Raw genomic sequence first — 57,671 nt, forward strand, 5'->3', positions numbered from 1 at the left:
GCAGTTCATCCCAGTTCATTTGCTGATACAGCGCGGCGTTTTGCCCGATAGAGCACATCAGAAGCTAAATAAGTGGGGCTTAAGTGAAAAATAGTGCCCCACTGTATGCCTTCTGGGATTTTTATTTCCCTTGACCATAGGCCAACGCCAGCTTGGCGTAGAAATCTTCCAGCGTGAAGCGGGCATCAACGGCGTTATACACTCGAATCTGGCGCGCATTGTCCTGTGGTGCATAGGTCAGGTCGTCGTTTAGCTGCGGTGCATTAACCAGCGTGTAGTGGTATTCATGGTCATCCAGCAGCAGAGAAACCGAGGGGTTATCACCCAATACCCAGACTTCGCTTTTCGGCCAGGGAACGTCCTTGATGGTTTCGGAAATCGCGCGATTAAACTCGATCAGTTGCTGCCACAGATACTCCCCCACTTTCCCCTGCGGCTTAACGCGTACGGCAAGCTCAGACAGCGAGACGCGCACGGACATATAAACATTATGCGGCACCTGCCACAACGGCACCTGAGACTTGAATACGCTGTTCGCCGCGACCGGATCGTTAAACATATTGTATTCCCAGCCGCCTTTCGGATAAGGCATGCCGCCAATCCACACCACCGTCATTTTGCTGGCGATCGTCGGTTCAGCCTGTAGCGCGGCAGCGATATCCGTAATCGGCCCCATGACTAATACAAACAGCGGATGCGAATCGTCTTTTAACGCTTCCTCGATCAGCATCTGCGCCCCTTCACTCAACGCAGACGCGCCACCGTCGGCTTTCAGCGCCTGCGTCGCACCGCGATAAACGGGGATGTCCGTTTTTCCCATCACCGTCATCAGGCGTTGAAGCTCATGGTAGCTTTCCATCATGCTATTTTCGCCATCACGTTTCATCAACGGCGCAGTACGGGAGTAATGGGCGGCAATCAGCCCTTTTATCTGCACCGTTGGCGTCAACACCGCATGGGCAACGGCAAAATCATCGTCAGCCTCGTTTTTCGCATCGGCGCTGATAATGACGCGGATCTGTTTATGATCGGCTACATCAAAAGGTGAAGTTTGAGCCTGCGCAGTGAACGCGCTGAGGAACGGCAATGCCACAATCAGCATGGCAAACCGGGAAAAGTACCTGTGAATAGACATGATTATCCTTAACGGTGCTTGGCAATCGTTGATATGGCAGCCCAGCGATCCAGGCTGCCATCAGAGAAAGCAGGCATGCCACGACGCAGCCCGCAGCATGAAGATGCTATTTAAAAAGCTTCTGAACAAACTCGCTGTAGGCCGGTCGCCAGACATCCATTTCATGGCCGAGATTCGGATAATGGTGGTAGTCAAACCGGATATTTTTCTGCTCCAGTACGGTTTTCAGACCCGCAATATCCTTACCGGTGATGTTGTCGGTTTCACCAATCACCACCGTGAAGTTATTCAGTTGCTGATTGATCTGCTCCGGTCGTTCAAGCTGTGCAGCAACGGCCGTGTTCGGCACCGTTTCGGTGGTCACGCCGCTGAACGTTGCCAGCCAGCCGAAGTGATCCAGGTGGCTCATGCCGGATACCAGTGCCTGATAGCCGCCCTGAGACAGCCCGGCCAGCGCCCTGCCGTTCGCATCCTGACGGACGTTAAAGCGTTTGCCGATCTCGGGGATAATGTCATGGATGAGTTCCCTGTCCGCCGCTAACGCATTGCGCGGATAGAACACCTTACGGCGCTCCTGCGGTGGATAGTCTTCCGGGATGATGCCGGGAACGTCCGTTTCCGTATCAGGAATGACGACCAGCATCGGCTCAATCTTTTTCTCCGCCAGCAGGTTATCCATCATCTGTGGTATCCGCCCCTGCACCACGGCCGATGCGCCCGTGTCACCAAAGCCGTGGTAGAAATACAGCACTGGCAACGGTTTTGACGATTCGCTATAGCCCGGCGGCGTCCAGACATAGACCTGACGCTCTGATTTCAATGCTTTCGAGTGATAGGTCAGCGTTCTTAGCTCACCGTGTGGGACCTGACGCACATCCAGAATGCTCCCCGGCACCAGAATCAAACTGGTATTTACCTGACGCTGTGGTTTAGTCAACGCCGTGCCGGTATCGATGGTGCGGAAGCCATCCACGCTGAAAAAATATTCATACAGGTTCGGTGCCAGCGCTGACGTTTTGAACGACCATACGCCAGATTCATCTTTCGTCATCGCATGGGACACAATGCTATCGGGCGTCGAACCGGTAAAAACACTGACCTGCTTCGCCGTTGGCGCAAACAGGCGGAAAGTGATACTGCTATCCGCGTTCACCGCCGTGACATACTGGCTTACGGGGACGGTTGCCGCGGGCATAACCGGAAAATCGGCAGGTAGCGCAGACGCGTTGACAGAAACGCCAGCCAGTACACTCAGGGTCAATAATGATAAAGATATTTTCTTCATGTTCATTCGCATAATTCCATCCCGAATATCACTTAATCGAGTCTGTTTTTGCTAAATGTAACAGCATCGCCGAGGCGGTGCCGACGTGATGACAGGTATTACCACCAGACTTCCGCCTGAACACCCAAGGAGAATTGATCGCTCTTACTGTCGTTAAATGTGGCCTTACTGATGTCGTTATCTTCAATTTTCAGGTAAGTGCCATAAAAACGAATTTCCGGTCGTGACGTCAGTATGCTGGTGTCCACTTTGATAGCGTGGTACAGCGTCGTTTTATAACCTGACTCATGATAGTTCACACCGTTCGTTTTATTAGTTTGGTTAAAATACGCTAGTTCTACACCCGTCTGGTTGAATTTATCCCAAATATAGGCAGGACGAAGTACGGCACGGATACTATCAAAATCGGTATTTGCGCCCGTGTCATAACTATAGATATCATTACCTTTTGAGTAGACCAACGCATTTGCCATAATAATATCATCGCGCAAATACATTTCTCCTTGCGAGATCGCGCGGAAGGCATTGCCTGAATGATTACCATAGTAGTCGCCATTACGGCTATACGTCGGGTTAGCATCGGATATATTGGCAAAACCGCTGGCAATAGAATTACTCGCGCCCTGCACGGTGAATTCATTAAATCCACCGTTATATAATCCTTGGCGTAAAATGACACCAGCAGTCCAGGCATCTTTCAATTTATACGATAAACCATCGATTTCATTATTATTCTGTACATTGCTCTTATTGGCTTGCGCATATTTACCAATCAGAGACAATGTTGCATCCTCCCACAGCGGAATACCTTTATAGCGAACATCAACCGCATTGGTATTGACCTGGTTTTTATCTTTTTTCGGGTCATTATATACGAATCGGCGCGCGTTAACGTCTTCACGGTTCAAAGAGACATCAAGTTTACCCACACCCAACTGCCAGTTCTCAATACCTACACCGCCCGCTGCTTCTGAACGATGACTTTTCCAGTCCAGCATCTGGATTTCATAGACTGGCAGGGTATTTTTACCTACCCAAAAATCAGCCTCTGGAGCGAATGGTAAGAACCCTTTTGTATTGACGTACATCTGGGAGAATTGCAGTTTATTTTCATTATCGGCGTCTTCGCCAAACCAGGCGCTGTTATACTGCATACCCACGTTACCATCTAATTGGATGACAGCATCGACACGCTTATTCCCTTCTGCATAAACTTTTTGGCTCAGTATGAGATCAAACCAACCACTGTGCTCATTACCAAAACGCCCTAATGAACCAATCGCATACGATTTTGGTGCGCCATGATCGGCCGTTGCCCATCCAGAACGGAAATACCCCGTATAGCTAAAGCCAATATCATCCTTAACGAACTTGCTCACTTCAGCTAACGTTAATGGCTTTTGTGGTGCATTCGTAGCATCATCAGCCGTATTTGCGGCTGGTTGAGCGGCAGGCGCAAGAACAACCTGATTAACCGATGACGTACCAGAAGAAGCAACAACCAGTGGTTTATCCTTTGCCACAGAGTTTGCTGCCAGACGTGCTTTATTTTCTGCGATCGTCTTATATTCACGCAGCTCTTTTTTCGTTGACTGCAATTCGGCTTTATTTGCCGCCAGTTCTTTCTCTAATAGTTCAAGTCTTTCTTCTACGGTCAATTTCGCGGCCATAGCACCATTAGACAAAAACACTGAAGACATCAGTAATACCATCATCTTTACAGGGAATTTTTTACGCATATTATTATCCGAGTAGGGTACATTTTTAAATTGGAAACAACATGCCTTCGACGCTAGCCGAAAGCTCGTCTATTTATAAAATTTTGTAAAACCCAAATGACCGTTTATATAATTTAATGGCTAGTCAATACCCTCCCGTTTCATTTTATTCTCCTGCCATCTTTCCCATGTGTAGTAAAAAAGAGAGTTCGCATTCATTCCAGAATTTTTTCTTAGAATGAATGCGTAAATAACGTAGCGATACGCTGATTTATTTCAACGTTTCTCCGTTAGAGGAAATAACGTCTTTATACCAGTAGAAACTTTTCTTACGTCGGCGTTCTAATGTACCGTTCCCTTCATCATCACGGTCGACATAAATGAAGCCGTAGCGTTTCGACATTTCGGCTTTTGACGCACTAACCAGATCGATAGGGCCCCAGCAGGTGTAACCCATAACCTCAACGCCATCTTCTAATGCTTCACCCACTTGATACAGGTGATCGTTCAGGTATTTGATGCGATAGTCATCGTTAATGCTGCCATCGTTCTCAAGTTTGTCTTTGGCACCCAAACCGTTTTCCACAATGAACAGCGGCTTTTGGTAGCGGTCATACAGATAGTTCAGCAAATAGCGCAGTCCTTCCGGGTCGATCTGCCAGCCCCACTCGGAGCTTTCCAGATGCGGGTTAGGCACCATATTCAAAATATTGCCGCGGGCTTTCAGGTTCACTTCTTCATCAGTCGTCACACAGCCCGTCATGTAATAGCTGAAAGAAATGAAATCGATGGTTTCTTTCAGCGACTGACGATCGTCTTCCGTTACTGTCAGCGTAATACCGTGCTGTGCAAAGAAGCGCTTCATGTACGCTGGGTAGTATCCTCGAGTTTGTACATCACCGAAGAACAGCCAGTCGCGGTTCTGCTGCATAGTTTCCAACACATCGCCCGGCTTACAGGTCAGCGGATACATCATCGCGCCCAGCAGCATGTTACCGATTTTGGCATCAGGGATAAGTTCATGGCAGGCTTTTACTGCTTTGGCGCTCGCAACCAACTGATGGTGAATCGCCTGATAAACCGCCTGTTTATCGCTTTCAGTGGGTAGTCCGACTCCCGTAAACGGTGCATGCAGCGCACAGTTAATTTCATTGAACGTCAGCCAGTATTTCACTTTGTCTTTATAGCGCTGGAATACCGTGCGGGCGTAGCGCTCGAAGAACGTAATCGTTTCACGGCTTCCCCAGCCGCCGTAATTCTTCACCAGACCGTACGGCATTTCATAGTGGGACAGCGTCACCAACGGCTGAATGCCATACTTTGCCATTTCATCAAACAGGCGATCGTAAAACGCCAGTCCTGCCTCATTCGGCTGGGCTTCATCGCCCTGCGGGAAAATGCGTGTCCAGGCAATCGAGATTCTCAGGCATTTGAAGCCCATTTCAGCAAAGAGCGCGATATCTTCGGGATAGCGGTGATAAAAATCGATCGCCGTGTCTTTAATGCCGCTGTCGCCCGGCGTACGCGTGACGATCTCGCCAAAAATACCCTGTGGCTGCAAATCGGACGTTGATAGCCCTTTTCCGTCCGTTAAATACGCACCTTCAACCTGATTGGCAGCGATCGCGCCGCCCCACAAGAATTCTTTCGGAAACTGATGGCTCATCTTTTCTCCTCCCAATTGGGTCATAAATTTCAATGTCAGCGGATTAACGTCAACAACGCGCCCTGTTCCTGCACGGTGTTTCCGGCAGTAGGCAGAACATCAACGTAATCTTCGCTATTGGTGATAATGACGGGCGTTGTCGTGTCATAGCCGGCTTTCTCAATCGCCTGATAATCAAACTCCACCAGAAGATCGCCCTGCTTCACGACATCGCCGGTCTTAATGTGAGCAGTGAAATACTGACCATCCAATTTCACCGTATCGATACCGACGTGAATGAGCACCTCAACACCGTTTTCAGACTCCAGTCCGATGGCATGATTGGTCTTGAACAGAGAGGCAACCGTCCCATTCACCGGTGAAACCACGCGTCCGGCCTGCGGTTTAATCGCGATGCCTTTTCCCATTAATCCACTGGCGAACGTTTCATCACCGACCTGCTCAAGTGGCAGCACCGTTCCCTCAATCGGGCTGTTTATTTCTTGCTTACGCGTTGCATCGTTCTGGTTCTGTGTGGCTTGCGGTGCCGCCGTAGGCGCGTTTACTGCTGGCGCATTCTCTTGCGGCGGAATCCCAAATGCCCAGGTCGCTACCGCAGCGAAGGTGAAGGCGATGGCCGTACCAATAATGGCAGCCCAGACCGAGTTATCGACACCAGTCGGTGGGATAACCTGCGTAAAGGTGAAGATGCTCGGGAAGCCGAAGGAATAAATGGTGGTATGGAAATACCCCAGAACACCGGCCCCGATTGCGCCACCTAAGCAGCCAAAGATGAAAGGACGCTTCAGCGGCAATGTGACGCCATATACCGCAGGTTCTGTAATACCAAAGATGGCTGCCGAGAAAGCCGAACCAGAAATCCCTTTCAGCTTCATATCACGAGTACGCAGCAACACACCCAGCACCGCCCCTGCCTGCCCTAACACCGCAGGCGTCAGCAGCGGCAGCAGTGTGTCGTGTCCCAATACGCTGAGGTTGTTGATCATCAGCGGCGTTAAGCCCCAGTGCAGACCAAAAATTACGAACACCTGCCACAGCGCGCCCATCAGTGCGCCTGCAATTGTGGAGTTCAGCCCGTAGATCAGTTGGTAGCCGCCAGCCAGCATATGCCCAAGCCAGGTTGCCGCCGGCCCAATCAGCAGGAACGTAACGGGGACCGTGATACAAAGGCACAGTAACGGCGTGAAGAAATTGCGGATGTTGATATGCAATATGGCATTCAGTGGCTTTTCCAGACGTGAAGAGAGCCAGGCCGAGAAAATAATCGGAATAACGGAAGACGCATAATTAATAAAGGTGACCGGAATACCGAGGAAATAAAGTTGCTGATAATTCGCATTCTGCATCGCGCCAAATTCAGCAATCATGGATGGATGCACCAGCGTGGCGCCAATCACCATCGTAACGAATGGATTTCCACCAAATTTCTTCCCCGCGGTATAACCTAACACCACTGGGAAGAAAAAGAATAATGCATCGCTTGCTGCAAACAGAACTTTATAGGTTCCGCTGGTTTCAACCATCCAACCGCACACTAAACTCAGGGCTAAAAATCCCTTTAAAATACCAGAGGCAACCATGACGCCAATTAATGGCGTAAATATGCCAGATATAATATCAATGAAGCGGGAAAGAAGATTACCTTTCTTCTCATCACCGTCTTCATTATTTGAGGAGTCAGCCTGATCGCTCAATCCAGAAACATCCAGTAAACTGCGATAGACATCACTGACATGATTGCCTACAACGACCTGAAATTGTCCGCCGCTTTCAACCACCATGATCACGCCTGAATTACTTTTCAGCGCAGCGGCATCCGCTTTTTTGTTGTCTTTTAATTTAAAACGTAATCGGGTGGCACAGTGTATTACGCTAATGATGTTGCCACGTCCGCCGACACCATCGAGTATCTCACTTGCTAATGCTTTGTATTCCATCGTCTATCCTTAATACTAAACAGACTTAAATATCAATGATTTAAGATTGCCAGTTCTGTTTGAGACAAAAAAAAACCTAAATCGCTTTTCCCAATAAGCATTGAGAAAACGATTTAGGTTTTGCCTGCCCGCCTAGACTAGCCTGACAGTAACAATCCTGCTTGTTTACCCGTCATACTTCAAGTTGCATGTGCGTTGGCTTCGTTCACTCACCCGAATCACTTACCTGTGTAAGCTCATCGGGATTCATTCCCTTGCCGCCGTCCTGAAACTCGAATTATTTAGGGTATGTGCCAGCACAACTACTGTGCCGACAATAAAACCAACTTCATCTGATAATTTGCTTTCCACATACTCTATGCTTTCACTTTCACCGTATGCAAGGAAATTTATCTTGCCACACTGTTATTTTGTGACGAAAAGCAAACTAACAAGAATTATTCTCCATCACCGGGTTCTATTTTATCCTGACCTTCTGTCCGCACACGCTCAATATGAATAGTTAAGAACATCAACTCTTCTTTCGTTAACGTGTAATGATATTTTTGAACAATATGAACCTGTATTTTTTCTGCGCACCGATAAGACAATTGATATCTTTCCTTCACAACATCATGTAATGATTCATCATCACTAAATACCGTGCTTTTTCCTATTAGTCGTTGCGCAAAAAATTTCAAATGCGTCACAAAACGATGATAGCTTAACGCCTGCTCGTTATAGTCCAAACTCAGCTGATATTTTACAATATTCAGTATTTCCTGCATGATTTTGGTAATCTGCAAGACTTCCGGCATTTCGCTGTCAAGCTGCGCATTCACCAAATGCAGCGCAATAAACCCCGCCTCATCTTCCGGTAAGCGTACGGCAAGACGCTGTTCAATAATATCCAGCGCCTCAAGACCAACAGCGAATTCCTTTGGATACAGGCGCTTTATTTCCCATAACAGCACATTACGGATATCCACCCCTTGCTTATGGCGCTCTATCGCAAAGTGACAGTGATCCGTTAAGGAAATGTAGACGCTGTTTTGCAGTTTCCCGGGCAAACGCTCTTTTGCCAGCAGAATGATCTTGTCTGCCGTCGTGATGACATCCATCGGAATCTCTGACAGCAGCTCCTGTAGGCGCGATGTCAACTCGCCGGATTTCATCACAAACACACGTTCAATCAGCGTTTCGTCCAGCAGATCGCCAGAGTGCTTTTTGAAGCCCAGCCCGCGTCCCATCACAACCGACTCATTATTGTTTTCGTCGATTACGGTGACGACATTATTGTTGAGTATTTTGGCAATCTTCATTTTTCAAACCCTGGAAACAAAAAAACCAGACACCCGTAACAAGAACGAGCATCTGGTTTTGCCTGCTTACGCAGTAACAATCCGCAATGGCAGGTAAACTACCATCTGCATTCATCTTCTCAAGGAGCATGACACAAAAACGTGATACGGATCGACAGAAAAACGTGCCGCTTACACGCGTTTTCTTGATTTATTGTGTACCGTTACAAGAATCAACCACTTGCCGCCAGTCGCCGTCATACCGTATTTATGCAGTGGGTTTCTTAGGCAGTTGCGCAACAAAGTTAGGTAAAAACACCAAATCGCTCAGTTTTTTGCGTAAACACGACAAAATATTCAGTTTCATCCCTTTTACCACCTTGTTTCTCGTCGCTTAATAACTATAATACGGAACGTCGTTTCAATTGAATGGTTTCAGCTAAACAACGTGCCACTATCAATAACATTATTATCAACGGCATCGCCAACGCGAATCCCGCTAATCTCATGCGACGAGCGGCTGCGCACTTCATCACCCATTCACGACGACCATCTATACTTACCTCCTATACTGTTTCCTCATACATTCTTTCCAGCGGCTCGTCTCGCATCGCCACTGGTTCACTCGTTTTTTTATCCATCACAACTTGTAGAAACTATCGTATGAAAAAGACAAAAATTGTTTGTACCATCGGGCCGAAAACAGAGTCGGAAGAAATGCTTGGCAACCTGCTGTCTGCTGGCATGAATGTTATGCGCCTGAATTTCTCTCACGGGGATTACGCAGAACACGGTCAACGCATCAAGAACCTGCGTGCCGTTATGGAAAAAACCGGTAAGCAAGCCGCCATCCTGCTTGACACCAAAGGCCCAGAAATTCGTACCATGAAGCTGGAAAACGGCGCTGACGTAACGCTGACCGCGGGTCAAACGTTCACGTTCACCACCGATCAAAGCATCGTGGGTAACAAAGATCGCGTCGCAGTCACCTACGCAGGATTTACCGAAGACCTCAGCGTCGGTAACACCGTTCTGGTCGATGACGGCTTGATCGGTATGCAAGTTACAGCAATCAACGGCAACGACGTCGTTTGTAAAGTGCTGAACAATGGCGATCTGGGCGAGAATAAAGGTGTCAACCTGCCAGGCGTTTCCATCCAACTGCCTGCGCTGGCTGAAAAAGACAAACGCGACCTGATTTTCGGTTGCGAACAAGGCGTCGATTTCGTTGCCGCATCTTTTATCCGTAAACGTTCTGACGTTGAAGAGATCCGCGCTCACCTGAAAGCACACGGTGGCGAGCACATCCAGATCATCTCCAAGATCGAAAACCAGGAAGGTCTGAACAATTTCGACGAAATCCTGGAAGCGTCCGACGGTATCATGGTTGCCCGTGGCGATCTGGGCGTTGAAATCCCGGTTGAAGAAGTGATCTTCGCGCAGAAGATGATGATTGAAAAATGTAACCTGGCACGCAAAGTGGTTATCACCGCTACGCAAATGCTGGATTCCATGATCAAAAACCCACGTCCTACCCGTGCTGAAGCTGGCGACGTGGCAAACGCCATCATCGACGGTACCGATGCCGTTATGCTGTCTGGCGAAAGTGCGAAAGGTAAATACCCGCTGGAATCCGTTACCATCATGGCGACGATCTGTCAGCGTACCGATTCTGTGATGAAAAGCCGCCTGGATACCATCAAGACGCCTCCAGTATTGCGTATCACCGAAGCCGTCTGCCGCGGTGCAGTAGAAACTGCAGAGAAACTGGATGCACCACTGATTGTCGTTGCGACCAGCGGTGGTAAGTCTGCCAAATCTATCCGTAAATACTTCCCGAATGCCCGCATTCTGGCGCTGACGACTAACGACGTCACCGCGCGTCAACTTCTGCTGAGCAAAGGCATTGATACGCTGCTGGTGAAGGAAATCGCTTCTACTGATGATTTCTACCGTATCGGTAAAGAAGCCGCGCTGAAAAGCGGTCATGCGCAGGCTGGCGATGTTGTGGTTATGGTATCTGGTGCACTGGTTTCCAGCGGCACAACCAACACCGCTTCCGTACACCGTCTCTGATTCCCCACTCTCAGATCGGTAAAAAGCGCCTTAATGGCGCTTTTTTTATATTCTGAAACGACTTTCTACAGTGTGATAACCTAATTAATGCGTCTGTGTAACACGTCATTTAATAGCCTAAAGCCTCAGAGTTATCCGATAAAAATAGCACTGTTTTCCTTACTTTTTTAATGAATATGTAAAACTCGCTGTTTCTTTGAGCGAACGATCAAAATTAAGCATGTTCTCATCAAAAATTTATTCTCATTAGAAAAAAGTTTGTGTAATACTTGTAACGCTACATGGAGATTAACTCAATCTAGAGGGTATTAATAATGAATCGTACTAAACTGGTACTGGGCGCGGTAATCCTGGGTTCTACTCTGCTTGCTGGTTGTTCAAGCAACGCTAAAATTGATCAGCTGTCTTCTGACGTTCAGACTCTGAACGCTAAAGTTGACCAACTGAGCAACGACGTGAACGCAATCCGCTCTGACGTACAAGCTGCTAAAGATGACGCAGCTCGTGCTAACCAGCGTCTGGACAACCAAGTTCGTACTTACAAAAAGTAATCGAACTGGTTAAGTCGTGAAAATGGCGCACAATGTGCGCCATTTTTTTTGCCTGCGTTTTACCCTTTCCGCGTTTCCTTTCAATCCTTTTTTCGCTTTATCAGGTATCTTCATCCTTCTGCCCTATCCCTGGGCCAGCACAGATGCGCCTAAACGCATCTGGCCGATTTATTTCATTATTACCGAGCGGTAGTGCTGATAGCCGTGATCGGGGCAACCTGATGCGTTTTAGGCGCTTCTGGAGCCGATTCTACAGGTGGCTGGTAGGTATTGATGTCTTGCCCTACGCTAACCACGATTGGCATGCCTGAACGACGCACAATCGCATCAGCAACGGCTTTACTGTCCGTCTCCGCGTCCTTAACAAACTTCTGCGTCTTCGCCGTCAGCGGAATCGGCATGGTTTGTGGATCGTCCTTATCGGTCTTCGACAGAGGCTGATGCACTTCAACATAGCGTTTGCCGTCTGGCTCAACGGAAGTTTTAATCGCATCGTTAACAATCTGCACTCGCGTACCGACTGGCACGTTGTCGAACAACGCCTTGATGTCATCCGGACGCAGACGAATACAGCCGGAGCTTACACGCATGCCGATACCGAAGTCCGCGTTCGTACCGTGCAGCAGATAAACGCCGCCGTGCGCTGACAGACGCAACGCGTGTAACCCCATCGGGTTATCCGGGCCAGCCGGAACGACAGCAGGCAGTTTAATGCCCTGCTCTTCGAGATAATGCTTACGGATGTTCGCCGTTGGCGTCCAGGTCGGGTTTTCACGCTTCTCGCTTACGCTGGTCGTCATCAGTGGCGTATTGCGTCCCAACTGACCAATACCGATCGGGTAAACGATGACGGTATTCTTCCCTTTCGGGTAGTAGTAGAGACGCAGCTCCGCCAGATTGACCACAATACCTTCACGCGGGGTATCCGGCAGCAGCATTTGCGTTGGGATCGTGATCGTGGAACCCGCTGTCGGCAGGTAAGGATCCACACCCGGATTCGCTTCCATCATGCCCAACAGACCAATCTTGAAATCCGCAGCGATAGCCTCTAGCGGACGACCATCATTGGGGACCGTATAAGCAATATTCTCGCCGATAAGGCGGCTATTAGGTGGCGGTAGCGGGTATTCCGTCGCTTTAGCGGCGGTGCTGGCCAGGTATACCGCGAAGGCCATACCAAGTAAAGTTAACGCGCGTTTCATATTAGGTTCCCTACATCACAGCTATACCCGTCATACTTCAAGCTGCTTGTGCGTTGGCAATACTCGGCTCATTTCTGAGCCTCGCCATGAAGGGCCGCCGCAAGCGGCGTTCAAATCGGCTTAGCCGATTTGTCCTTACTCACCCCAGTCACTTACTTGTAAGCTCCTGGGGATTCGTGCGGTTGCCGCCTTCACGCAACTCGAATTATTTTGGGTATAATATATTAATTATCAACAACATCCGGTTCTGTACCCAGAATGCAGTATCCGGCTGGCTATACCCTGTTTATTCCCGTCATACCTCAAGTTGCCTGTGCGTTCGCCCTGCTGCAACCTGAATTTTTCAGGGGATATCTGGTGTCAATGCGGCTATTTTGCCCCTTTCCACCGAGCGTGGGTATATATTAGCATTGTTGTAACAAAAGAATATTTTATTTAAAAATCAAAGCATTGATATTCAATTCTTTACAAAGCAGAGCCAGCATAAAATTTAATGGGAAATAAATATACGGGACGAATTCTGAAATATCAGCGAGTTAATAAATCAACCAAAAACAATAACGTGCCGTTGGTAAAAATCAGTAAGTGAAAAAACAAAAAAGCGCTGGACGTTTTTTTCCGTCACAGCGCTTTTTTATACTTCAGGAAAGCAGAAAACAGGGAAGAAAATTAAAGCAGTGCGGCAGCATGCGCACGAATCGCGCGCAGCATCGCCTCAAGCCCCTGAGAGCGGGATGGCGTCAGGTGTTGATTCAACGCCAGCGATTCGAAGAATGGCCGCACATCTAGCTCAACAATCTCCTGCGCGGTCAGCCCCTGATACAGGCTGAAAACCACCGCAATCAGTCCCTTCACAATAGCGGCATCGCTGTCGCCGTGCAGGACGATAATGCCCTGTTCATCAGGCTGCGCCACAATCCAAACCTGACTCTGGCACCCCGAAATCAGGTTATCTGGATTACGCCATTCGTCAGGCAGAGGGTCAAGACGCTCCCCTAACTCGATGACATAAAGATATTTTTCTTCCCAGTCATTACAGCGCGCAAAGTTGCGCGCCAGTTTCTGCGGTTCTGGCAGACTCGCCATGTTTTCCTCCCCGAACAGATCCGCGCGCGGCGCTTAACTGCCCAGCAATCGATGGATACGTTGCAATCCGGCAACCAGCCGGTCAATTTCTTCGCGTGTAGTATAAACGGCCAGCGAGGCGCGGCACATACTAGGAACACCGTAGTGTTCCATCAGCGGCATCGCGCAATGGTGGCCGGTGCGAATCGCAATACCGTACCGATCGAGGAAACTTCCGACATCATAGGCATGGTGCTGCCCAAGATTAAACGCAATAACGCCATGACGCTCAGCAGGGCCGTACAGTGTCAGATCGGGCACCTGCGTCAACGCTTCCAGCGCATACTGCATCAGCGAGGATTCATAACGTTGAATATCTTCACGCCCCAGCGCCGTCACGTAGTCCAGCGCGGCACCTAAGCCTATGATACCGCCCGTGTTGGGCGATCCCGCTTCAAAGCGCCACGGTGAATCGGCATAGGTGGTGCCCGTACGCAGGCTCACCTGGCGAATCATCGCCCCGCCACCTTCCCACGGTGGCATAGCCTGAAGCAGGTCACGTTTGCCGTATAACACGCCAATACCCGAAGGGCCGTAGATCTTATGTCCTGAAAAGACAAAGAAATCGCAGTCCAGATCCTGCACATCGACAGGCTGATGCATAATCGACTGCGCGCCATCGATCAACACCACCGCGCCCGCCGCTTTGGCCTGCGCAATCATGGCTTTCACTGGGTTCAGCGTGCCCAACACGTTAGAGATCTGCGTTACTGCCAGCAGACGAGTACGTTCGTCCAGCAAGTCAGGAAGCTGCGCGATATCCAGCGTACCATCTTCAGCCAGCGGCAATACACGAACCTCAACGCCACGCGCTTCCGCCAGCATCTGCCAGGGAACGATATTCGCGTGGTGTTCCATCTCGGTGATGATCAGATTGTCGCCCGGTTGGATAAAGGTGCGGCCATAGCTGTTAGCCACCAGATTGATGGCCTCTGTCGTCCCGCGTACAAAGACAATTTCTTCTGCTGAGGCGGCATTGATAAAGGACGCCACCTTTTCGCGCACCGCTTCCATCGTGCTGGTCGCCTGTGCGCTCAGCGTGTGAATGCCGCGATGCACCGCAGCATATTCATGGCGATAGAATTCGGCTTCGCGATCGATTACCGCGTGCGGTTTTTGCGCACTCGCAGCGCTATCAAGATAGGCTAACGGCTGACCGTTAACCTCACTTGCCAGCAACGGGAAATCAGCGCGAACCCGTTCAATAGGATAACTCATCATACCGCCTTGCCGGCATTCGCCAGCGCGTTTGGCAAACGCTGCGCGATACGTTCCAGAACCACATCTCGCAGAGACTCGCTTTCAATCGCTTCTGTGACTTCCGCCGCAAAGGCGAAGATGATCATCTGTTGCGCATCCTGCTGCGTAATACCGCGGGAACGCAGATAGAACAGCTGTTCTTCGTCCATACGGCCAATAGTGGCACCGTGGCTGCATTTCACGTCGTCTGCGTAGATTTCCAACTGTGGCTTGGTATCAACCTCAGCCAGTCGGCCCAGCAGCAGGTTATTGTTGGTCATCTGCCCGTCAGTTTTCAGCGCATGCGGCGCAACTTTGATCATGCCGTTAAACACCGCTCTGGCGCGATCGTTGACGATGACCTTATGCAACTGGCGGCTTTCGCCATAGCCCTGATTGTGTTCCAGATACGTGCGCGTATCGCACACTTCGCTACCAATCGGCAGGATAAGGCTGTTCATGGACAGATTAGTGCCTTCGCCGTTCAACTGGGCGCTGGTGTTATGGCGCGTCAGACCCGCACCCAGCAAGAAGCTGTGGCTACGAACCCGAGCATCACGCGCCAGAACCAGATCGTTGTGCGCGAAGTGGTAGCCTGCTGCCGCTTCAAACGCCAGCTTATAGTGGCTAACCTGGCTATTTTCCGCCGCATTCACCGTCAGGCGTGCGCCAGTAAAGTGCGCATGCTCATCCAGACTGACGTAGTGCTCGATAATTTCCGCGCTCGCGCCACGCTCAACGTTCAGATGATGACGATGGTGAACCGTGTTCAACGCCGCTGCCTGACAGCTGCTGATGTGCAACAGGTAAAGCGGTTTTTCCGCCTGCTGTCCGGCAGCCAGACGAATCAGCGTACTGGTGCTAGCCAGACTTTCGGTCAGGTGCAGGAACACTTCGGATTGAATGGCCGCAGGCAGCGCGCCACGCGCACGCGACGCCTGTACATCAACCTGATAAGGGCCCCAGGCGCTGTCGCTGAGTTCGGCATTGAATACACCATCGACAAACACCAGACGCCAGCTATCCACGGCTAATGCCAAGGCATCTACCGCTGCACGATCGAGAGACTGTGCCTGCGGTGCGACAAATTCGTTGCTCAGCAAGCCATCCAGCGGCGTGTATTTCCAGTGCTCATGCTTACGGTGCGGTAATCCAAGGCGCACTACGTCCTGCCAGTGTTGGTTCGCCTCTTCAGAACGGCGTGATGCATCACGCTCAAACAGGCCATGCCATTGTTGCAGCGCCTGCTCTTGCTTCTGAGCGATGCTGGTTTTACCCGTCGCGTTGTCGCTCGTCACCTTATTGCTCGTCGGTAAGCCAGCCATAGCCTTGCTCCTCCAACTGTTTCACCAGCGAGAAATCACCGGATTTCACAATACGTCCCTGATACAGAACGTGGACGTGATCCGGTTTGATGTAATCAAGAATACGCTGGTAGTGCGTTACGATGATGAACGAGCGTTTGCCGTCACGCAGGGAGTTTACGCCGTTAGAGACGATTTTCAGTGCATCGATGTCCAGCCCGGAGTCGGTTTCATCCAGAATGCACAGATCCGGCTCCAGCGCCGCCATCTGCAAAATATCGTTACGCTTCTTCTCACCGCCGGAGAAGCCCACGTTGACCGAACGGGTCAACAAATCTTCCGGCATATTCAACAACTTGATCTTTTCTTCGATAAAGTCGGCGAAGTCAAAGCGATCCAGCGGTTCCTGCTCGCGGTATTTACGCACCGCGTTAACGGAGGTTTGCAGGAAGAACTGGTTGCTGACGCCGGGGATTTCGACAGGGTACTGAAACGCCATAAAGACGCCTTCGCCCGCGCGATCTTCTGGAGACAATTCCAGCAGATCTTTCCCTTTGAAGCTGACAGAACCGTCGGTCACTTCATATTCTTCACGTCCAGCCAGCGTTGCGGAGAGCGTACTCTTTCCTGAGCCATTCGGGCCCATAATCGCGTGGACTTCACCCGGCTTAATGGTGAGATTAAGCCCTTTGATGATCTCTTTGCCTTCTACGCTGACTTTTAAATTTTCGATGCTTAACATGCTTATTCCTTCCAACGCCCAATGTGGCGAGCGCTTAATGAATTCCGGGACCGATGATTCTCATTATTCGTCTGTGAAAATCCCGGTAACCGCCGAATTAACCGACGCTGTGTTCCAGGCTAATCGCCAGTAACTTTTGTGCTTCTACCGCAAATTCCAGCGGCAATTCAGAGAAGACGTCCTTACAGAATCCGTTCACGATCATCGAGATGGCGTCATCTTCGCTGATACCGCGTTGCAGACAGTAGAACAGCTGATCTTCACCAATTTTCGAGGTCGTCGCTTCATGCTCCAACTGCGCGGTATTGTTACGCACTTCCACGTAGGGGAAGGTGTGTGCGCCGCACTCGCTGCCGATCAGCATAGAGTCACACTGGGTGAAGTTACGGGCGTTGGTCGCGCTCGGCATGATCTTCACCAGACCACGGTAGGTGTTCTCACTGCGTCCGGCGGAAATCCCTTTGGAGATGATGGTCGAACGGGTGTTTTTACCGATGTGAATCATCTTGGTGCCGGTATCGGCCTGCTGGCGACCATTGGTCAAGGCAACAGAGAAGAATTCGCCGACGGAGTAATCACCGCGCAGAATAACGCTCGGGTATTTCCAGGTGATCGCTGAGCCAGTTTCCGACTGCGTCCATGACATTTTTGAATGCTCACCGGCACACAGCGCGCGCTTGGTCACGAAGTTCAGAATTCCGCCTTCTGCGTCATCTTTACCGGAGAACCAGTTCTGCACCGTGGAATATTTCACTTCGGCATTCTTGTTGATGATGACTTCCACCACGGCAGCGTGCAGTTGGTAGGTGTCACGAACCGGCGCGGAGCAGCCTTCGATGTAGCTGACGTAGCTGTCATCATCGGCGATCAGGATCGTACGCTCGAACTGACCGGTTTTCGCCGCGTTGATGCGGAAATACGTCGACAGTTCCATCGGGCAGCGCACGCCTTTCGGGATGTATACAAACGTGCCGTCAGAGGCAACCGCCGAATTCAGCGCCGCAAAGAAGTTGTCGTTCGCCGGTACGACCGTACCGAGATACTGACGCACCAGATCGGGATGTTCCTGAATCGCCTCGCTGAATGAACAGAAGATAATGCCTTTTTCAGCCAGCTCATGCCGATACGTGGTCGCCACAGATACGGAGTCGAAAATCGCATCGACAGCCACTTTCTTGCCCTCACGGACAGGAACACCCAACTGATTAAACGCATTCTCTACTTCGCTGGTCAGGTAATTATTCACGTCCGTAATCCCGGATTGCTGCTTGGCACCGGGCTCAGAGCCGCAGCTGTCATCGCAGTTACCGCAGGAAGGCGCGGAATAATAGCTATAGTCCTGATAGTCCAGTTTCTCGTAATGGGCTTTCAACCAATGCGGTTCTTCCATCTCCAGCCATGCTTTGTAGGCGTTGAGACGGAATTCCAGCATCCACTCAGGTTCGTTACGCTTCGCCGAGATCGCCCGTACGACATCTTCGTTGATGCCGTGCGCCAGCTCATCGGTTTCCAACTGCGTGAAGAAACCTTCTTTATAGCGTCCATCACCCATCCAGATCTGGACATCATCAGGTACATCTACCGTGCTACGTGCCATAATTTTTCATCACTTAAATGCCAAAGCTTTCGCCACATCCACAAGCATGCTGCGCTCTGGGATTATTAAACTTGAATATCTGATTCAGCCCTTCACGGACGAAATCAAGTTCTGTGCCGTCAATGAAAGGCATCGCTTTCAGTGGGACATACAGTTTTGCGCCGTCGCGTTCGAAGACCAGATCGTCGGTCTCAAACTCCTGCACCAGATCCAGCACGTAGCCAAACCCTGCACAGCCTGATTGTTTAACGCCGAGCCGCAGTCCTTGCACGGCTTCATCCTGCTTCATCAGATTCTTAATCTGCTTCACGGCGCTGTCGGTCAGCGTCAATCCTTGCCAGACATTTTCATCCAGTGAAAACGTCCCTACATTTTCCGCTTGCATATGGAATACCTCATTGCGTGTGGTACCAGTTTTAGGCTGGTTTCCCCTAATGTTAGTGATAATGAAACTAGCTTCAACCTCTTGTTTCGCAGGGCTATTCGTAACATTTCGGTTTTTAGCGAGCCAATAGCGCTATTTTACACGTCTCCGACGCGCCAAACAATGCGGCAACAAATCTACTAACCAATTGATAATAAATGAATTAATATCATCACCCCTGTCCCTTTCGGGAAGGTAAAAATTATCATCTCATTATCATTATTATAACATTTATCGGCGATACCTATTTGTAAAACAGGGAAGGTATATGAAGATTTATGTGATTTCCGATCGTACTTTTGACGTTAAAGCACATTTTGCCCATTGATCATGGCCTTTTTTATAAATATGATAATGATTATCATTTCATTTTCAGGATCGATAACCATGCTTTCCGTGAATGCCTGGCTGCACCACCAAATTGACGAATATAAATTTCAGATTCGCGATGCCACCGTTGATTTCTATATGGCGGAAGCTCGCCTGAACCGTCCAGGAAGCAATATTGACCATTTACGTCGCTATCATAACGCCTGCATGGACATGGTTGAACTCTGTCTGAGAAATGGCGATGACGACAGCTATCTGCATGCACTGGCCAAGCTGCACAATCGGTTGATTAAAGAGATTAATAATGAAGGGCGTTGTCACCTCTTTCGAGTGCAAAGCTACTACTTTGCCCGTAACACGCTGAAGTCGATTTGCCATCAGTTAAGCATGCAAGGCTCATGGGATAAAGCCACCGAGTTTCAGACAGACTTCGTTAAGCGCGTACCATTTCTCCCCTGAAGAGGAATGTTTTCTCAGAACAACCGAACCAGACCCGCCAGCAGTCTGGTTCAGTGCTTCATGTTTACAGTTTTACGGTGTAATGACCGACGTCGTCAGACGTGAAATGCAGCACAGGCGATTCTGATTATCAAAAATCTCAATCTGCCACACCTGGCTACGGCGGCCAACGTGAAGCGCCCGGCATACGCCCCGCACTTCCCCTTCGCGCACGGCTCGCAGATGGTTGGCGTTAATTTCCAGCCCCACCACCTGCTGATCGCCTTCAGAACACAAATAGCCCGCGACGGAACCCAGCGATTCCGCCAGCACAACAGATGCACCGCCGTGCAATAAGCCAAACGGCTGACGCGTGCGAGAATCCACTGGCATCACCGCTTCCAGAGAATCCTCCGCGATATGGGTATAACGAATACCGATATGACCCACCATACACGTTTGGCTCGGTTCATTAAGCTGCTCAAGCGTAACCTGTCGTTTCCATAGCATCAGATAATCTCCAGCAAGGCCTGTAGCGGATGGCGCAATGCGCTGCCTTCCATGCGTTTCACCTGACTGCGGCATGAATAGCCGGTGGTCAGGCAGCGTTTCTGCGGTAACTTCTGCAACACCTGCTGCCAGGACAGCGCATAGATTCCCTGCGAGTTGGCAAGGTTCTTGGTTTCATGCCCGTAGGTTCCCGCCATGCCGCAGCAGCCGACGCTGACATTCTCCAGTTTGGCACCAAAGCGCGAGAAAATGTCGGACCACTGTTTCGTGCTGATCGGCAGCGCCGTGGTTTCCGTACAGTGCCCCAACAGATACCAGGATTCGCCAGTGGCAGGTTGCGGCGTGCTGTCTGCCAATGCCGTCACTAGCCATTCGTGCACCAATTGCACCTGGAAATCGCCACGCTTCTCTCCCAGAATTTCACGATATTCGTCACGATAGCACAGCACCAGCGCGGGATCGACGCCCACCATTGGCATCCCCAGTTTGGCTACACGGTTCAGGAAATCTGCCGTCCTCGAGGCCGTTTTGGCAAAACGCTGTAAGAAGCCTTTAATGTGCTGCGCTTTTCCGTTCGGCGAGAACGGCAATAGCACCGGTTTCAGCTTCAGTTTTTCGATCAGGTGGACGAAATCAGCCACCACCTGCGCATCGTAATAGCTGGTAAACGGATCCTGCACGATTAACACATACTGCTGGCGCGCCGCTTCCGGCAACTGTTCCAGTTGCTCGAGCGTGGTGTTGACGCCACTATGCCCGGCAAACTGCTGACGCAGCGACGGCGATGACAGCAAGGGCAAATCGACCATACCAATCTGGCTGCGGCTCAGGTTATTCAGCAGCGGCATTTTCAGGAAGAAGTTAAACGTCTTCGGGCTGCGCGCCATCAGTGGCGCATAGCTTTCGACACCGGCCACCAGATAATCACGAACAGGGCGCAGATAGCGCGTGTGATAAAGCTGTAGGAAGCGAGAGCGGAAACCGGGCACGTCAATCTTGATAGGGCACTGCGTTGAACAGGCTTTACACGCCAGACAGCCCGACATCGCATCTTTAACTTCATGCGAGAAATCGTAATCACCCTGCTTCGCCTGCCAGGTATTGCGAGTCTTCTGGATAAAGGCGCGCAGGCTCAGCTTCTGCTGCGGCAACGCTTTTTCCAGCGCTACCGGATCGACGCCCTGCTCCGCCAGCAGGCGTAACCATTCACGCACCAGCGTCGCACGGCCTTTCGGTGAATGAATACGGTTGCCGCTGATTTTCATCGACGGACACATTGGGCTACGAGCGTCAAAGTTAAAACACAGTCCGTTACCGTTACATTCCATCGCACCACGGAACGCGGTACGCACCGTCAGCGGGATCGTGCGATCAAACGTGCCGCGCTTGACCGCATCGACTTTCATCATCGGCGCATCCACATCCAGCGGCGCACAAATTTTTCCAGGGTTAAGTCGGTTATCAGGGTCGAACGCCGCCTTGATGCGACGCAACTCGGTATACAGCTCCGGCCCAAAAAATTCAGGGCTGTATTCGGCGCGGAAACCTTTACCGTGCTCCCCCCACAGCAGGCCGCCATATTTGGCCGTCAGCGCGACAATCTGGTCGGAAAGCTGCTTCATCAGCATTTCCTGTTGCGGGTCGCACATATCCAGCGCGGGACGAACGTGCAGCACCCCTGCATCCACATGGCCGAACATGCCGTACGTCAGGTTATGGCTGTCCAGCAGCGCGCGGAACTCTTCGATGTAATCCGCCAGATGCTGTGGCGGCACGCAGGTATCTTCCGCAAACGGGATCGGCTTCGCCTGCCCTTTGCTGTTGCCCAGCAGCCCAACGGCTTTTTTCCGCATCGCGTAAATACGCTCGATGCCGGCCAGATCGTTACAGGTTTGGTAGCCAATCACCCCGCCTTCTCCGCCTGCCAGCAGCGTATCCAGCCGTTGACAGAGTGAGTCGACCTGCCCGTTAATCAGCGCCTCATCATCCCCCGCGAACTCCACGATATTCAGGCCGAGCATTTCCTGATTAGGCACATCGGTAATCAGTTCACTGACGGAGTGCCAGACGATATCTTCGCGGGCAAGGTTTAACACCTTAGAATCCACGGTTTCAACGGACAACGCTTTCGCCTCCACCATGAACGGCGCATTGCGCAACGCTGAGTTGAAGGAGTCGTATTTGATATTCACCAGACGACGGCTCTTCGGCAGCGGCGTGATATCGAGCTTCGCTTCGGTGATAAACGCCAGCGTGCCTTCAGCCCCGGTCAGAATACGCGTCAGGTCAAAGGAACGGAGATCGTCGCTGAACACATGGCGCAAGTCATAACCCGTCAGAAAACGATTCAGCTTAGGAAACTTGTCGATAATCAACGCACGCTGTTCGCGGCAGCGGTGCAGCACCGTATGATAAATGCGGCCGATGACGGAATCTTCTAACGCCAGTTTCTCCGCCAGTTCTACCGGCATCGCCTGCGTATCCAGCATTTCGCCGCCCAGCAAGACCACACGCAGCCCCAGCACATGGTCTGAGGTTTTACCGTACACCAGCGAACCTTGCCCTGATGCATCGGTATTGATCATGCCGCCCAGCGTCGCTCGGTTACTGGTCGACAGTTCAGGTGCGAAGAAATAGCCATAAGGCTTCAGGTACTGATTAAGCTGATCTTTAATGACGCCAGCCTCGACGCGTACCCAGCCCTGTTCAGAATTGATCTCCAGAATGCGGTTCATGTAACGCGACATATCGACCACGATGCCGCGATTCAGCGCCTGCCCGTTCGTTCCTGTCCCGCCACCGCGTGGCGTAAAGGTCAACCCTGAAAAACGCGTATCACTGGCCAGCCGTGAGAGGATCGCCACATCGGCGGTTGAGCGGGGGAAAACCACCGCATCCGGCAAAAGTTGGTAGATACTGTTATCCGTTGCCATCGTCAGACGATCGGCATAATTGGTCGCCGTATCGCCTGTAAATCCATTTTTCTTCAATGCTTCCAGAAAATTAAGCACCGGCTGGACCAGCCCGGGAGATTGCGTGATCTGTGGGATCATTATTTTTTGACCCTGTCCGTACATGATGTGTTTGCCAATATGTCGTGAAATGCCTGTGAAGAGTCTGCTATAGCCGCTCTGTCATCGGGGACATCACGTTTTATCACATTTCGCAATCGTGTGCGCTCCCGGATCGGCAAAAACATACAGCGTGTTGGCGAACCGTCGTTTCACCAACAAAATGTTCAACAGGCTGTCAAAACACCCGGAAATATCTCATGATGACGTTGTGATTAAATCAGTTCACCCAAACCACCTCACCTTCAGCCTTTTCTTTTGCTATTGAGGAACCATTCGTTGAGCAAATATTCTCAACCACCACGATTTGACCTGGCCAGAATCCTGTTCAGTCTGGTGTTTATTACCATCATGATTATTGCCTGTTTTTGGGTGGTGCAGCCTTTTATTCTGGGATTCGCCTGGGCATGTATGGTGGTCATTGCCACCTGGCCGATGCTGATTAAATTTCAGGCACTATTATGGGGGAGACGTTCTCTGGCAGTGTTGGTGATGACGTTGCTGCTTATCCTGCTATTTATTGTCCCGATTGCCGTTCTTGTCAGCAGCGTGGTGGATAACAGCTCGGCGCTAATGAGCTGGGGAGCCAGACAGGAAAACTTTTCGCCCCCGACGCTGGAGTGGCTGACGTCCATTCCTTTAGTGGGAGAAAAATTATTTAACAGCTGGCAGGCGCTGTTGCAAAGCGGTGGCAGCGGTCTGTTCGCCAAAGTGCAACCCTATTTTGGTAAAACGGCGACCTGGCTGGTGGCACAGGCGGCGCATGTCGGGCGTTTTCTGATGCACTGCTCCCTGATGCTGATCTTCAGCGCCCTGCTTTATTACAAGGGCGAAGCCGTTGCGAAGGCCGTGCGACATTTCGCTATCCGGCTGGGACAGGAGCGCGGCGATGCAGCCGTGATTCTGGCAGCACAGTCAATTCGTGCCGTCGCACTGGGCGTGGTGGTAACGGCTATCGTACAATCGGTGTTAGGCGGAATCGGCCTGGGGCTATCCGGTATTCCCTACACCACACTATTAACCGTTCTGATGTTTCTATGTTGTCTGGCGCAGTTGGGGCCACTTCCGGTATTGATTCCTGCGATTATCTGGCTGTATTGGACGGGCGATACCACCTGGGGCACCATCCTGCTGGTATGGAGCTGTTTCGTTGGTACCATCGATAACATTATTCGCCCGGTATTAATCAGAATGGGAGCCGATCTTCCTATGCTGCTGATTCTTTCCGGCGTGATTGGCGGGTTGTTGGCGTTTGGCATGATTGGGATATTTATTGGCCCGGTCGTCCTCGCCGTTTCCTACCGTCTGCTGTTTGCCTGGATGCGTGAAATCCCCGAACCGCAAAACATCCTTTCCGTTAATACGTCTAACACGACAGATAAAGAGTAAGACCGACAGTCACCGTTTTCTCTTCCCGTGGGCGGTACACCGCCCACGCATTCCCTCTCTCGGCATCGCTTTTTCGACTCTATTTTCCGGTTCTATTTTTTCGGCACTATCATTCCCTTACTTTTTCAATAGGTAAAAGTAACTAATGATTAACCCTCTATTCCTAGGGATTAGTCCTAAAAATTTTGATATCATTTCTCTAATGCATCAATATTATTGACAATATAAAAACTCTGAGAGACCGACTCTTAAAAGATAATTAACTATTAGGATGATTCTTAATGACGAAATAGGCCATAATCCATAGGATAAATACCGGAGCTAGTATTAACCTACTGTTTGTCAATGAGGTTTCCTCCTCGTCAGAGTTAGTAACGAATTGCTGTGTGTAGTCTTTGCCCATCCCCTGAGATGGGCCTTTTTTTTCCTTTCATTTGTCTTCCATTCAATTACGCCTCATCCCTTTTTTGTTACTCTCCTGTCTGCCTACTTTCAGTTCAGTTTTTCAGGAGTTTTTCATGATGCCTCTCGCCGCGAAGAGATTGCTACTCTGTGGCTTATTCTGCCTTCTGACAGCCTGCGATAATCCAACACCGACGACACAGCGCCCTCTGTTGACCATTGAAGGCAAAACCATGGGGACGTTTTACAGCGTAAAAATTAGCGGCGACGTCACCGAAGACAAAACACAGCTGCAACGGGAAATCGATGCCCTGCTGGAGCAGGCCAATAACGACATTTCCACCTACCGTGACGATTCGGTACTGTCGCGTTTTAATCAGTACCGGGGAACGGATCCCCAGCCCATCAGCAATGGCATGGCGGATATCATTCTGGCCGCGCTGCGTATCGGTAAAGCCACGCACGGCGCGATGGATATCACCGTCGGCCCGTTGGTTAATCTCTGGGGATTCGGCCCGCAGAAGCAGCCTACGCGGATTCCCAGCCAACAGCAGATCGATTTAGCGCGGCAAAATGTCGGGCTGCGCCACCTGAAACTGATCGGTGATGAAAAAGGCGAGTGGATTCAGAAAGACCTTCCGGATTTGTATGTCGATCTCTCCACGCTGGGCGAAGGGTACGGCGCAGACGTTCTCGCGCAGCTAATGACGCGTAAAGGGATCACCAATTATCTGGTTTCCGTCGGCGGTGCGATTTCCAGCCGTGGGGTGAACGCCGAGGGTACGCCGTGGCGTGTGGCGATTCAGAAGCCAACCGACCAGGAAAATGCAGCACAGGCGGCGGTGAATTTGCAGGGTTATGCGATCAGCACCTCCGGCAGCTATCGGAATTATTTTGAGGAAGACAGCAAGCGCTATTCTCACGTTATCGATCCCGAGACGGGCAGACCGATTACTCATCAGTTGGTTTCTGCAACCGTGATTGCGCCAACCGCGCTGGAAGCCGATGGCTGGGATACGGGTTTAATGGTGTTGGGAACGGAGAAGGCGTTGAAGCTGGCGGAACAGCAGGGGTTGGCGGTTTATCTGATTACCAAAACGGATAAGGGCTTTAGCGCAGTGATGACGCCACAGTTCAAATCCTTCCTGATTGCAGCACCGTGATTTTCAGCACGGCTTGCGATAAGCGGCGGCCGAGCGGTGGTAATGGATAGATCGTAAAGACGCTGTAAATACATCCCTGTACGCTCGGATTGCGCCATCCATGGCGCAAACGCTTTACTCTTCTATTCCATTACCACCGTTTTCATTCTGTAAATATTGTTTCAACAACCTGAATGGCTGATGACTACAGATATCAGACACCCACAGTACGGATTACTTGTGCTCCGCCAGATTCAGCCAGGTTTGCACCACGGTGTCCGGGTTGAGCGACAGGCTATCGATGCCCTGCTCCATCAGCCAGAGCGCGAAATCTTCGTGATCTGACGGGCCCTGACCGCAAATACCGACGTATTTACCCTGCTTTTTGGCAGCTTTAATCGCCATCGACAGCAGCGCCTTCACCGCATCGTTACGTTCATCAAACAGCGACGATACCACGCCAGAGTCACGATCCAGACCCAGCGCCAGCTGTGTCATGTCGTTTGAACCGATGGAGAAGCCATCAAAGTGTTGCAGGAATTCATCGGCCAACAGCGCGTTGGACGGAATTTCGCACATCATGATGATTTTCAGGCCGTCTTCGCCACGGCGCAGGCCTTGATTCGCCAGTTCGGCAATCACCGCTTCCGCTTGTGCCACGGTACGAACGAACGGGATCATGATCTCGACGTTCTTCAGGCCCATCACGTTACGCACGCGTTTGACCGCTTCACATTCCAGCGCAAAACAGGCTTTGAAGTCCGGCGATACGTATCGACCCGCACCGCGGAAACCCAGCATCGGGTTTTCTTCTTCCGGCTCATAGCGTTCACCGCCGACCAGATTGGCGTATTCGTTCGATTTAAAATCGGACAAACGGACAATAACGCGCTTCGGCGAGAATGCCGCTGCCAGCGTCGCGATCCCTTCCACCAGACGACCTACGTAGAATTCCACCGGATCGTCGTAGCCCTGCATCAGCGTTTTGATCTCGCGTTGCAGCTCAGGAGCTTGCTGGTCGAATTCCAGCAGCGCACGCGGGTGCACGCCAATCATGCGGTTGATGATGAATTCCAGACGCGCCAGACCGACGCCATCGTTTGGCAGGCAGGCGAAATCAAATGCGCGGTCAGGGTTACCTACGTTCATCATGATTTTCAGCGGCAGTTCAGGCATTTCATCAATCTGTGAACTCTTCACGGAGAAGTCCAGCAGATCCTGATACACATAACCGGTGTCGCCTTCCGCACAGGACACAGTCACTTTCTGCCCTTTGCGCAAACGCTCGGTCGCATCGCCACAGCCTACGACAGCCGGAATGCCCAGCTCGCGTGCGATAATCGCAGCGTGGCAGGTACGTCCGCCGCGATTGGTAACAATCGCCGCCGCCTTCTTCATGATCGGTTCCCAATCTGGGTCGGTCATGTCAGTCACCAGCACATCGCCCGCGTTGATCAGGTGCATCTCGCTGATGTCCTGAATCACTTTTACTTCGCCCGCACCGATACGGTGGCCGATCGCACGGCCTTCCACCAGCACCGTGCCGCTGGCAGGCAGGTGATAACGCTCCATCACCTGACCGTTAGAGCGAACCGTTTCCGGACGCGCCTGCACGATATAGAGTTTGCCAGTGTGGCCATCTTTCGCCCACTCGATGTCCATCGGGCGGCCGTAGTGTTTCTCAATCAGCAGTGCCTGACGCGCCAGCGCCTGCACTTCGTCATCCGTCAGACTGAAACGTGTCGTTTGTTCTGTCGGCACATCTTCAATCCGTACCTGCTTGCCATGTTCCTGGCTCGCGGCATACACCATACGGATTTTTTTCGATCCCATGTTACGGCGCACAATCGCAGGTTTGTTGTTCTGCAAGGTCGGTTTGTGAACATAGAACTCATCCGGGTTCACCGCCCCCTGCACCACCATTTCACCCAAACCGTAAGCCGAGGTGATGAACACCACCTGATCGAAACCGGATTCGGTATCGATGGTGAACATCACGCCTGCGGAGGCCAGATCGGAACGCACCATACGCTGCACACCCGCCGACAGCGCCACGCCACGGTGGTCATACCCCTGATGTACACGATAGGAGATCGCGCGATCGTTAAACAGCGACGCAAACACGTGCTTCACCGCCACCATCACCGCGTCAATGCCTTGCACGTTCAGGAAGGTTTCCTGTTGGCCAGCAAAGGACGCATCCGGCATATCTTCTGCCGTGGCGGAAGAACGCACGGCAAACGAGGCGTCTTTCTCACCGTCGGCCAGTTGCTGATAGGCGTCACTGATTGCCTTTTCCAGCTCCGGCTGGAATGGCGTATCAATAATCCACTGGCGAATCTGCGTACCGGCGCTCGCCAGTTGACTCAGATCGTCAATGTCGGTGCGATCGAGCAGCTCATAAATGCGCTGGTTGATCCCGCTTTGATTAAGAAAATCATTAAACGCCTGCGCCGTTGTCGCAAAACCGTTGGGAACGGCTACGCCCAATCCTGAAAGGTTGGTGATCATTTCACCCAGAGAGGCATTCTTGCCCCCCACCCTTTCAACGTCGTGCATACCGAGCTGGTTATACCAAAGGACATTACGCAAATCAGGGCCGTTATTGGACATCGAAAATAATCCTTTCTGCATACAATTAGGGTATGAAAGAGTTCGGTTGAGAATCGCCTCAACGCAATCAGGTTAGCATAGCGTTTTGATGAACATGGACAGGTGAATCGATCAACCTATGAAAAAAAACTGATTTCACGGCGAATGATTGCTTAACACGGTAAAAATCCAATATCGTAGAAGATTAGTATTCTTTATCATGAAGATAATGAAATGGCGTTTTAATAAAAGTATTCTTGAAACGCAATTTTTGACGAGGTTAACGTGTTCGAGCTGTCGGAAATATCACAAGGGGGTTATGTGGAAAGAAACGTATTTTATGTCTCGGACGGTACAGCCATTACGGCAGAAGTACTGGGTCATGCGGTGTTATCCCAGTTCCCCGTGAACACGGTTAGCTATACCTTACCTTTCGTGGAAAGTGAAGCTCGCGCCAAAGCCGTGTGTGAGCAAATCAATACGCTATATCAGCAAACCGGTGTGCGCCCGCTGGTGTTTTACTCCATCGTCACGCCGACCGTGCGTAACATTATTACCAGCAGCGACGGGTTTTGCCAGGACATCGTACAGGCGCTGGTTGCTCCCTTGCAGGAAGAATTGAACACGCCGCCTACGCCGATTGCCAACCGCACTCACGGTTTGACGGCCAATAACCTAAGCAAATACGACGCCCGTATTGCCGCCATCGATTATACGCTGGCGCACGATGACGGCATTTCGCTGCGCAACCTCGATCAGGCACAGGTTATTTTGCTGGGTGTGTCACGCTGCGGTAAAACGCCGACCAGCCTGTATCTGGCGATGCAGTTCGGCATTCGCGCCGCCAACTATCCTTTTATTGCCGATGATATGGATAACCTGCGTCTGCCTGACGCGTTAAAACCTTTCCAGCACAAGCTATTCGGGCTCACTATTGATGCCGAACGGCTGGCGGCCATTCGGGAAGAGCGTCGGGGAAACAGTCGCTACGCTTCGTTGCGCCAGTGCCGCATGGAACTCAGTGAAGTTGAAGCGCTATTTCGCAAACATCAGATTAAATATCTCAATACCACCAATTATTCCGTTGAGGAAATTTCCGCCAAAATCATCGACATTCTCGGCATGAGTCGGAGAATGTACTAGTACATGATAGTTTTTTTATCCTGATGCGGTTGTAATGTGCGCCATTTCGTTTATTGTGTGCACCATCACTTCCCGGCATTTCGCCGCTGCGAAGCAACCTTTTAGTCGGAAACATAGCCTGAAAACGCTGTCTGGAAACACTGTCATGTCCATGCATTTCGGTGAAGACAGGTTTTCGGCTTGACCGTATTCAGAGATAAAACATGCTGCAAACAGATGAACTGCGGAGCGCGCGCATCGAGAGTCTGGTTACGCCTCAAACGCTACTCGCCAGACTCCCGATTACCCCTGCCGTTGCCGAAAATGTCACCTCGTCACGCAAGAAAATTGAAGCCATTCTAACGGGTCAAGATCCTCGTTTACTCGTCGTGGTTGGTCCGTGTTCCATCCATGACACCGATAGCGCGTTAGATTATGCGCGCCGTCTGGCTGCACTACGCACGCAGTATCAGGATCGACTGGAAGTCGTCATGCGCACCTATTTTGAAAAACCGCGCACGGTGGTGGGCTGGAAGGGACTCATTTCCGATCCCGCGCTCAATGGAACCTTCCAGGTGAATGAAGGGCTGGAAATTGCACGCCGCCTGCTGCTGGACGTCAACCAGCTTGGATTGCCGACCGCGACGGAATTCCTCGATATGGTCACTGGCCAATATATCGCCGACCTGATTAGCTGGGGCGCGATTGGCGCGAGAACTACCGAAAGCCAGATCCACCGGGAAATGGCCTCAGCGCTATCCTGCCCTGTTGGCTTCAAGAACGGGACGGACGGTAATACACGTATCGCCGTCGATGCCATTCGTGCCGCTCGCGCCCAGCATATGTTTCTCTCGCCGGATAAGCAGGGCTTCATGTCGGTCTACAAAACGCAGGGCAACCCGTTTGGCCACATTATTATGCGTGGCGGGAAAAAACCGAACTACCGCGCGGAAGATATCGCCGCCGCCTGCGATCATCTGCGTGAATTCTCGCTGCCCGAACATCTGGTGATCGATTTTAGTCACGCCAACTGTCAGAAACAGCACCGCCGTCAGCTCGACGTTGCCAATGACATCTGCCAGCAAATTCGCGCGGGTTCACGCGCCATTGCGGGCATCATGGCGGAAAGTTTCTTAATCGAAGGCAACCAGCCGGCGATCAATCCTCTGGCATTGACGTATGGGCAATCCATTACCGATCCGTGCCTGAGCTGGCAGGATACCGAAACGCTGCTGGCACGTCTGACAGACGCCGTCGACAGTCGTTTTTAATCCGATATACGCTGGCACACTCACCTTCCCCGGTAGTGTGTCAGCCATTTTCCTGCTTTCCCGCCGCCCATCTCGCTATCTCGCAGCACGTAAATACCTCTTACGATTCCTCTTATTCCACTTATTAAGAAAACTTCACTTGAGGTTGCGTTTTTGTTACATGAAAATGATTATCATTCATTGCTATAATCAACACGACAACGATTAAGGGAACGAGATGCAGACGTCCATTTACCAACAATACCTCCAGGCTAAAGTAGAACATCCGCGCAAATACGCCCGCGATCTGGCTGCACAACTCGGCATCAGCGAAGCGGAATTGACGCACGCCCGCGTCGGACACGATGCACAGCGTCTACAGGGTGATGCCAAAGTTTGGCTCAGTGCACTGGAACAGGTTGGTAATACCAAGTCGATCACGCGCAACGAATACGCTGTGCATGAGCATACCGGTTACTATCAAAACCAGACGCTTGATGGGCACGCTGGTCTTATCCTCAACCCGCGCGAGTTAGATCTGCGTTTGTTCCTTTCTCAATGGGCTTCCGCCTTTGCGCTGCGTGAAAATACCGCACGCGGTGAGCGCCAGAGCATTCAATTTTTCGATCATCAAGGTGATGCCATTCTGAAGGTCTACACGACCGACACCACAGACATGGACGCCTGGCAGCTATTTGTTGAGAAATTTACCAGCAGCGACAACCCCGCGTTGGCACTTCGTCCAGCAAACAGCGTAGCAGCCGAGCCGATCGTTGCCCATAATCCTCAGCTTGAAGCAGACTGGCGTGCGATGACGGATGTGCATGATTTCTTCATTTTGCTCAAGCGCTATAACCTGACGCGTCAGCAGGCGTTTAACTCGGTCGCTGACGATCTGGCCTACCGTGTAGAAAACGATGCGCTGTCACAGATTCTGTTTGCCGCGCGTGAAGATCAGAACGAGATCATGGTATTTGTCGGTAACCGTGGCTGTGTGCAAATCTTCACCGGTACGCTTGAGCGTGTAGAGCGTATGGAGCAGCATGCGGAATGGATTAACATCTTTAATAAAGATTTCACCCTGCATCTGATCGAAGGCGCGATCGCTGAAAGTTGGATCACGCGTAAACCGACAGCCGACGGTATTGTGACCAGCCTCGAACTCTATGCCGCAGACGGCTCTCAAATTGCACAACTCTTTGGGCAACGTACCGAAGGCACGCCGGAACAACAGCAGTGGCGCGACCAGATCGATGCCCTGAAACCGCATAAGGATCTCGCCGCATGAAAAACTGGCTATTCCCCCTGCTATTGACACTCCCGCTGGGGGTGTCTGCTGCCGAACGTATCGTTTCTATCGGCGGCGACGTCACGGAAATCATCTATGCGCTGGGCGCGGAGAAAGATCTGGTTGCGCGTGATAGCACCAGTCTGCACCCGGAAGCCGTGAAGAAACTGCCTGACGTGGGCTACATGCGCCACCTCAACGCGGAAGGTATTCTGGCCATGAAACCGTCACTGGTTCTCGCCAGCGATCTGTCCCAGCCATCGCTCATCCTGCAGCAGGTAGCGGACAGCGGCACAAAAGTGGTTCATGTAACCGCCGAGCCATCGCTAGATGCGGTGCCGAAGAAAATCGGGGCCATTGCTCAGACGCTAGGAAAAGACGCAGAAGGTAAAAAACTGACGGAAACTTATCAGCAGCAACTGGCAGCAGTCAAAACCTCACCGCTGCCGGTTAACGTGCTGTTCGTTCTCAGCCACGGCGGCATGACCGCACTGGCTGCGGGTAAAAATAGTCCGCCAGACACGATTATCCGCAGTGCCGGATTAAAAAATGCCATGCAAAACGTTGAGCGCTACCAGCCATTGTCACAGGAAGGCGTGATTGCCAGTGCGCCGGATCTGATTCTGATATCCAGTCAGGGGCTGAAAACGTTGGGTGGTGAAGCACAGGTCTGGAAATTACCCGGTTTGGCATTGACGCCTGCGGGTAAAAACAAGCGTCTGTTAGTGGTCGATGACATGGCGATGCTGGGCTTCACGCTCGAAACGCCAGCGCTGATGGCGACGCTGCGTCAGACAGCCGAAGCGATCAAATGACGTCACGCTTTCACCCGCGCACGTGGTTGATCGCACTGCTGTTACTGATGGTGGCACTGATGGTCGGTGCCGCCAACATGGGCGCGCTGACCCTATCGCTCAAGATGTTATGGCAAACGCCGCTTGACGATCCAATCTGGCATATCTGGTTGAATATCCGCGTACCCCGTGTGCTGCTGGCGATCCTCGTCGGCGGCGCGCTGGCCTGTTCCGGCGCGATTATGCAGGGGTTATTTCGCAATCCGCTCGCCGATCCTGGCCTGCTTGGGATCAGCAGCGGTGCCGCACTCTGCGTCGCGCTAACCATTGTGCTGCCGCTTGGCCTTCCCCCGCTGCTGGCGCTTTACGGCCCGATGTTTGCCGCTTTCGCGGGTAGTCTGGCAATTACGGCGATTATTTTCATCCTCAGCCGCTCCGAACAGGGTGGATTAACGCGATTATTGCTGGCAGGCATCGCGCTCAATGCACTGTGCCTTGCCCTCATCGGCGTGTTGACCTACATCAGCACCGATCAGCAACTGCGCCAGTTCTCACTGTGGGGAATGGGGAGCCTTGGACAGGCACAGTGGCCCATGCTGCTGGTTGCCAGCACGTTGGTCATCCCTGCCACGATCGCCACGTTATACTACGCGCACCGTCTGAACGTGTTGCAATTAGGGGACGAAGAGGCGCACTACCTTGGCGTCAACGTGAAACGCACCAAGTACACGCTACTGCTGCTCAGTTCGCTGTTGGTTGGCGTAGCAGTGGCGGTCAGCGGCGTGATCGGGTTTATCGGGCTTATCATTCCACACCTGATGCGCATGCATCTGGGTGCCGACCATCGCTGGCTCATTCCCGGTTCTATCCTCGGCGGTGCCTGCCTGCTGTTGTTTGCCGATACGCTGGCACGCACGCTGCTTTCTCCGGCAGAAATGCCCGTTGGGTTGTTAAGCAGCCTGATTGGCGGGCCATATTTCTTATGGCTGATCGTTCAGCATAAAGGACGGGGAAATGACTGACTCAGCGTACGACCGGACGTTAGTCGCACGTCATCTACGCTTTCAGACCAACGGACGCTACCTGACGGATGACGTTTCTCTGGAATTGCACAGTGGGGAAATTGTCGCGATTATCGGCCCTAACGGTGCGGGGAAATCTACCCTGCTCCGCTTACTGACCGGTTATTTGACGCCAGATGAAGGCGAGTGCCTGTTAGCCGGACAGCCTTTTTCACACTGGCAGCCCGGCGCACTCGCAAAAACGCGTGCGGTGATGCGTCAACATAGCGGCATGGCGTTTGCGTTTAGCGTGCGGGATGTCGTTGCGATGGGGCGTTCCCCGCATGGGCGCTACCCGAAAAATGATGATGTTATTCAGCAGGTCATGGCGCAAACGGGCTGTCTGGAACTGGCTACGCGCGACTATCGTCAGCTTTCCGGCGGGGAGCAACAGCGTGTGCAACTGGCTCGCGTGCTGGCGCAGCTGTGGCATCCAGAGCCGACGCCGGGTTGGTTATTTCTCGATGAACCGACTTCGGCGCTGGATCTCTACCACCAGCAGCACCTCTTACGGCTGCTCAAGCAGCTTACACGCGAACAGCCGTTATCCGTATGCTGCGTCCTGCACGACCTGAATCTGGCCGCGCTGTATGCCGACCGCATTCTGCTGCTGCATGAAGGGAAGCTAGTCGCACAAGGCACGCCTGCGCAAGTGCTACAGGCCGAGACGTTGACCCACTGGTATCGCGCCGATCTCAGCGTCGGTTCACACCCTGACTACACCATTCCGCAGGTTTATCTGCGGCAATAGCCAAGTCCCCCCTGCTCCGATTCAACTGGAGCAGGAAATCTCCAGATGCTTACCCCACTCTGGCGGTAACGCCGCTAAGTCGTTCTTCTCCGGCTGTTCATCAAACGGTTGGCACAGCGCCTGATGCAGACGCGCCAGCACACTGATGTCATCACTTTCCGCCCGTTCAATCGCCATTTGTGCCAGATAATTACGCAGAATATATTTCGGGTTCGTCGCATTCATCAGCCGACGGCGTTCCTCATCGCTCTGCTCTTCCTGCATCAGCCTCTGGCGATAGGTCGCAAACCAGCTATCGAACGCGGCCCTGTCGATGAATTCATCACGAAGTGGCGAGCGCGATGCCTGCTTTTCGCTGTCTGCCAGCAGGCGGAACGTGCGGGTGTAATCGCTGCCTTCTTGCTGCATCAAACGCAACAGCCCGACCAGCACGTCATTATCTTCAGAACTTGCGGTAAATAAGCCCAGCTTAGCGCGCATCAGCGTGCCATAGTGCTGCATCAGCGCCGGTTCGTAGCGTGCAAGCGCACGTTCCAACGTTTCCGTGTCCATCAGCCCCGACAGCGCCTGCGCCAGCCGATGCAAATTCCACAGCCCCACGGCGGGTTGATTGTCAAACGCGTAGCGCCCGCGATGGTCGGAGTGATTGCAAATGAAATCGGGCTGATAGGCATCTAAAAAGCCATAAGGGCCGTAGTCGATGGTCAGTCCCAGAATCGACATGTTGTCCGTATTCATTACGCCGTGCGCAAAACCGACAGCCTGCCAGTGTGTAATCAGACGGGCAGTACGCTCTACCACATCGCCGAACCACAGCTCATAACGACGCTCGTCGTTTTCCCACTGCGGCCAGTGGCGGGCGATCACATACTCCACTAACTGACGCACTTTTTCTGGCTCGCGGCGATAGTAGAAGTGCTCGAAATGACCAAAGCGCACATGGCTCTCTGCCACGCGCAGCAGCATCGCACCCTTTTCTTCCTGCTCACGCTGGACCGGATGTGTACTGGTAACAATCGTCAGCGCCCGCGTGGTAGGAATTCCCAGATGGTGCATCGCTTCCGAGGCCAGAAATTCGCGTATTGCTGAGCGCAGCACCGCACGACCGTCGCCCATGCGCGAATATGGCGTCAGCCCCGCGCCTTTCAGATGCCAGTCCATACTGCGGCCATCTGCCAGTTGTTGTTCCCCTAGCAGGATGCCACGCCCGTCACCCAACTGACCGGCCCACACGCCAAACTGATGACCGCTATAAACCTGCGCCAGCGGTGCCATTCCCGGCAACAAACGCTCGCCGCTCCAGACGGCATCCTGTTCTGGCGTAAACCAGTCAGACGACAGACCGAGTTCCGCGGCAAGCCCCTCGCTGTGATAAAGCAGGCGAGCGCCATGCAGCGGCGTCGGCTGTAGCGCAGTGTAGAACCCCGGCAGTTGGTCAAAATAGTGATTTTTGAATAACGGTGTTTGCTGCATCATGTCTCCCTAATACCACTCTATTCAGGTGAAGAGAGCCACGCGCTCACCACACAACAATTAACGGGTAGATAGAAAGTGTAGAGGGATGGAACTGAAATTAACACGGAGGAAACGCAGGGGTATTATTTCCCTTACGTTTCCTTGTCATCGATTCGTTGAGAAAAACAGGACATCTAGCGCAGGCTCTGCTCCAGCCACTCAGCCAGTTCCTGCAATTCGCTTTGCTGTTCGGGGAAGGTGGTAATCAGCGCCTGACATGCCGCCGCCAAGGCTTCTGGGCGATACGCCGTTCCCTGTAATGCGGAGGCGAGTGCTTCTAACGGCGCGGGATTCAGGCTATCGGTATAAATCTGCGCACGGACAATCACGCCGCGCTCCACATCGAAATGTAATTCAACGCCGCCCCAGATAAAGCGGTTATCCAGTAAATGCGAGAAATCCGGCGCCTGACCGAAGTTCCATTCCCAGCTACTTTGACGCGCAAACTGTTCGCTGAATCCGGGGAGGTCCGGGTGGGCAGATGGCGAGATAATTTCCGGCTCGCACTGTTCGCCAAAATAATCAAAGAAGGCCTGCGTCACCGCCTGACAAATAGCCTGATGATCGACAGAAGGCAGCAATTCCACCAGATTGGCGACACGGGAACGCACGGACGTAATTCCTTTTGCCTGTAGCTTCTTAACATCCGGGTTCAAATAATCGGCTAAGCGGCTGAGATCTGCGTTCAGCAGCAGCGTGCCGTGATGGAACCCGCGATCCTTGGTTTCGCGATAGGCAGAACCGGACACCTTACGCACGCCATCCGCGGTTTCCACCACCAGATCGTTACGCCCCGAGGCGCTGGCCTTTAACCCAAGCGAACTGAGTGCATCCAGAACAATCTGCGTTGAGACGCTTTTATCGTATTCCGGTTTGCCCGCCATGAAGGTAAAGCAGGTATTACCGAGATCGTGGAAGACCGCTCCACCGCCGCTGCTGCGTCGTGCCAGCTTGATGCCATCTTCTTCCATCCGCCGCGTATTGCACTCTTTCCACGGATTCTGGGCGCGCCCAATGACGACGGTTTCCGCATTGCGCCATAAAAACAGTACCCGCTGCGTGGTAGGCATCTGACGAAAGATGCACTCCTCAACGGCCAGATTAAACCAGGGATCGTAAGAGTCGGAGATTAATAAACGCAGAGAGGACATGAGTGGATAGCTCCATGCTGTCAACAACACAAAATAAGGAAGGAATCAGATGCGGCGAGCCTGCCAGTACGCCCGTTTCCAGTACACGTTATCCAGCGACGAGCGGATGACGCCCTGACTGGTGGAGGCATGAATAAACTGGTCGTCTTTGTCATAAATGCCGACGTGCAGCCCACTGCTGCCGCTGCCGGTTTTGAAAAAGACCAAATCGCCCGGTAACAGGTTATCGCGGTCAACGCGCTCGCCCAGTTCAGTTTGTTCTTCCGTGGTGCGCGGCAATTGCATGCCAAACTTATCGCGAAACGTCAGGTAGACGAAGCCTGAACAATCAACACCGTTACGATCCAGCCCGCCATAGCGATAAGGCGTTCTGTACCATTGCCCGAGTTGATCGTTTAGCTGCACCATCACCATGATCGAATCGCTCAGACGCGCATCCGGCGGCGGGTTGTGCCGACTACTGCTACAGCCGACCAAAATCAGGCTGGCGAGGATCAAAGTATGTCGTAAACGTATCATCGCGATTACCATAAAACCGCCGAGGCCATCGTCCTCTAGCGTTTGAAAATGCTAGGTATTGGATTAATTTAGCGTTTAATCGGGGTCACTGGCAAGTAAAGGCGATTTTTCCTATTTTCTGACGACGCCATTTTCTGGCAGCGCTAGGCGCTGCGCGTGATGATCCAGTTTCTGCCATCCACCACATGCCGCTGAAACGCGACACCGAACACAGGAGACAGCACGTCCGGCAGCATGACCTCCGCCGTTTCGCCCTGCGCCACCAGAGTCCCTGCCGACAGCAGCCACACGCGATCGGCATGGTGGGCGCTGTGATTCAGATCGTGTGCGCAAACTACGACGGCGATGCCCAAACGACAGAGTTCACTCAGTAACGCATCCAGTGCCACCTGCTGAGCCACATCCAGACTATTGGTTGGTTCATCCAGCAACAGCAAACGCGCGTGCGGATTGATCGTCGGCCAAATCTGCAACAGCGCCGCCACCAGCCGAACGCGCTGCCACTCGCCTCCCGACAACTGCGTAAGCGGGCGCGCCAGTTTGTCGGTTAACATCAGGCGTTCTGCCAGAAAATGCACCACCTTTTCGACCGCGTCTTCCTGAGCCAGCGGCGGTTGATGCCGTTGCCAATACTGGAATACCGGCATCAGCGCCAGCGGCGGTTGCTGCTGTGCCAGATAGGCGCGCCGCACGGCCAGATCCGCTGCCGTATACTGCGACAGCGGCATGCCGGCCAGATAGACGTCACCTTCCCCCGCCAGTAAGCCAGCCGCTCTTGCCAGCAGGGTACTCTTTCCTGCGCCGTTCGGACCGATGATGTGCAGCAATTCACCACGACGACACTCCGCATTCGTCGGCGACAAACGCGGCAAGGCGCTAGCCTGCAACAGCTGTAATACTGGGGAAGTCTGCTGCGTCAATTATTTTGCCAACGCCTCTTCGATCGCTTTCACGATGGTGTCATGGTCAGGTGCCATATCCGGCGCAAAGCGATCAATCACCTGCCCTTCGCGATCCACCAGGAATTTTTCGAAGTTCCACAGGATGTCTTCTGGATTCTTGGGCTTACGGCCTTTATTGACTAAACGCGCAAAAAAGTCACTTTTCCAGGTTCCATTGGCTTCCGGTTGCTGACGAATCAACAACTGGTACAGCGGGTGACGGTTCTCGCCATTCACTTCAATTTTGCTGAACATCGGGAACTGAACGCCAAATGTCCCACGGCAGAATTCCTGAATCTCTTCTTCCGAGCCCGGTTCCTGCCCTGCAAATTCATTGGAGGGGAATCCCAGCACGACCAGACCTTTGTCGCGATAGGTTTCGTAGAGTTTTTCCAACGCGTCGTATTGTTTAGTCAGGCCGCATTGAGAGGCGACATTGACGACTAAAGCCACCTGCCCTTTAAACGCTTCAAACGTTGTCGCTTTCCCGTCGATGGTAGTCAGCGGAATAGTATAGATTTCAGTGCTCATCGTTTTGCTCCCTTCAGTGATCAACAAGAGTGGATAGAACAAGACATCTCGCTACAGCCGATTGCGTAATAGTAGCCAGATAAACCACGGCGATCCCAGCGTAGCGGTAACCACGCCTATCGGCAACTCGGCTGAACTTAGCGCAACACGCGCGACCGTATCCGCCAGCAGCAACACGCCGCCGCCAGCCAATGCACATCCGGTCAATAAATAACGCTGATCGGTCAGTCCACACAGCCGTAACATGTGTGGGATCACCAGACCAATAAACGCGATGATACCGGCCAGCGCCACGCTCAGGCCGACCTGCACGCCCATCACCAACACGAGAATCGTGCGCCAGCGATAGACTGGGATACCTAACTGACGCGCCTGAATCTCACCCAGCGTCAGCCCATTTAACACCGCCCCCTGACGACTCAACCACAGCAACAGCGGCAAGAGTGTCAACATCAACCAGCCGTGTCGCCAGTCAATGCCGCTGAAGCCGCCCATCATCCAATACATCAGTTGGCGTAAATCGAGGCTGGTACTGAAATAGACGGCCCAGGTCATCACCGCACTACAGATAATCCCGAGCGCAATGCCGATGAGTAATAAACGGGTATTGGAGATATGCCGACGGGCAAAATGCAGTAACAGAAAGGTAATCAGCAGCGCGCCAGCAATCGCGCTCAAGCTTAACATCCAGACGGGCAGCAATCCCTGCCCCAGCAGTACCGTCAGCACTAAGGCCACGCCTGCGCCGTTTGCCACGCCCAGCAGCCCCGGTTCCGCCAGCGGATTATCAAAGACTGCCTGCATCACGGTGCCCGACATTGCCAGACTGGCACCCACCAACATCACAGCCAGCGTTCTGGGCAAACGCAGTTGCCAGACAAAGAGTTGCTGAGCCTCATCCAGCCAGGCCGTCGGCCAAATCCAGCGCTCCCCGGCGCACAGGCTTACGATCAGCGTGAGTGTGAGAAACGCCAACAGCAGTGCCAGACTCCGACGATCGCGTCTGCACTGCTGTTGTTTTAGCTGGCTGTAATGGGGTAACGGCATAGCGTGCTTTAGCGGGATATCACCCGGCGGTCATTAAGTATTGTCATGTATGTTAAACGATTTCGCTTACCTTACACGCATTTTCCTTATTACCGCAGCACGGTCAAAACGCCGTAGTGCCGCATACCGCCCTTATTTGGTACTGCATACCGCAATATAGTTAAGCTGGTTCCGATTGCGGCGGAAGGTATGAAACATGTTGAAGAACATGTCGCGGTTTTCTTTCTTCAGCGCATTTTTTACGATACGCGCCGCACCCGCTAGCCCTTCATCATAAATCAGCCCCTGTGGCGTCAGCAGCGTCATTGCGCCGTTATCGTAGCTAACCTTGCTAAAACCACATTCCTGAAACAGCGTCACCCAGCGCTCGCGCAGCATCGGCTGGGCATGCACGTTGATCGCTTTATGCATCTGCTCCACCGCCTGCAATGCCCCAGTATCCTTCTCGGAAAGCAGCATGATATCGTGCGTAATCAGGCGGCCACCCGGTTTCAGCACGCGATAATATTCGGCAATAATGCGGCTCTTGGCTTTGTCGGCATACATCGTCAGCATGGCTTCATTAATCACCACGTCAAAGTGATTATCGGGGAACGGCAGTTCCAGCGCATTTGCCTGCATAATCGTGACCTGCGAGGCTAAACCGTTCGCTGCCACATTTTCCTGCGCCTTCTGTAGCGCGACTTTATCCATATCCGCGCCAATAACCTGACAGCCAAATCGACGCGCAATCTCCATCGCCGTGGTGCCCATATTGCAGGCGACTTCCAATACTACGCTGTCCTGCCGGAATCCGGCCTGACTGAGCAGCCACTCAGTTGCCTTTCTGCCGCCGGGGCGCAGACGCTTTTTCCCCAGTCGAGCTAAAAATTTATGTCCAGCTTCATGATCGCTCATACTGTCACTCCTTCATTCGGTGTTATCGCAACAACTGTTTAGAGCCTAACGGGGTGGCTTTTAGTTGGTTTTCAGCGTCTTCAACATGGTCAGCAACATACGTGACGACTGTTGCGCATCAACGGCATGCGGGATATTGGCTGGCATACGCACCAGCGTACCGGGCTGCACGACGACGGGTTCGCCACCGATCGTCAGCAATAATTCACCTTCAAGTACCATAACCAGTGCATCATAAGGCGCACTGTGTTCGCTCAACCCCTGTCCCTGATCGAAAGCAAACAGCGTGACATTGCCGCCGTCGGTACGGGCCAACACGCGACTGGCGATACCGTGTTCGGTTGGGGTAATTAATTCATGGAGAACCAGCGCCTGTGCCGCCGGAAGGGTATTTTCTTTCATGGAAACTCTCCGCTATTCTCGATTCAGCGCGCCGTGATTTTGCTTGCCGAATTCATGCAAGTGATTATTATTTTCATTTACTAGCTTGATGGTAATACCAGCCTCTGGGAGGGCAAATGACATTTGTCAAAAAAGCGCTATCGCCCGATGAATACGGCGAAGTGCTGTTTCAGCATGATTGGATGCGCGGTGAACCCAGCGACGTGGTGTGTGAGCTACTGGCAAAAAGCGAGCGTCTGTTTTTCCGGCAGGATGACATTCTGTTTCGCGAAGGCGACAAAATGCAGCACTGTTTGCTGGTTGAAACAGGAAAATTGCAGGCCTTTCGCCATACCTATGGCGGCGATGAGAAGATTTTCGGGCAGTTTGAACGCGGAGAATTTGTCGCTATTGCCGCTGTATTTATGGATCACGGTCGCTTCCCGATGAATATTCGCGCGCAGAGCGATGGCCACACGCTGATGATCCCACGGCAGGATATTCACCAGTTTTGCTTGCAGCGCCCAGAGCTGGCACTGCGTTTGCTCAACTATCTGGGCAAGAAACTCTACTCGACGATCAACCAAATCGACTGGCTGACCTCCAGCTCCGCGCCACAGCGTCTGGCTGATTATCTGCTGCGGCAGCACCACATTCAGCAAACTCAGCATCTGACATTACCGGTGAGCCGAGGCCAGCTTGCGACGTCATTAGGGATGCGCAGTGAAACGCTAAGCAGGCTAATGTCAGACTGGAAGCGGCAAGGCCACATTACCTATCGGGGTCATCAAGTGGAATTGTGCGATCTGAATTATCTAAAAGAACTGGCTGCCGAAGCCCGGCGGACATTCTGATCGATCTAAGCCTTTGTTGATTCAGGCATGGCAAGCGGATAGAAAAACGGTAGTTATTATACTCTAAATAATTCAAGTTTCAGGAAGGCGGCAAGGGAAGGAATCCCGATGAGCTTACTCAAGTAAGTGATTCGGGTGAGTGAACGCGGCCAACGCACATGCAACTTGAAGTATGACGAGTATATATTTTTTGACAATTGTCATTCCCGCATCGTCGGATTATCAACTACGCTTAGCTGACATTAGTGAGAATAACTCTCATTAACATATTTGTCTTTCATAAGACATCGTGAGGGTAATGCTATGCTGGGCTTTTTCCGACGAACCTTATCATTTCATGGAGCACGGCCACCGCATCCGCAAGCGGACTCGCCGACAGAAACCGTTTCGCATACTCACTGTAGCGAGAGTGAATATTGTTTCTTTAACCACGCCGCGATGTTGCCATTCGATCAGCTTGACGAATGTTGCTGCGGCAACGATCGGCAAGAGAAAACGCCATCTTCACACGATTCATGACGCTTTCTCTTTTTGCGGACGCTTAAACCTTTTTGCGGGCGCTTAAAACTTAATGCTTTGACCGCGCGTCAGCCAGGCAGCGACAAACTCGGGTACGACGGCGCTAGCGGGGCCGTAAATTTTTTCATCAAACTGACTTTCTACCTGGCTCGGCTCCAGATTCAGTTCCAGCGTGTAGGCGCCGTGCGAATGGGCTTCATGGACAAAACCCGCGGCGGGATAGACATGCCCCGACGTGCCAATCGCAATAAAGTAGTCCGCCTGCGACAGCGCATGGTAAATCTTGTCCATGTGCAGCGGCATTTCACCAAACCACACCACATGCGGGCGTAACGGCGCGGGAAATTGACAGCAGTGGCAGCGCTCACCGACGGCAAGATCGTCCGTCCACTCAAAAATCTGCCCACTTTGGCTACAGCGGATTTTCAGTAGCTCACCGTGCATATGAATCACGCGCTGGCTACCAGCACGTTCATGCAGGTTATCGATGTTTTGTGTAATCAGCAGGAAATTGTCTTCCAACATCGCTTCCAGATTCGCCAACGCAAGATGTGCGGCGTTGGGCACAATTTCCGGCTGCTGTAGCTGACGACGACGGGTGTTATAAAATTCCTGCACCAGCTCGGGGTTACGCTGAAAGCCTTCGGGCGTCGCGACATCTTCGACGCGGTGCTCTTCCCACAGGCCATCGGCTGCGCGAAAGGTACGAATACCCGATTCCGCGGAAATACCGGCGCCCGTCAGTACCACCACGCGCGGTTTTTTCACTTCGCTTGCTGCCAGATAATCACGATGGAAAATACGCGCACGAAGACGCTGTTGCCGCATCCGCTTTCCCTTATGAAACCGCCCTAATCGTTGACGCGTATACATACCTTCTCCAGCTAGTTATCCATTAAGTGTAGCAACGCCGCACCACGTACGCCGCCCGCATCGCCATGACGCGCTTTCTCTATACGTGGCAGTTTCGCAATCGGTAAAAGTCGTGAAGGAAGGCGCGTCGGCAGAATTTGATAAATTTCATCAAAATTCGACAGGCCGCCGCCCAACACCAGCAGGTGTGGATCGAACAGGGTCAGCAGATTGCCCAAACAGGCCGCCAACAAATCCATAAAGCGATCGACAAACTCCTGCGCTTTTTCTTCTCCGCCACGATAGTGCCGGATAATCGTCACGGCAGGCAGCGCTTCGCCATACAGATGCTCGTACAGCCATTCAAAACCACGGCCAGAAATATAATTCTCGATACAGCCTGATTGACCGCAACCGCACTTCACGCGGGGAATATCCACGCCGATGATATCCAGTGCGTCGGACGGCAGGCGGAGATGGCCGAACTCGCCTGTGATACCGTTGCGCCCGTCAACCGGACGTCCGTTAATCACCAGACCACCGCCCAGCCCCGTGCCTAAAATCATGCCCAGCACGACAGGATAGGAACGAAATTCCGCATCCCAGGCTTCCGACAGCACAAAGCAGTTAGCATCGTTACTGATGCGAATATCTCGCTGCAAACGCTGCGACAAATCCGTACGCAGCGGTTTTCCCATCGTCGCAGGCAGGTTAGCGGTGAATAGCGCACCGTCGTTACCTGTCTCCATGCCCGGTACGCCGAGACCGACCTTCCCCTGCATGCCAACCTGAGCATCGGCCTCATGCACCAGATCGACCAGCGTGGTGAGCAGGTCATCATAATTATTACGCGGCGTCGGTACCCGCTTTTGCCACACCTTGTTCAACTCCGCGTCGAACACGCCCAGCTCAATTTTCGTGCCGCCCATGTCAAAACCGTAGTACATGACTGCTCCTTAGGGTGTGATCGCTTTCCCACACGATAGGGACTATCCCCGTCATCTCTCAAGCCGCATGTGCGTTGGCTTGGCTTACTGTCCGCTCAACACGCGGGCAGGGTCAATCCGGCTGGCGCGCCGTGCCGGATACCAACTGGCAATCAGGCTCAGCACCAGCGATGTGCCTAATACGATAAAGACATCCATCAGATGCAGTTCCGATGGCAGGAAATCGATAAAATAGATGTCGCCGGACAGCAGTTTATGACCGATAAGTGCCTCAATACCTTGAATGATCGGCGTCAGTTGCAAGGTCGCGATCACGCCGACCACGGCGCCTATCACGCTGCCAAGCAGCCCAGCCAATAGCCCGTACCAAATAAAGATAGCCCGAATCAGTCCGTCTGGGGCTCCCAGCGTACGCAAGACCGCAATGTCGCTACTTTTGTCTTTCACCGCCATCACCAGCGTTGAAACAATATTAAAACAGGCGACGCCAATCACTAGGATCATCGCCAGATACATGATGGTTCTCACCATCTGAATGTCCCGATACATATAACCATAGGTGCCAATCCAACTGCGAATAGTGACATAGGCATTCGTGACTTCGCCCGCATCGCGCACCAATTTATTGGCGGAGAACACATCGTTAGCCTTGATGGCGATCCCCGTTACGCTCTGCCCCATGTCCAGATACTGCTGGGCATCCGCCAACGGAATCAGCGCTAAGCCGTGATCGAGTTGGCCGCTCAGCTGTAAAATACCGCTGACGTGCAGCCGGATGCGTTTCGGCTGCATCAGCTTCATTTCCGGGTCGCTGTTCGGGATCATCACCGTGACCCAGTCGCCTTCCACCACATTCAGCGCCTTTGCCACGCCCTGACCAATAATGACCTGCTGTTCACCCGCGCGGAACCGCTGCCAGGCGTCATTAAGCACATAGTTGGGCAGCGCACTAAGACGTTTCTCCTGCTGTGGATCGACGCCTTTTACCTGGACCGCCTGAAGTTTGGCGCCGTTCTCCAGAAGCCCGGTGAAATTGATATAAGGCGCGGCGGCGGCAACGCCGGGAACCTGTTCTATTTTCGGAAGAATGTCCTGCCAGCCGTCGAAAGGCTGATTGACCGGTGCGATCTCACCATGCGGCACCACGGCCAGAATGCGGTTGTTCAGTTCACGTTCAAAGCCATTCATCGCGCTCAGGCCAAGAATCAACACCGCCACGCCGAGGGCAATCCCAAGCGTTGAAATGACCGAAATCAGCGAAACCATGCCGCCACGCCGACGACCGCGGCTAAAGCGCAGGCCAATCAGCAACGAGAGCGGAGGAAATCTCATTGCCGCGCTCCCATCAGGGTCAATTCCTGCTGCAACTGACCGTCGCGCATTTCCAGTTGGCGGTTCAGTCTGCTAGCCAGTTGCAGGTCATGCGTCACCACCAGAAAAGCGGTGCCCTGCCGGACATTCAGCTCTCCCAGCAGTTCAAAAATGGTGTCTGTCGTACGCTGATCGAGGTTACCCGTTGGTTCATCCGCCAACACCAGCGACGGGCTGTTAACCAGCGCTCTGGCAATCGCGACACGTTGCCGCTCACCGCCGGACAGCTCAGACGAACGGTGATGGCTGCGCGCCTCCAGCCCGACGGCCGCCAGCATTTCGCGTGCTTTATCCCGCGCCTGTGACGTCGGCACTTTACCAATCAGCAACGGCATCGCTACGTTTTCCAACGCGGTGAAATCCGGCAGCAGATGATGGAACTGATAAATAAAGCCCAGCTCGCGATTGCGTAAATCCGCTTTTGCCGCCGCAGAGAACGAATTCAACGGCTGGCCTTTAAAGATAACCTCACCTGACGTCGGCGTATCCAACCCGCCCAGCACATGCAGCAACGTACTTTTCCCCGAACCGGAACTCCCGACGATTGCCATCATCTCGCCGCTGCTCATTTCAAATGAGACATCGCGTAACACGTCGGTAGACAGCTTGCCGTCCTGGTAGCGCTTGGACAGGTTAGTACACTGCAATAACGGTAAATCACTCATAACGTAAAGCCTCAGCGGGTTGAACGGCGGCAGCGCGCCATGACGGGTAAAGTGTCGATAAGAGGGCAATCACCATCGCGGAAATGGCGATCGTCACGACCTGTACAGGGTCGATCGCCACCGGCAGTGCGGCACCATCCAGCAATACGCCCAATATTGGCATCAGCGTATTCAGTTGGCTGGCCAATAACGTCCCCAGCAATGCCCCTAACAACGCGCCAATAACGCCAGCGCTGCCCCCCTGCACCATAAACACCATCATAATCTGACGTTGAGTCAGCCCCTGCGTTTGCAGAATGGCGACTTCTCCCTGTTTTTCCATCACCAGTAAACCCAGCGAGGTAATAATATTGAACGCGGCCACGGCAACGATCAGGCTGAGCAACAGCCCCATCATATTTTTCTCCATGCGTACGGCCTGAAATAGCTCACCTTTACGCTCGCGCCAGTCTTTCCAGACTGTGCCTTCCGGCAGCGTTTGCGTGCTCAGCGTATCAACCGACAGCGGCTTTTCCAGCCACAAGCGCCAGCCGGTAATGTGGTTCGCCGGATAGCGCATCAGCCGTGAGGCATCCTGCTGATTCACCAACAGTTGGTAGCTATCCACTTCACTGTTGGCAGCAAAGGTGCCGGCAACGGTGAAAATACGCTGGCTGGGGATACGTCCCATCGGCGTCAGCTGGCTGGCGCTCGTTACCATCATGCGCACTTGATCGCCAGCGTTAACTCCCAGCTGTGCCGCCAGTTTATCGCCCAAAATGGCCTGATATTGACCGGATTGCAGTTGCTGCTGTTTGACGTTAACCAGATAGCGTGACAGCGGCTCCTGCTCGTCAGGATCAATGCCTAACATCACGCCCACGGCGACGCTGCGGGCGCTTTGTAGCACTACATCGCCCGTCGTCAGCGGCGCAACGCGCGTTACGCCTTCCAGCGAGTCTAAGGAGGAAGCAGGAATCAATGCCGGGTTCAGTGAACCTTGCGGCGTAGAGATGACCGCCTGAGGCATCACGCCCAGAATATTGCCTTCCAGTTCGCGCTCGAAGCCATTCATCACGGAAAGCACGGTGACCAGCGCCATCACGCCCAGCGTGATGCCAATAGCGGATAACCAGGAGACAAACCGGCCGAAGCGGTCTGATGCACGCCCACGCATGTAGCGCAGGCCAATAAATAAAGCGACAGGTTGATACATGAAATCCGTCTGGATAAGGTTGCCAAAGCAAAGTGATCAAGGATAATAAAGGGTAGTACTGCTTTATGGAACCCTAACACCCTCACTCTACGGCTTTTTCTTATTCCCAGCCGGATGCAGGGAGGCGAGACCCGATAATCAGATGATGCCTGAAAATTACCGTTATTCGCTGCCGCCCAAAGCGGGTGAGCAGCGCCTGCTGGGCCAGTTAACCGGCGCTGCCTGCGCCGTTGAATGTGCAGAAATCATTGAACGCCACGCCGGGCTGGTGGTGCTTATCGCGCCTGATATGCAAAACGCTCTGCGATTGCGTGATGAAATTCAGCAATTTACCGACCAGCACGTCACCACGCTACCTGACTGGGAAACGCTGCCCTACGATAGTTTTTCTCCGCATCAGGAAATTATTTCGACCCGCCTCTCCACGCTCTATCAATTGCCTAACATGACGCGTGGCGTTCTGATTCTGCCGGTCAACACGCTGATGCAGCGCGTTTGTCCGCACAGTTTCCTGCACGGCCATGCGCTGGTGTTGAAAAAAGGCCAGCGCCTCTCGCGTGATAAGCTGCGTTCGCAGTTAGAGCAGGCGGGCTACCGCAGCGTCGATCAGGTCATGGAACACGGTGAATATGCCACGCGTGGCGCGCTGCTGGATCTGTTCCCGATGGGGAGCGAAGAGCCCTATCGTATCGATTTCTTTGACGACGAAATCGACAGCCTGCGCCTGTTCGATGTGGATACGCAGCGCACGCTGAATGAAGTGCCGCATATTAATCTGTTGCCCGCCCACGAGTTCCCGACCGACAAAACTGCCATCGAACTTTTCCGCAGCCAGTGGCGCGAACAGTTTGAAGTGCGGCGCGATGCCGAACACATTTATCAGCAGGTTAGCAAAGGCGTCTGGCCCGCTGGGATCGAATACTGGCAGCCGTTATTTTTCAGTGAACCGCTGCCGTCGCTGTTCAGCTACTTCCCGAACAACACGCTGCTCGTTAACACCGGTAATCTCGAACAGAGCGCCGAGCGTTTCTGGCAGGATATTCAGCAGCGTTTTGAAAGCCGTCGTGTCGATCCTATGCGGCCACTGTTGCCATCAGATTCACTCTGGCTGCGTGTCGACGGTCTGTTCACGGAGCTGAAAGCGTGGCCGCGCGTGCAGTTAAAAACCGATACGCTGCCGGAAAAAGCCGCCAACGTGAATCTGGCCTATCTGCCGCTGCCGGAGCTGGCGATTCAGCACCAGCAAAAATCCCCGTTGGATGCGCTACGCCGTTTTATCGAACAGTTCGACGGTCAGGTCATTTTCTCCGTCGAGAGCGAAGGCCGACGTGAAACGCTGCAAGAGCTGCTGGCACGAATCAAACTGAATCCGACGCTCATCAACACGCTGGAGCAGGCTCAGGAGCGTGGCACTTACCTGATCATCGGTGCCAGCGAACACGGTTTTATCGACACGCTGCGCCAGCGCGCATTGATCTGCGAAAGCGATCTGCTGGGTGAACGCGTCAGTCGCCGCCGTCAGGATAGCCGCCGCACGATTAATACCGATACGCTGATCCGCAATTTGGCGGAACTGCGGCCGGGGCAGCCCGTCGTCCACCTCGAACACGGCGTTGGTCGCTATGCTGGTCTGACTACGTTAGAAGCTGGCGGCATCAAGGCCGAATACCTGATTTTGACCTATGCGGGTGAAGACAAGCTGTACGTTCCCGTCTCCTCGCTGCATTTGATCAGCCGCTACGCGGGCGGTGCCGATGAGAATGCGCCGCTGCATAAACTGGGTGGTGATGCCTGGTCACGCGCGCGGCAAAAAGCGGCGGAAAGGGTGCGCGATGTTGCCGCCGAGCTGCTGGATATTTATGCCCAGCGTGCAGCGAAAAGCGGCTTTGCCTTTAAGCATGACAAAACGCAGTACCAGCTTTTCTGCGAAAGTTTCCCCTTCGAGACCACGCCCGATCAGGCGCAGGCCATCAACGCCGTGCTGAGCGACATGTGCCAGCCGCTAGCGATGGATCGTCTGGTGTGTGGCGATGTCGGCTTTGGGAAAACCGAAGTGGCGATGCGCGCCGCGTTTTTAGCCGTTGAAAACCATAAGCAGGTTGCCGTTCTGGTGCCGACGACACTGTTGGCGCAGCAGCATTTTGACAACTTCCGCGATCGCTTTGCCAATTGGCCGGTGAAGATTGAAATGATCTCTCGCTTCCGCAGCGCGCGTGAACAAACGCAGGTGCTGGAGGAAACGCAGGAAGGCAAAGTCGATATTCTGATTGGCACCCATAAGCTGTTGCAGAGCGACGTACGCTGGCGCGATTTAGGGCTGCTGATTGTGGACGAAGAACACCGCTTCGGCGTGCGTCACAAAGAGCGCATCAAAGCGATGCGAGCGGATGTCGATATCCTGACGCTGACCGCCACGCCGATTCCGCGGACGCTCAACATGGCCATGAGCGGGATGCGCGATCTGTCGATCATCGCCACACCGCCCGCCCGCCGTTTAGCGGTGAAAACGTTCGTGCGCGAATATGACAATCTGGTGGTGCGCGAAGCGATTCTGCGTGAGATTCTGCGCGGCGGGCAGGTGTACTACCTCTATAACGACGTCGAAAATATCGAGAAAGCGACCCAGCGGCTGGCGGAACTGGTGCCGGAAGCACGCATCGCGATCGGCCACGGTCAGATGCGCGAACGCGAGCTGGAACGGGTCATGAATGACTTCCACCACCAGCGTTTTAACGTGCTGGTGTGTACCACGATCATCGAAACGGGGATCGATATACCGAGCGCCAACACGATTATCATCGAACGTGCCGATCACTTCGGCTTGGCCCAGTTGCACCAGTTGCGCGGTCGCGTCGGGCGTTCCCACCATCAGGCTTACGCCTACCTGCTGACGCCGAATCCTAAAGCGATGAGCACCGATGCGCAGAAGCGTCTGGAAGCGATCGCCTCATTGGAAGATCTCGGTGCCGGTTTTGCGTTGGCGACGCACGATCTGGAAATTCGTGGCGCGGGTGAACTGCTCGGGGACGATCAGAGTGGACAGATGACCAGCGTCGGTTTCTCACTGTATATGGAACTGCTGGAAAGCGCCGTCGATGCATTAAAAGCGGGCCGGGAGCCGTCGCTGGAAGATCTGATCAACAGCCAGACCGACGTCGAACTGCGTTTGCCTGCCCTGCTGCCCGACGATTTCATCCCCGACGTCAATACGCGCCTGTCGTTATACAAACGTATTGCCAGTGCGAAAACCCCCGCCGAGCTGGATGAGTTGAAGGTCGAACTGATCGATCGCTTCGGTCTTCTTCCCGATGCAAGCCGCTATCTGTTGCAGGTTGCCGCCCTGCGTCAACAGGCACAGGCACTGGGTATTCGCCGTATTGAAGGGAACGAGAAAGGCGGTTTTATCGAATTCAGCGAGCAAAACCGCGTCGATCCCTCCCACCTCATCGGCCTGTTACAGCGCGATCCGGGCACCTACCGCCTTGATGGGCCAACCCGCCTGAAATTCATGAAAGATTTGAGCGACCGTCCGCAGCGCATCGAGTTTATCGGTTCACTGCTGGGGAACATGGCTCAGCATACGCTGGCGGCATAACTCACTTTCACCACACTGAACGGGAACCTTAGGGTTCCCGTTATATACCTGCCGCCCCCGTGCTGTAGCAACGGCTACCCTGTTGCAGGCCAGGCCACGTCAGAACTCACCTCATTTCCTTTGATCTCATTGACTGTGGCGGGAAATGCCGGTCGCCATACGCATGAAGCGGTCAAAGAGGCGGTCTGACAGTAGACGACGTAGGCATATCATCGGTTTTGCACCAAAACCGACGGCATAGCGTGTTTTGGGCCGACGGGCACTCACCGCCTGAGCGATAGTGTCAGCGATCATCTGCGGGGAAGACTGGCGTTTCCGACTGCTTTCACCGACCATTGAATCAGCCATCGCCTCTGCCTGTTTTGCATAAGCGCCGTGCCCTGATACATCAAGCAGTTTCGCGGCGGCAATATCTGCCCACTCGGTTTTAATACCGCCGGGTTCAATGACGACGACATCAATGCCGAAAGGCTCCACTTCCAGACGCAGGCAGTCACTGATCGCTTCCAAGGCAAACTTGGTTCCGTGATACCAGGCACCGAGCGGGGTATAAATTTTCCCGCCCATCGAGGTGATATTTATCACCGTGCCAGAGCGTTGTGCCCGCATATGAGGCAGAACCAGCTGCGTTAGCCGAACTGCACCAAAGACGTTCACATCAAACTGGGCGCGGCCTTCTTCTGGAGATACCTCTTCCACGGCACCGTAGGAGCCATAGCCGGCATTGTTCACCACAACGTCGATGCGTCCACATTCAGCAATGATGGTATCCACCACCGTCTGTACCGAGACACTGTCTGTCACATCTAACGGCAGTACCCGGATATCCGCCTCTGCCAGTTTCTGCATCCTCTCTATCCGGCGTGCAGCAGCATAAACAGTATGACCAGAGGCCTTTAAACGCAGAGCGGTCGCTTCGCCAATCCCCGAGGAGGCGCCAGTCACCAGAATAACTTTTGATTTCATATATCGGGCCCTTATTGCTGACATAATGCGGTGGCGCACGCCATGCGTTCATCACCGTCCTTGTCATGCACTTTAGGCGATAAGGTCGGCCGCTGGGATAGCGTATTGCGCCATGTCACTCGCCTTATGCGCCAGCAGTAAGCCCCCGATATGCAGGTGTGGCGATGTTGTGACGTAAGGATGCCAATCAGTGTAACCGCGTCGTATTGCGGATACTGTCCGGCGTCTGGCCTGTCCACTCATGAAACGCTCGGTAAAAGGAATTCGGATCGTCGAATCCGAGGAGAAAAGCGATTTCACCTGCGGGCATTGATGTGCTTTCCAGATAATGTCGCGCCAGTTTTTCACGCGTGCTGTTCAGCAGCGAGCGAAAGCTTTCGCCTTCTTCTTCAAGGCGGCGCTGGAGAGTTCGCCTGCTCATCGCCAGTCGACTAGCGACGACATCCACCCCCGCAGTATTGCTGGGCAGCAATTCCAATAGCAGCGCACGGACACGCTCAGCGATACTTGCCTTTTCATCAAGTTCACTCAGGCGGCGGCGAAGTTCAGGCTCGAAAATTTTCCACATTCCGTCACTGGCCGTCAGGAAAGGGCGCAAACTGTCGGTCGATGAAAACGTGATTAACGGCTGTGGACCATGCAAAATGTCACACCCAAAAAAATGAGTGTAATGGCGGGAATACGGCTGCGCAGGGAGCACAGGAAGAACGACACTGCGTGCTTTTACTGATTCACGTGTACCCAGCTCTGCTAAACGAATAAAAAAGGCGAGTTCGGCAATCTGCAATGAGAACGGCACCTCGCTCTGTGCATATAGCCAGGAAGGTACGAGCGTCATATCACCTTCCTGATCCACACGGATATCCAAACTCATCGGTGCCATCAACTGCTTATACTTTGCCAACCTCTGAGCCGCCTGCATCAGGCTGGTACTGCATAAAGCCGCAAAGAGAGGAGGATCAAAAAAGTCAGCGGAAACTTTTTTCACGATATCCAGAGGAAATAAAGGCGATCCGACTTCATCTTCAAGCCCCTGCCAAAAGCGAAAATATTCTGCCGTAGATAGCCCCACCGCGCCTCTCGACAGTAAATCATCCGGCAGACCAGCTCTGCGCATTACATTAACAGGCTGCACACCCAGATCCTTAAACAGGATCTTCCAGCTTGCATTGAGGAAAAATATCTCGCTACGTGTCATCTTCGCTTCTTAGACCATCAGGTGATGGAATCTTCGGTGGATAAACAGGTTGTCATTCTAGGGTAAAGTAAGGGCAGAAAACTTGCTATATACGCCAGGATGGTAGCAATTCATGCCATATGAACGTGCCCTACCGCTGACCAATACATCCGCCTTTACAAGCACTGCCGTAACGCAGTAAAGTCGCCACCCTTTTTATGGCCCGCCATTCTTGGCGGCCTCCCTTCCGGGCCGTCGCGGGTGCGACGTTAAAAATTTTTCCCGGAAATTTTTTATGGCATGGGCCTCACTATGTTTATCGGTTTTGACTACGGTACAGCCAACTGTTCAGTGGCGATTATGGATGCAGGTACCCCACGGCTCCTGTCGCTGGAAAATGGCTCGCCTTATCTTTCTTCCCTGCTGTGCGCGCCCGTGCGTGAAGCGGTTAGCGAGTGGTTATGGCGACACCATCAGGTCAATGCTGAGGGTGAGAACGCGCTGCTGCTGAAGCGCGCCATCAGCTACAACCGCGAGGAAGATATTCGTGTGCAGCCTGATAGCGTGAAATTCGGACGCGATGCGTTACGCCACTATATGGATGATCCGGAAGAGACGTGGTTCGTTAAATCGCCAAAATCCTTCCTCGGTGCCGTCGGGCTGAAAACCCAGCAGATTGCGCTGTTTGAAGATTTGGTCTGCTCCATGATGCTGCATATCCGCACACAGGCAGAAAGCCAGCTTGACCAGCCTATTCGTCAGGCCGTCATCGGTCGTCCGATTAACTTTCAGAGTATCGGCGGCGAAGAAGCCAACCAGCAGGCGCAAGGAATTTTAGATCGTGCAGCCCATCGTGCCGGATTTGAAGACGTCGTCTTCCAGTTTGAACCTGTGGCCGCTGGGCTGGATTTCGAATCCACGCTGACGAAAGAAACGCGAGTGCTGGTTGTGGATATCGGCGGCGGAACCACCGACTGCTCCATGCTGCTGATGGGCCCAGAATGGCACAAACAGCAAGAACGTTCGCAAAGCCTGTTAGGACACAGCGGCTGCCGCGTTGGCGGTAACGATCTGGACATCATGCTGGCGTTCAAACAGCTGATGCCGCTGCTTGGCATGAATAGCGAGACGGAAAAAGGCATCGCTCTGCCGATCATGACCTGGTGGAATGCGGTCGCAATTAACGATATCCCAGCGCAAAAAGAGTTTCATAGCACCGCCAGCCGCGCGTTAATCAACGAGATGATCCGTGATGCCCGCCAGCCCGAGTTGGTAAAAAGACTGCTGACCGTCTGGCAACAGCGCCTGAGCTACCGTCTGATTCAACTGGCGGAAGAGAGCAAGATTGCGCTGTCCAACCAGTCGGAAACAGCGGCCGATTTGCACTTTATCGAATCAGGTCTGGCAACGCGCATTCATGCTGATGAACTCAACGCCGCCATCGAGAATCCGCTCATGCGTATTCAGCAGCAGGTGACGTTGGCGCTAGAAACCAGTCAGACTCGGCCGGAGGTGATCTACCTGACCGGCGGTAGCGCCCGCTCTCCCCTGCTGCGTCAGGCCATTCAGCAATTGCTTCCTGATATTCCTATCGCCAGCGGCAACGATTTTGGCTCCGTTACCGCCGGACTGGCGCGCTGGGCAGAGATTATCTTCCGCCGTTAAGCCAAAGACGGGACGCCAACCACGCGTCTCGTCAGGCTATTCTGTTGATCGCTACCGTGGCTTGACTAGTAGCCCACGCAGCAGCAATTCCAGCGCGGCAACGCCTTGTGTCAGCCGCGCATTACCCTCCTCTCCCTCCGCAATCCAGAACGCCGCTTCGGCCAGACTGCCGTAGATTAACGATGCCAGCGCCTGCGGATCGGCATCAGCTACCACGCCCTGTCGGATAAGGTTGTCGATCAGCCGCTGCATCGACTCGACGCAATGGCGTTGCGAATCCGGCGACGCGCCGCCCAAAACTGCCCGAGCATCGCGCAGCACAATACGCTGAATCTCCGGCTCCCGCGCCATTTCCAGATAGGCGCAGCAGCGACGCCGGAAGCCTTCCCAGGCATCTTCAGCGGTATCGGAGATAGCTTGCAGTCGTTCATCCATCTCGGCATCGATCTGTTCCACCACGGCTGCCAATAATCCCTTTTTGTCCCCGAAGTGGTGATAAAGCGCCCCACGGGTCAGGCTCGCCTGCGCCGTGAGATCGTCCATTGAGGTGTCAGCATAACCACGTTCGCTAAAGACCTTACGGGCGGTCGCCAGCAGCGTAGCGCGGGTTTCTTCCATTTCAGCACGGGTACGACGAACCATCGACACATCCTTACATACACATCGTATGATTATTTACATTCACTCCGTATGAATATATGCTTTTATTCATACGCTCTGTATGTATTGTCGCTGTGCCACAGCGCGGTGGCAAGTGGATTCACTTTGGAGAATGAGATGGTCAATCCTTATCGAGAACTTTTCACCGCACCCGGCACCAAGGGTTTTGCACTGGCTGGCCTGCTGGCGCGCATTCCACTGCCAATGACGGGCATTGGCATGATCACGATGCTGTCGCAACTGCGCGGCAGCTATGCGCTGGCGGGTGCCGTATCCGCCACCTTTGTGCTGACCTACGCGCTGCTATCGCCGCAGACCTCCCGTCTGGTCGATCGCCACGGCCAAGGCCGCGTGCTACCGATTGCAACCACCGTCAGCGTGCTCGGCATGCTGCTTCTGCTCGTCAGCACCTGGTGGCAAGCACCTGACTGGAGCTTATTCATCAGTGCCTTGCTGGCGGGGTTCATGCCCAGCATGTCAGCAATGGTAAGAGCACGCTGGACAGCAATCTATCGCGGCCAGCCTCGCTTGCAGACGGCTTACTCGCTGGAGACGGTGCTCGATGAAGTCACTTTTATCGCCGGGCCACCGCTGGCTGTCGGGCTGTCCGTCGCGATGTTTCCTCAGGCTGGCCCGCTGGCAGCGGCGCTCTTGCTGATTATTGGCGTGTTTGCTCTGGTGACACAGCGCGGCACCGAACCGCCAGTAGAAGCGCAGGATGTCAGCACGGATCGTTCAGGGTCGGTGATCAAACAGACGAACGTGCGTTTGCTGGCGCTGTTGATGGTCGCGATGGGCGTCA

General features: G+C 53.0%; 47 protein-coding genes and 1 other RNA gene (1 of these 48 only partly in view). 16 read left to right on the forward strand and 32 right to left on the reverse strand.

Annotated features, from left to right (window positions below; all coding sequences use genetic code 11):
- Positions 1–121: 121 nt before the first annotated feature.
- From BUB06_RS03535 to licT, 6 genes are all read right to left on the reverse strand, one after another.
- A complete protein-coding gene (locus BUB06_RS03535) occupies positions 122–1,135 on the reverse strand; it encodes a nucleoside hydrolase (RefSeq protein WP_039471613.1) in 1,014 nt (337 codons plus the stop codon).
- 106 nt (positions 1,136–1,241) lie between these two features.
- Positions 1,242–2,432, reverse strand: coding sequence for an esterase (locus BUB06_RS03540; protein ID WP_282916324.1), 1,191 nt, complete (start codon positions 2,430–2,432; stop codon positions 1,242–1,244).
- Positions 2,433–2,518: 86 nt separating this feature from the next.
- On the reverse strand, positions 2,519–4,159 hold the full coding sequence (locus tag BUB06_RS03545) for a carbohydrate porin (RefSeq protein ID WP_039471609.1): 1,641 nt from the start codon (positions 4,157–4,159) through the stop codon (positions 2,519–2,521).
- 250 nt (positions 4,160–4,409) lie between these two features.
- On the reverse strand, positions 4,410–5,804 hold the full coding sequence (locus tag BUB06_RS03550; protein WP_010305725.1) for a glycoside hydrolase family 1 protein: 1,395 nt from the start codon (positions 5,802–5,804) through the stop codon (positions 4,410–4,412).
- Positions 5,805–5,839: 35 nt separating this feature from the next.
- Positions 5,840–7,741, reverse strand: a complete 1,902-nt coding sequence (gene bglF, locus BUB06_RS03555) for a PTS beta-glucoside transporter subunit IIABC (protein WP_039471608.1) — start codon at positions 7,739–7,741, stop codon at positions 5,840–5,842.
- Between the two features lie 437 nt (positions 7,742–8,178).
- Positions 8,179–9,042, reverse strand: a complete 864-nt coding sequence (gene licT / locus BUB06_RS03565; RefSeq protein WP_010309611.1) for a BglG family transcription antiterminator LicT — start codon at positions 9,040–9,042, stop codon at positions 8,179–8,181.
- 642 nt (positions 9,043–9,684) lie between these two features.
- Here licT and pykF point away from each other — a divergent pair.
- Positions 9,685–11,097, forward strand: a complete 1,413-nt coding sequence (gene pykF, locus BUB06_RS03575) for a pyruvate kinase PykF (RefSeq protein ID WP_039471605.1) — start codon at positions 9,685–9,687, stop codon at positions 11,095–11,097.
- A 314-nt stretch (positions 11,098–11,411) separates the two neighbouring features.
- Positions 11,412–11,648 carry a major outer membrane lipoprotein gene (locus tag BUB06_RS03580; protein WP_005970385.1) on the forward strand — a complete coding sequence of 79 codons (237 nt, stop codon included), beginning with the start codon at positions 11,412–11,414 and terminating at the stop codon, positions 11,646–11,648.
- Between the two features lie 179 nt (positions 11,649–11,827).
- On the opposite strand, the gene BUB06_RS03585 is transcribed toward BUB06_RS03580, so the two are convergent.
- The 7 genes from BUB06_RS03585 to sufA all read right to left on the reverse strand — a co-directional run bounded on the left by BUB06_RS03585 (position 11,828) and on the right by sufA (position 19,242).
- A complete protein-coding gene (locus BUB06_RS03585) occupies positions 11,828–12,850 on the reverse strand; it encodes a L,D-transpeptidase family protein (RefSeq protein WP_039471604.1) in 1,023 nt (340 codons plus the stop codon).
- 669 nt (positions 12,851–13,519) lie between these two features.
- On the reverse strand, positions 13,520–13,936 hold the full coding sequence (gene sufE / locus BUB06_RS03590; protein ID WP_010297800.1) for a cysteine desulfuration protein SufE: 417 nt from the start codon (positions 13,934–13,936) through the stop codon (positions 13,520–13,522).
- Positions 13,937–13,969: 33 nt separating this feature from the next.
- Complete coding sequence (gene sufS / locus BUB06_RS03595; protein WP_039471602.1) at positions 13,970–15,193, reverse strand: cysteine desulfurase SufS; 1,224 nt, start codon at positions 15,191–15,193, stop codon at positions 13,970–13,972.
- A complete protein-coding gene (gene sufD / locus BUB06_RS03600; RefSeq protein WP_072012990.1) occupies positions 15,193–16,539 on the reverse strand; it encodes a Fe-S cluster assembly protein SufD in 1,347 nt (448 codons plus the stop codon). Before sufD ends, sufS begins: the two co-directional genes overlap by 1 nt.
- Positions 16,514–17,260 (reverse strand): Fe-S cluster assembly ATPase SufC, encoded by a 747-nt coding sequence (gene sufC, locus BUB06_RS03605; protein ID WP_005970394.1) that lies wholly within the window; start codon positions 17,258–17,260, stop codon positions 16,514–16,516. The genes sufD and sufC overlap by 26 nt, the downstream gene beginning before the upstream one ends.
- Before the next feature lie 97 nt (positions 17,261–17,357).
- Positions 17,358–18,857: a Fe-S cluster assembly protein SufB gene (gene sufB, locus BUB06_RS03610; RefSeq protein WP_010297791.1), complete on the reverse strand. Its 1,500-nt coding sequence runs from the start codon at positions 18,855–18,857 to the stop codon at positions 17,358–17,360.
- Between the two features lie 13 nt (positions 18,858–18,870).
- Complete coding sequence (gene sufA / locus BUB06_RS03615) at positions 18,871–19,242, reverse strand: Fe-S cluster assembly scaffold SufA (RefSeq protein WP_005970398.1); 372 nt, start codon at positions 19,240–19,242, stop codon at positions 18,871–18,873.
- Positions 19,243–19,668: 426 nt separating this feature from the next.
- Between sufA and BUB06_RS03620 the strand changes: the two genes are divergently transcribed.
- A complete protein-coding gene (locus BUB06_RS03620) occupies positions 19,669–20,070 on the forward strand; it encodes a hypothetical protein (protein ID WP_010297788.1) in 402 nt (133 codons plus the stop codon).
- Positions 20,071–20,142: 72 nt separating this feature from the next.
- Here the strand turns inward: BUB06_RS03620 and menI are convergent, their stop codons facing one another.
- Together menI and ydiJ are read right to left on the reverse strand one after the other, a co-directional pair.
- Complete coding sequence (gene menI, locus BUB06_RS03625; RefSeq protein ID WP_010297785.1) at positions 20,143–20,559, reverse strand: 1,4-dihydroxy-2-naphthoyl-CoA hydrolase; 417 nt, start codon at positions 20,557–20,559, stop codon at positions 20,143–20,145.
- Complete coding sequence (ydiJ, locus tag BUB06_RS03630) at positions 20,559–23,612, reverse strand: D-2-hydroxyglutarate dehydrogenase YdiJ (protein ID WP_039471600.1); 3,054 nt, start codon at positions 23,610–23,612, stop codon at positions 20,559–20,561. Before ydiJ ends, menI begins: the two co-directional genes overlap by 1 nt.
- A 297-nt stretch (positions 23,613–23,909) precedes the next feature.
- On the opposite strand from ydiJ, the gene ydiK reads away from it, so the two are divergent.
- From ydiK to apbE, 3 genes are all read left to right on the forward strand, one after another.
- A complete protein-coding gene (gene ydiK, locus BUB06_RS03635; RefSeq protein ID WP_010297781.1) occupies positions 23,910–25,019 on the forward strand; it encodes an AI-2E family transporter YdiK in 1,110 nt (369 codons plus the stop codon).
- Between the two features lie 315 nt (positions 25,020–25,334).
- Positions 25,335–25,446, forward strand: an RNA gene (gene rprA / locus BUB06_RS03640) — antisense sRNA RprA.
- Between the two features lie 91 nt (positions 25,447–25,537).
- The gene (gene apbE, locus BUB06_RS03645) at positions 25,538–26,584 is read left to right on the forward strand and encodes an FAD:protein FMN transferase ApbE (RefSeq protein ID WP_039471598.1); all 1,047 of its coding nucleotides are present in this window, start codon (positions 25,538–25,540) and stop codon (positions 26,582–26,584) included.
- A gap of 213 nt (positions 26,585–26,797) precedes the next feature.
- Here the strand turns inward: apbE and ppsA are convergent, their stop codons facing one another.
- Positions 26,798–29,176 carry a phosphoenolpyruvate synthase gene (ppsA, locus tag BUB06_RS03650; RefSeq protein ID WP_039471596.1) on the reverse strand — a complete coding sequence of 793 codons (2,379 nt, stop codon included), beginning with the start codon at positions 29,174–29,176 and terminating at the stop codon, positions 26,798–26,800.
- A gap of 300 nt (positions 29,177–29,476) precedes the next feature.
- Between ppsA and ppsR the strand changes: the two genes are divergently transcribed.
- The 6 genes from ppsR to BUB06_RS03680 all read left to right on the forward strand — a co-directional run bounded on the left by ppsR (position 29,477) and on the right by BUB06_RS03680 (position 35,421).
- The gene (ppsR, locus tag BUB06_RS03655; protein ID WP_010297774.1) at positions 29,477–30,298 is read left to right on the forward strand and encodes a posphoenolpyruvate synthetase regulatory kinase/phosphorylase PpsR; all 822 of its coding nucleotides are present in this window, start codon (positions 29,477–29,479) and stop codon (positions 30,296–30,298) included.
- Positions 30,299–30,501: 203 nt separating this feature from the next.
- Complete coding sequence (locus BUB06_RS03660; protein WP_039471594.1) at positions 30,502–31,548, forward strand: 3-deoxy-7-phosphoheptulonate synthase; 1,047 nt, start codon at positions 30,502–30,504, stop codon at positions 31,546–31,548.
- Between the two features lie 217 nt (positions 31,549–31,765).
- Positions 31,766–32,815 (forward strand): hemin-degrading factor, encoded by a 1,050-nt coding sequence (locus BUB06_RS03665; RefSeq protein WP_010297768.1) that lies wholly within the window; start codon positions 31,766–31,768, stop codon positions 32,813–32,815.
- Positions 32,812–33,630, forward strand: coding sequence for a heme/hemin ABC transporter substrate-binding protein (locus BUB06_RS03670; protein ID WP_010276318.1), 819 nt, complete (start codon positions 32,812–32,814; stop codon positions 33,628–33,630). The genes BUB06_RS03665 and BUB06_RS03670 overlap by 4 nt, the downstream gene beginning before the upstream one ends.
- Complete coding sequence (locus BUB06_RS03675) at positions 33,627–34,631, forward strand: FecCD family ABC transporter permease (RefSeq protein WP_010297764.1); 1,005 nt, start codon at positions 33,627–33,629, stop codon at positions 34,629–34,631. Before BUB06_RS03670 ends, BUB06_RS03675 begins: the two co-directional genes overlap by 4 nt.
- Entirely contained in the window at positions 34,624–35,421 is a 798-nt protein-coding gene (locus BUB06_RS03680; RefSeq protein WP_039471592.1) for a heme ABC transporter ATP-binding protein, read from the forward strand. The genes BUB06_RS03675 and BUB06_RS03680 overlap by 8 nt, the downstream gene beginning before the upstream one ends.
- A gap of 21 nt (positions 35,422–35,442) precedes the next feature.
- Here BUB06_RS03680 and BUB06_RS03685 read toward each other — a convergent pair whose 3' ends face one another.
- The 8 genes from BUB06_RS03685 to BUB06_RS03720 form a co-directional block, all read right to left on the reverse strand.
- Positions 35,443–36,894: a protein adenylyltransferase SelO gene (locus BUB06_RS03685; RefSeq protein WP_039471590.1), complete on the reverse strand. Its 1,452-nt coding sequence runs from the start codon at positions 36,892–36,894 to the stop codon at positions 35,443–35,445.
- Positions 36,895–37,070: 176 nt separating this feature from the next.
- Entirely contained in the window at positions 37,071–38,087 is a 1,017-nt protein-coding gene (locus BUB06_RS03690; RefSeq protein ID WP_039471588.1) for a lipoate--protein ligase, read from the reverse strand.
- A gap of 45 nt (positions 38,088–38,132) precedes the next feature.
- A complete protein-coding gene (locus BUB06_RS03695) occupies positions 38,133–38,606 on the reverse strand; it encodes an NlpC/P60 family protein (RefSeq protein ID WP_080726767.1) in 474 nt (157 codons plus the stop codon).
- A 143-nt stretch (positions 38,607–38,749) separates the two neighbouring features.
- A complete protein-coding gene (gene btuD, locus BUB06_RS03700) occupies positions 38,750–39,526 on the reverse strand; it encodes a vitamin B12 ABC transporter ATP-binding protein BtuD (RefSeq protein WP_039471586.1) in 777 nt (258 codons plus the stop codon).
- Positions 39,527–40,078, reverse strand: a complete 552-nt coding sequence (locus tag BUB06_RS03705; RefSeq protein ID WP_010297746.1) for a glutathione peroxidase — start codon at positions 40,076–40,078, stop codon at positions 39,527–39,529.
- Positions 40,079–40,129: 51 nt separating this feature from the next.
- A complete protein-coding gene (gene btuC / locus BUB06_RS03710) occupies positions 40,130–41,125 on the reverse strand; it encodes a vitamin B12 ABC transporter permease BtuC (protein ID WP_048329268.1) in 996 nt (331 codons plus the stop codon).
- A 132-nt stretch (positions 41,126–41,257) separates the two neighbouring features.
- Positions 41,258–42,022 (reverse strand): class I SAM-dependent methyltransferase, encoded by a 765-nt coding sequence (locus tag BUB06_RS03715; RefSeq protein ID WP_039471582.1) that lies wholly within the window; start codon positions 42,020–42,022, stop codon positions 41,258–41,260.
- A gap of 60 nt (positions 42,023–42,082) precedes the next feature.
- The gene (locus BUB06_RS03720; protein WP_039471581.1) at positions 42,083–42,424 is read right to left on the reverse strand and encodes a cupin domain-containing protein; all 342 of its coding nucleotides are present in this window, start codon (positions 42,422–42,424) and stop codon (positions 42,083–42,085) included.
- Between the two features lie 116 nt (positions 42,425–42,540).
- Between BUB06_RS03720 and BUB06_RS03725 the strand changes: the two genes are divergently transcribed.
- Positions 42,541–43,257: a Crp/Fnr family transcriptional regulator gene (locus BUB06_RS03725; RefSeq protein ID WP_039471579.1), complete on the forward strand. Its 717-nt coding sequence runs from the start codon at positions 42,541–42,543 to the stop codon at positions 43,255–43,257.
- Positions 43,258–43,818: 561 nt separating this feature from the next.
- Here the strand turns inward: BUB06_RS03725 and cobB are convergent.
- The 5 genes from cobB to lolC form a co-directional block, all read right to left on the reverse strand.
- Positions 43,819–44,649 (reverse strand): Sir2 family NAD+-dependent deacetylase, encoded by an 831-nt coding sequence (gene cobB / locus BUB06_RS03735; RefSeq protein ID WP_029367843.1) that lies wholly within the window; start codon positions 44,647–44,649, stop codon positions 43,819–43,821.
- A gap of 11 nt (positions 44,650–44,660) precedes the next feature.
- Positions 44,661–45,575: an N-acetylglucosamine kinase gene (gene nagK / locus BUB06_RS03740; RefSeq protein ID WP_039471576.1), complete on the reverse strand. Its 915-nt coding sequence runs from the start codon at positions 45,573–45,575 to the stop codon at positions 44,661–44,663.
- 84 nt (positions 45,576–45,659) lie between these two features.
- Complete coding sequence (lolE, locus tag BUB06_RS03745; protein ID WP_010297721.1) at positions 45,660–46,907, reverse strand: lipoprotein-releasing ABC transporter permease subunit LolE; 1,248 nt, start codon at positions 46,905–46,907, stop codon at positions 45,660–45,662.
- Positions 46,904–47,611, reverse strand: a complete 708-nt coding sequence (gene lolD, locus BUB06_RS03750) for a lipoprotein-releasing ABC transporter ATP-binding protein LolD (RefSeq protein ID WP_010297717.1) — start codon at positions 47,609–47,611, stop codon at positions 46,904–46,906. Before lolD ends, lolE begins: the two co-directional genes overlap by 4 nt.
- Entirely contained in the window at positions 47,604–48,806 is a 1,203-nt protein-coding gene (lolC, locus tag BUB06_RS03755; RefSeq protein WP_039471574.1) for a lipoprotein-releasing ABC transporter permease subunit LolC, read from the reverse strand. The genes lolD and lolC overlap by 8 nt, the downstream gene beginning before the upstream one ends.
- Positions 48,807–48,948: 142 nt before the next feature.
- Here lolC and mfd point away from each other — a divergent pair, with 142 nt between their 5' ends.
- On the forward strand, positions 48,949–52,401 hold the full coding sequence (gene mfd, locus BUB06_RS03760) for a transcription-repair coupling factor (RefSeq protein WP_175552148.1): 3,453 nt from the start codon (positions 48,949–48,951) through the stop codon (positions 52,399–52,401).
- Positions 52,402–52,527: 126 nt separating this feature from the next.
- On the opposite strand, the gene BUB06_RS03765 is transcribed toward mfd, so the two are convergent.
- Both BUB06_RS03765 and BUB06_RS03770 read right to left on the reverse strand, forming a co-directional pair.
- Complete coding sequence (locus BUB06_RS03765; RefSeq protein ID WP_039471572.1) at positions 52,528–53,367, reverse strand: oxidoreductase; 840 nt, start codon at positions 53,365–53,367, stop codon at positions 52,528–52,530.
- 187 nt (positions 53,368–53,554) lie between these two features.
- Positions 53,555–54,565, reverse strand: coding sequence for an AraC family transcriptional regulator (locus BUB06_RS03770; RefSeq protein WP_039471569.1), 1,011 nt, complete (start codon positions 54,563–54,565; stop codon positions 53,555–53,557).
- 291 nt (positions 54,566–54,856) lie between these two features.
- On the opposite strand from BUB06_RS03770, the gene yegD reads away from it, so the two are divergent.
- Positions 54,857–56,209, forward strand: a complete 1,353-nt coding sequence (yegD, locus tag BUB06_RS03775) for a molecular chaperone (protein ID WP_039471568.1) — start codon at positions 54,857–54,859, stop codon at positions 56,207–56,209.
- Between the two features lie 51 nt (positions 56,210–56,260).
- Here yegD and BUB06_RS03780 read toward each other — a convergent pair whose 3' ends face one another.
- The gene (locus BUB06_RS03780) at positions 56,261–56,851 is read right to left on the reverse strand and encodes a TetR/AcrR family transcriptional regulator (protein ID WP_039471566.1); all 591 of its coding nucleotides are present in this window, start codon (positions 56,849–56,851) and stop codon (positions 56,261–56,263) included.
- 135 nt (positions 56,852–56,986) lie between these two features.
- Between BUB06_RS03780 and BUB06_RS03785 the strand changes: the two genes are divergently transcribed.
- Positions 56,987–57,671, forward strand: partial view of an MFS transporter gene (locus BUB06_RS03785; protein WP_039471564.1) — the 5' portion only. It continues 524 nt past the right edge of the window; only the first 685 of its 1,209 coding nucleotides appear in the window; it begins with the start codon at positions 56,987–56,989; its stop codon lies off the right edge, out of view.

The organism is Pectobacterium carotovorum, from assembly GCF_900129615.1.
Classification (GTDB): domain Bacteria; phylum Pseudomonadota; class Gammaproteobacteria; order Enterobacterales; family Enterobacteriaceae; genus Pectobacterium; species Pectobacterium carotovorum.

What these genes read in the sequence shown, in the direction of transcription:
- BUB06_RS03580 (WP_005970385.1), top strand. Translation starts at nt 11,412, where the DNA reads ATGAATCGTACTAAACTGGTACTGGGCGCGGTAATCCTGGGTTCTACT.
- sufB (WP_010297791.1), bottom strand. Translation starts at nt 18,857, where the DNA reads ATGGCACGTAGCACGGTAGATGTACCTGATGATGTCCAGATCTGGATG.
- BUB06_RS03545 (WP_039471609.1), bottom strand. Translation starts at nt 4,159, where the DNA reads ATGCGTAAAAAATTCCCTGTAAAGATGATGGTATTACTGATGTCTTCA.
- BUB06_RS03585 (WP_039471604.1), bottom strand. Translation starts at nt 12,850, where the DNA reads ATGAAACGCGCGTTAACTTTACTTGGTATGGCCTTCGCGGTATACCTG.
- ydiJ (WP_039471600.1), bottom strand. Translation starts at nt 23,612, where the DNA reads ATGATCCCACAGATCACGCAATCTCCCGGGCTGGTCCAGCCGGTGCTT.
- BUB06_RS03705 (WP_010297746.1), bottom strand. Translation starts at nt 40,078, where the DNA reads ATGAGCACTGAAATCTATACTATTCCGCTGACTACCATCGACGGGAAA.
- menI (WP_010297785.1), bottom strand. Translation starts at nt 20,559, where the DNA reads ATGCTATGGAAACGACAGGTTACGCTTGAGCAGCTTAATGAACCGAGC.
- BUB06_RS03670 (WP_010276318.1), top strand. Translation starts at nt 32,812, where the DNA reads ATGAAAAACTGGCTATTCCCCCTGCTATTGACACTCCCGCTGGGGGTG.
- BUB06_RS03725 (WP_039471579.1), top strand. Translation starts at nt 42,541, where the DNA reads ATGACATTTGTCAAAAAAGCGCTATCGCCCGATGAATACGGCGAAGTG.
- lolE (WP_010297721.1), bottom strand. Translation starts at nt 46,907, where the DNA reads ATGAGATTTCCTCCGCTCTCGTTGCTGATTGGCCTGCGCTTTAGCCGC.
- BUB06_RS03770 (WP_039471569.1), bottom strand. Translation starts at nt 54,565, where the DNA reads ATGACACGTAGCGAGATATTTTTCCTCAATGCAAGCTGGAAGATCCTG.
- BUB06_RS03715 (WP_039471582.1), bottom strand. Translation starts at nt 42,022, where the DNA reads ATGAGCGATCATGAAGCTGGACATAAATTTTTAGCTCGACTGGGGAAA.
- BUB06_RS03535 (WP_039471613.1), bottom strand. Translation starts at nt 1,135, where the DNA reads ATGTCTATTCACAGGTACTTTTCCCGGTTTGCCATGCTGATTGTGGCA.
- BUB06_RS03780 (WP_039471566.1), bottom strand. Translation starts at nt 56,851, where the DNA reads ATGGTTCGTCGTACCCGTGCTGAAATGGAAGAAACCCGCGCTACGCTG.
- licT (WP_010309611.1), bottom strand. Translation starts at nt 9,042, where the DNA reads ATGAAGATTGCCAAAATACTCAACAATAATGTCGTCACCGTAATCGAC.
- yegD (WP_039471568.1), top strand. Translation starts at nt 54,857, where the DNA reads ATGTTTATCGGTTTTGACTACGGTACAGCCAACTGTTCAGTGGCGATT.
- sufD (WP_072012990.1), bottom strand. Translation starts at nt 16,539, where the DNA reads ATGGCTGGCTTACCGACGAGCAATAAGGTGACGAGCGACAACGCGACG.
- BUB06_RS03540 (WP_282916324.1), bottom strand. Translation starts at nt 2,432, where the DNA reads ATGCGAATGAACATGAAGAAAATATCTTTATCATTATTGACCCTGAGT.
- BUB06_RS03660 (WP_039471594.1), top strand. Translation starts at nt 30,502, where the DNA reads ATGCTGCAAACAGATGAACTGCGGAGCGCGCGCATCGAGAGTCTGGTT.
- BUB06_RS03720 (WP_039471581.1), bottom strand. Translation starts at nt 42,424, where the DNA reads ATGAAAGAAAATACCCTTCCGGCGGCACAGGCGCTGGTTCTCCATGAA.
- nagK (WP_039471576.1), bottom strand. Translation starts at nt 45,575, where the DNA reads ATGTACTACGGTTTTGACATGGGCGGCACGAAAATTGAGCTGGGCGTG.
- BUB06_RS03680 (WP_039471592.1), top strand. Translation starts at nt 34,624, where the DNA reads ATGACTGACTCAGCGTACGACCGGACGTTAGTCGCACGTCATCTACGC.
- btuC (WP_048329268.1), bottom strand. Translation starts at nt 41,125, where the DNA reads ATGCCGTTACCCCATTACAGCCAGCTAAAACAACAGCAGTGCAGACGC.
- sufE (WP_010297800.1), bottom strand. Translation starts at nt 13,936, where the DNA reads ATGGCGAGTCTGCCAGAACCGCAGAAACTGGCGCGCAACTTTGCGCGC.
- BUB06_RS03695 (WP_080726767.1), bottom strand. Translation starts at nt 38,606, where the DNA reads ATGATACGTTTACGACATACTTTGATCCTCGCCAGCCTGATTTTGGTC.
- BUB06_RS03765 (WP_039471572.1), bottom strand. Translation starts at nt 53,367, where the DNA reads ATGAAATCAAAAGTTATTCTGGTGACTGGCGCCTCCTCGGGGATTGGC.
- mfd (WP_175552148.1), top strand. Translation starts at nt 48,949, where the DNA reads ATGATGCCTGAAAATTACCGTTATTCGCTGCCGCCCAAAGCGGGTGAG.
- apbE (WP_039471598.1), top strand. Translation starts at nt 25,538, where the DNA reads ATGATGCCTCTCGCCGCGAAGAGATTGCTACTCTGTGGCTTATTCTGC.
- bglF (WP_039471608.1), bottom strand. Translation starts at nt 7,741, where the DNA reads ATGGAATACAAAGCATTAGCAAGTGAGATACTCGATGGTGTCGGCGGA.
- sufC (WP_005970394.1), bottom strand. Translation starts at nt 17,260, where the DNA reads ATGTTAAGCATCGAAAATTTAAAAGTCAGCGTAGAAGGCAAAGAGATC.
- BUB06_RS03685 (WP_039471590.1), bottom strand. Translation starts at nt 36,894, where the DNA reads ATGCAGCAAACACCGTTATTCAAAAATCACTATTTTGACCAACTGCCG.
- BUB06_RS03620 (WP_010297788.1), top strand. Translation starts at nt 19,669, where the DNA reads ATGCTTTCCGTGAATGCCTGGCTGCACCACCAAATTGACGAATATAAA.
- lolC (WP_039471574.1), bottom strand. Translation starts at nt 48,806, where the DNA reads ATGTATCAACCTGTCGCTTTATTTATTGGCCTGCGCTACATGCGTGGG.
- BUB06_RS03690 (WP_039471588.1), bottom strand. Translation starts at nt 38,087, where the DNA reads ATGTCCTCTCTGCGTTTATTAATCTCCGACTCTTACGATCCCTGGTTT.
- pykF (WP_039471605.1), top strand. Translation starts at nt 9,685, where the DNA reads ATGAAAAAGACAAAAATTGTTTGTACCATCGGGCCGAAAACAGAGTCG.
- BUB06_RS03675 (WP_010297764.1), top strand. Translation starts at nt 33,627, where the DNA reads ATGACGTCACGCTTTCACCCGCGCACGTGGTTGATCGCACTGCTGTTA.
- sufA (WP_005970398.1), bottom strand. Translation starts at nt 19,242, where the DNA reads ATGCAAGCGGAAAATGTAGGGACGTTTTCACTGGATGAAAATGTCTGG.
- cobB (WP_029367843.1), bottom strand. Translation starts at nt 44,649, where the DNA reads ATGTATACGCGTCAACGATTAGGGCGGTTTCATAAGGGAAAGCGGATG.
- ppsA (WP_039471596.1), bottom strand. Translation starts at nt 29,176, where the DNA reads ATGTCCAATAACGGCCCTGATTTGCGTAATGTCCTTTGGTATAACCAG.
- BUB06_RS03665 (WP_010297768.1), top strand. Translation starts at nt 31,766, where the DNA reads ATGCAGACGTCCATTTACCAACAATACCTCCAGGCTAAAGTAGAACAT.
- BUB06_RS03550 (WP_010305725.1), bottom strand. Translation starts at nt 5,804, where the DNA reads ATGAGCCATCAGTTTCCGAAAGAATTCTTGTGGGGCGGCGCGATCGCT.
- lolD (WP_010297717.1), bottom strand. Translation starts at nt 47,611, where the DNA reads ATGAGTGATTTACCGTTATTGCAGTGTACTAACCTGTCCAAGCGCTAC.
- sufS (WP_039471602.1), bottom strand. Translation starts at nt 15,193, where the DNA reads ATGAGTTATCCTATTGAACGGGTTCGCGCTGATTTCCCGTTGCTGGCA.